This is a genomic window from Streptosporangium amethystogenes (assembly GCF_000721075.1).
Lineage (GTDB): Bacteria > Actinomycetota > Actinomycetes > Streptosporangiales > Streptosporangiaceae > Streptosporangium > Streptosporangium amethystogenes.
Genome location: NZ_JOEQ01000005.1, coordinates 401,632 through 459,302, shown reverse-complemented (window position 1 = coordinate 459,302; position 57,671 = coordinate 401,632). Strand labels below are relative to the sequence as shown.

The following is a 57,671-nucleotide window of genomic DNA, read 5'->3' as shown; positions in this document are numbered from 1 at the left end:
GAGGTTGAGCGTCTCGAACCCGGCCTCGCGGATCCGGCCGAGCGCCGTCTCCACCTCCTGCCTCTTCTGCGGCCTGACCGCCGCGCGGGCCTCGGCGTCGACGAAGCTCTGCACGCCGATCGAGATCCGAGTCGTCCCCCGTTCGGCCAGGACGGCGAGCCGGTCGGCCGTCGCGGTGGCCGGGGAGGTCTCCACCGCCATCGGGACCGCCCGCAGGTCGGCACCCGTGGCCCGCTCGGTGAGGTCGAACATCCGGGTGAGCTCGGCGGCGTCGAGGTAGGTCGGCGTACCGCCGCCGACCGCCGCCGCCACGAAGCGGGGCGCGTCCAGGGCGTCGCGTACGGCACCCGCCTGGCGTTCCAGCGCGCCGAGATAGGCGTCGACCAGCTCGGCGGGGGCGCCGGTGCGGGTGAACAGGTTGCAGAATCCGCAGCGCATCTCGCAGAACGGGATGTGCAGGTAGAGGAAGAGGCGGTCGACGGGCTCCTGGGCCCACACCTCCGCCAGTGGCGGACGCGGATCGAGCGGCCGATAGGCGGTCTTGTGCGGATAGGCGTAGACGTACCCCTGGTACGGCCCCGCGTCCAGGGATGCCTCGGCGCCCGGTCGCACCGGAGACGCGGGCTCTGCCTGGAACGTGGGCTCTGGTTGAAACGTGGGCCCTGCCTGAGACACGGACTCTGACTGAGACACGGGCTCCATGGAGAACACCGGCCGCACCGGAAACGGGCCGCGCCCGGCGTCCGACGTGTCCGGCCCCCGGCCTGAACCTGAGGTCATCGCCATTTTCCCCGCTCCATCGTGAACTCACCGTAGGGCACCGTCCAGACGACCTCGTGACCGATCCGGTGCCCGACATATCCATCCTCACCGTAGGCGGTGCCGTGATCGGAACAGACGATCGCGAACCCAGGGCGCCGCTCGCTCATCAGCGCGAACAGCCTGCCGATGTGCCGGTCCACGTATTCCAGCGCGGCGGCGTGACTTTGGCGGCTGTCGCCGTGCTCGCGGGTGGCTCCCCGCAGGTGAAACCAGTTCGGCTGGTGCAGCGCGGACACGTTGACGAACAGGAAGACCGGACCGTCCACCCGCGCGACCACCCGCTCGGCGCACGCGATCTGCGCCTCGAACGAGGCCGGCGAGGTCACCCCGAACCCCGGCTCCCAGTGGCTCTCGGCGAACATCGCCGGCAGTGCGGCCCCCAGCGGGGTCAGCTTGCTGAAGAACCCCACTCCCCCGACGCAGACCGTGTGGTACCCCGCCGCGGCCAGCCCGGAGGGCAGGTCGGGCGCGTCGAACACCCAGGTGCCCCGCGCCGTGGTCTCGCTGCCAGGAAAGGCCGCGGCGAACGGCCGGGGGTGCGGTCCCGGCGCGGCCGGGGTGGGCAGGAACCCGGCGAGGATCGCGGCGTGCGCGGCGTAGGTGAAGTTCCCCGGACTGTGCCGCCGCTCCCACCGGCCGCCCGGCAACGCCCTGCTGAGATTCGGCAGCCGACCCGCCGCCAGCAGTTCCTCCGCCACGTCGTACCGGAGCGTGTCGAGGGTCACCAGCAGCAGGTCGTGGCTGCCCACGACCTCGTTCATGTCACGCACCGCCCCCTCCTTCGCCCCCGGTGTCACAAGGCCCGGTGTCACGGGGCCCCGGCGCGACGGGCCGTCGCGGCTTCCGGGTCTCGGGCCCCTCCGGTGAGTGCCGGGCGAGGATCGCACGGACCTGGGCACCGTAGGTGTCGAGGCCCTCCGCGCCGCTACCGGGCAGGCCCTCCAGCCGGGGAAGCAGGTCGCCGAACGCGTTCACCTCGGCCACCGCGAGATCGTGCCAGTCGGCCCCGACCATCAGGTCGACCCCGACGGCCGGACTCCCGGGGAAGCAGGCCGCCGCCCGCGCGCAGACCTCCACGGCCCGCTCCCATCCCTCGGGGCCAAGTCCTGCCCTGACCTCGCCGAGGTCACCGCGCAGACCGCCGAGGTGCAGGTTCGTTATGGGCCCCCGGCTGGTGCGGACGACCGCGTGGGTGGGCCTGCCCTCCACGACGACCACCCTCAGGTCGATCGCGCGCCCGCCGAGGCTCGCCTTGGGAAACCATCGCTCGACGTGCAGCCCGTCTCCGGCCAGCGCCTCGACGATCGCCGCCAGGTCGGACTCGTCCTCGTAGCATCTGACCCGCAGGGAGTTGCGCAGCCCCCCGGAGGTCAGCTCCGCCGAGGTCACCGCCCTGACCCGGTCACCCGACGCGTGCAGGGCGACGACCCCCGAGGCCGACGAGCCATGGGCCGGTTTGACGAACACCCGACCCCAGCGGGCCTCGCCCATCCGCTCGCGCAGCTCGGCGTAGCCTCGGGTCGGTCCGGGAAGCGCGGGCGGCACCGGCACCCCGGCCGCCGACAACCTGGCGTGACAGCGCCGCTTGTCGAACATCACCGATATGTCCTCGACGTCGGCGAGCAGCACGGCCCCCGGAGTCCGGCCGACGGCCTCGCGGACCCGTGCCGCCCCGGCGACGAACGCGGCGTGCCAGCGGGCCCCGCCGCCGACCCGGGACGGCTCGCCGCCTCCGCGCAGCAGCTCGTCCGTCTCCGCGTCCTCCCCTGGCGAGTCGATCCGCACGAGCGTCTCCGGCTCGATCCGGATCTCCGCACCGCGCAGCACGGACGTCCACGGCAGGACCGCGGGCTCGCGCAACCCCTGCCGGACGCAGGCGTCGGCGAACATGGTCACCCGCCGCTCCCCCGGCGTGCCGACGACGGCGAGCGCGGTCATTCGGAGACCGCGACGTAATACCAGTCGTCGTCGGGCTTCTCCTGTTCGGACAGGTCGAGCTCGGCACCGGAGAACGCCGCCCTGAGGCGCTCGGCCATGGCGTCGCTCAGGAAGTGGTGGTGCAGGTCCAGCCGCCTGAGGTGGGTCAGCGACCCACTCTCCATCAGCGCCTCGGCACCCGCGTCGGTGAGCGTGCCCATCGACAGGGCGAGCGACTCCAGCCGGGCCACCACCGGGGCTGCGGCGACGGCCGCGGCGACCTCGTCCTGGATCTCACTGTCCTGCAGACCGAGATGCCTGAGCGCGGGCAGCCGCTCACCGCTCAGGATGCCCGCCAGGTCGGCCACGGTGGTGTCTCCGCCGTAGTCCTCCGTCCCGAGCCAGAGCTCCAGGTATTCGAGTGCGGGGAACTCGCTCTCGCCGACCGCCCTGGCCACGTCCGGGGGCAGGCCGCCCGTCTCGAACCGGAGGATCCTGAGATTGTCATGCCGGACGGGCCGCAGCGCCAGCTCGGTGCCGCCCCGGACCTCCAGCCGCTCCAGCGACGGGAACGCCTCCAGCAGCGGGGTGACATCGCTCTGCACGATCCAGGAGATCTCGCACTCCTCCGACGACATCGCGCCGAAGAAGAGCGAACGCAGTGCGGGGAGTCGCGCCGCGTTCTCGGCCAGCAGCCGGATGGGGCCCGAGGCGTCGTTCTCGTAGGCCTCACCCCAGCCGCCGACGATGATCGCCTTGACCTCGGTGGTGTCGACGGTCTCGACGAAGCGCGCGAAGTGCTCCTCGAAGGTCTCCTTTGCGTCGTGGACGCGGACCGAGATGCGCCACGCCGCCTCGCCCGCCGCGGGCATGGGCGCCCCCGGCGGGCGCAGGCTCACGATGGGCAGGCCCGCGTACTCCCCACGGTGGAGACCGTCGACGTCGTCGTTGAACTCGCTGTAGTCCATCGGAAACTCCCGTCAGGCTTAACGTGGCAGGACCCGTCCTACCAGAGTCACCCGACATTCTCTGAATCATGCGCGCAGGTCAGGTGGGCACGGGGCGTCAGCGATGATGGACGGCATGGACAACGGTCACATCCGTCTCAATTCTGCGGCGGGACGCTGGGTTCTGCTCACCACGGTGCTCGGTTCCGGCATCGTCCTGCTGGACAGCACGGTGGTCAATGTGGCCCTGCCCGCGCTCGGCGCCGATCTCAGCGCCGACATGGCCGGTCTGCAGTGGACCGTCAACGCCTACACCCTTACCCTGGCTGGTCTGATCCTGCTGGGCGGCTCGCTCGGCGACCGGTACGGCAGGCGCAGGATCTTCCTGATCGGCGTCGTCTGGTTCGCCCTCGCCTCCGCCCTGTGCGGCCTGGCGCCCAATGTGCAGACGCTGGTCGCGGCCCGCGCGCTGCAGGGCATCGGCGGGGCGCTGCTCACCCCCGGTGCCCTGGCCATCATCCAGTCCTCCTTCGACCGCGCGGACCGCCCCAGGGCGATCGGGGCGTGGTCGGGGCTGGGCGGGGTGGCCTCGGCCATCGGCCCGCTGCTCGGCGGGTGGCTGGTGGAGGCGGCCGGCTGGCGCTGGGTGTTCCTGATCAACCTGCCGCTGGCGGCGCTCGTCATTCTGGTCGCCCTGCGGCATGTCCCGGAGAGCAGAAACGCCGAGGCCGCCGGCCGGTTCGACGTGCTCGGCGCGGCGTTGGCGGCGCTGGCGCTGGCCGGGATCACCTACGGCCTGATCGGCCTGGAGGTCGTCCCGATCCTGGCAGGCGTGTCGCTGGGCGCCGCGTTCGTCTGGCTGGAGATCAGGCGCTCGCCCAGGGCACTGGTCCCGATCGAGGTCTTCGCCTCCAGGGTGTTCACCTCGATCAACGTCGTCACGTTCGTCATGTACGCCGCGATGGGCGTGGTGTTCTTCCTGCTGGTGGTCCAGTTGCAGGTGTCGGCGGGCTTCTCCCCGCTGCTGGCCGGGTCCGCGATGATCCCGGTGACGATCCTGATGCTGCTGCTGTCGTCGCGCGCGGGCGAGCTGGCCAGGCGCGTCGGGCCGCGGCTGCCGATGACGGCCGGCATCCTGGTCTGCGCGGGAGCCCTGCTGCTGATGTCGCGGATCGGCCCCGGCTCGTCGTACGTGGTGGACGTACTGCCCGTGACGACCCTGTTCGGCCTGGGTCTGTCGGCGGCGGTCGCGCCGCTCACCGCGACCGTGCTGGCCAGCGCCGACGAGCGGCACGCGGGGGTGGCCAGCGGCGTCAACAACGCCGTCGCCAGGACCGGCGGGCTGCTCGCGGTGGCCGCGATCCCCCCGCTGGCCGGGCTGACCGGCGACGCCTTCGACTCCCCCACGATATTCACCGCCGGATTTCACACGACCATGCTGGTCAGCGCGTCGATGATGGGCCTGGCGGCGCTGCTCACCTTCCTCACCATCCGGGAGAACGTGCTGATCCGCTCGGAGCCGAAGACCGGCTGCCCGGTGACGGCTCCCCAGCCCGGCAGGTGATCGCCCTCAGAAGGTGAACGCCTGGCTGCGGACGCTGTTGTCGAAGTTGGACACCAGCAGTTCCGGCTCGCCGACCGAGCGGATCTCGGGCAGCCGGGTGAGCAGCTCGCGGAACATCGCCCTGATCTCCTGCCTGGCCAGGTTGGCCCCCAGGCAGAAGTGCGGCCCCGGACCGCCGAAGCCCACGTGGGGCTTGGTGTCCCGGGTGATGTCGAACCGGTCGGCGTCCGGGAAGACCGTCTCGTCGCGGTTGGCCGAGCCGTAGAAGAGCACCACCTTGTCGCCCGCCTTCAGCTGCAGACCGCGCAGGTCGTAGTCCTCGGTGACGGTGCGGCGGAACTGCATGATGGGTGAGACGTAGCGGACCATCTCCTCGATGGCGCCGCCGATGTGGGCGTCGAAGTCGTCTACCAGCAGGCGCCGCTGCTCGGGGTTGTCGGTCAGCAGCTTGATACCGTGCGCCATGGTGTTGCGGGCCGTCTCGTTGCCCGCCACGAGCAGCAGCGTGAAGAAGGACCCCAGCTCCCTGTCGGTCAGCCTCTCACCGTCGACATTGGCGGTGACCAGCGCGGAGACGAGGTCGTTGCCCGGTGCTCCCGAGCGCTCCCTGCCCATATTGATCACCAGGCGCTGCAGGGCGAGCAGAGCGAGCGTGTTCTGGGCGGCCATCCTGACCGTGTGCGCCAGGCTGGGCCGCACGCCGGAGTAGGCGGTGGAGATGTCGACGTGCTGGTGGACCTTGGCCCGGACGTCGTCGGGGATGCCCATCATGTCGCAGATGACGTGGATGGGCAGTTTGGCGGCCACCTGCGTGACGAAGTCACCGGGCCCGGAGGCCGTCACGTCGTCGACGATCCGCGCGCACGCGGCGTCGATGTCGCCCTGCAGGTTGCTCAGCATCTTCGGGCTGAACGCGCGGGAGACGATGCGGCGGAGCCGGGCGTGCCGGGGGTCGTCCATGTTGACCATGGACTCGCCGAACACGTGCTTGACCCAGCCGGGCGGTTCGGGGCTGGTCACGCCTGGCTCGCTGGAGAACACCTTGGCGTTGCGGCTGGCCTCCACCACGTCGGCATGCCTGACCAGCGCGTAGAAACCCCGGCCCGAGCGGAGCAGCGGCACCCGCTTCTCCTCGAAGAACACCGGCCGGTCGAGATCCCGAAGCCGCGCGAACGCCTCATGCCGCTCCTTGAGCGGCCGCCGCCAGAATCCCAGGTCGGCCAGGTCGATTTCCATACTGCCAATCCTGGCACGTTCTTTACCCGTACCGGCCACGTGAATTTCATATCCTTGTGGGCCGCGTGTCCGAATTATCGGAAATCATCATGGCTATGAGAGCCGCGTTTCTCGTCTCCATTGCCTTCACCTCCCTCCTGGTCTCCATCTCCCCCGTCATCGCGAGTGCCTGCTCCGGCGTACCCTCCGACTTCGACGGCGACGGACGGGCCGATCTCGCGGTCGCCGCGCCCTACACCCGCTCCGGCGGCCACGCCCGCGCGGGGGCGGTCACCGTCCTGTACGACATGCGCACCGCCCGGAGGCTGACCCAGGACGAGCCCGGCGTGCCCGGTGAGAGCCGGACCGGGGACGCGTTCGGCTCGGCGCTGGCGACCGGTGACTTCGACGGCGACCACTGCGCCGACCTGGCCGTGGGCGTCTCCGAGAAGGACCGATCCCGGCCGGGAGCCGACGGCGACGGAGTGGTGCGGCTGTTCCACGGCTCGCCGGACGGCCTGCGGCCCGGCAGGGTGATCGACGCCGGGGACCTGGGCCGCGAGCGTGACTCCGGCCGGTTCGGGGCCGCGCTCGCGGCGGGGGACCTGGACGGAGACGGGGACGACGAGCTGGTGATCGGCGCCCCGGGGCTGAGGGGCGGCGCGGTCGGAGTGTACGGGTTCGGCGGACGCGAGCCGTACATGATCACGCAGAGGACCGGCTGGGTGGGACAGCCCGAGAAGGAGACCGACCAGTTCGGCGCGGTGCTCGCCACCGGCGACTTCGACGGCGACGGACGGGCCGAGGTCGCCGTGGGCGCGCCCGCGGACACGGTCCTGAAGAACGGCCAGGGCTCGGTCACCGTGCTCGACGTCCGGCGGCGGAAGGCGACCCTGCTCACCCAGGACAGCCCGGGGATCAGCGGCCGCGCCGAGGCCTGGGACTTCTTCGGCGAGGCCCTGGCGGTCGGTGACTTCGACGCCGACCCCCACGCCGACCTGGCGATCGGTGTACCGGGTGAGGGCCTGACCGAGAACCAGCGGGCGATGGACTACGGCGACGGCACGGTGCACGTCGTCTACGGCTCCCGCGCCGGGCTGCGCACGACGGTCTCGGAAACCTGGTCGCAGCGCTCCCTGAAGGGGGAACCGCGCTACTTCGACCGCTTCGGCGCCGCCCTCGCCGCCGGAGACCTCAACGGCGACGGCGACGAAGAGCTGGCGATCGGGGTGCCGGGTGAGAACGCCGTCCAGGTGCTCGCGGGCACCCGCTCCGGCGGGCTCACCAAGAGCGGCAACCTGCTGATCACCGGTGAGGGCGGCGACTTCGGCGGGGCCCTGGCCACGGTCGCGGGTCGCGGCCTGGTCGTCGCCGCCCCGCGCGACGGCAGGCTGACCCTGCTGCGCGGGACCGTGCGGAAAGGCCCCTACCCCGGCGTCCGCCCGTCGACGGCGAGGACGCTGGCCACCGCTGCCAAGGACACCCTGTTCGGTTACGCCCTCACAAACTCGTCCTCACCCCGTTGAACTCCTCCCCGGCCTGAAGGCCGGAGACTCTCCCGTCGCGTCGCGGTCAAGCGGCGCGCGGGGGTTGACGCTTCACAGACCGGGTAACCCCGAGGTCTCCACGTCCCTGCGGGTGAAGGCACGCTCGCGCCCTAGCCGGCACTCCCACACCAGCCTTCACCTCCGGCCTGAAGGCCGGAGCACTGGCCCGCACTTCGGTAGACGACCGTTTTCTTCGACGCGCTACCTAAGATGATGGTCATGTTCGACGCACAGCACAGGACCGTCCGCGACCTACGCCGAGGCAACCGGGCGATAGTGCTGCGCGCCCTCTACTTCGAGGGACCCGCCAGCCGCCAGGAGCTCAGTGAGATCATCGGGCTCAGCCCCGCCACCGTGAGCAACGTGACGGGAGATCTACTGGCGAGCGGGACCATCGTCGAGGCGGGCCTGGCCGACTCCGACGGAGGCAGGCCGCGCGTGTTGCTACGGGTCAACACCACCCACGGTTACGCCATCGGCGTCGACGTCGGCGAGACGCACGTGCACGTCGAACTCTTCGACCTGGACATGAACCGCAAGGCCAGGGCCGAGTACGCGCTCCGCCCGACCCGGCACGACGTCGATCTGGTCGTCCGCCACATCATCGAGGGCATCGACGTGGTCCTGAACGAGAGCGGCGTGCCCGCCGAGCGGGTGCTCGGCGTGGGGGTGGGCGTTCCCGGCGTCGTCGAGACGGGGCCCGACGCCCTGATCTACGCCCCGACCTTCGGGTGGGACACGGTCCCCCTCGGCAGGCTCCTGCGGGCGGGCACCGACCTGCCGCTCTTCGTGGACAACGGCGCCAAGTCGATGGGGCAGGCCGAGCTGTGGTTCGGTGTCGGACGCAGGGCCAAGCACGCCGTGGTGGTGTTGATCGGCTCGGGGGTCGGGGCGAGCATCATCACCGACGGAGCCACGTACCTGGGGGCCAACAGCAGCGCCGGCGAGTGGGGCCATACGAAGATCATGGTCGGCGGGCACCGGTGCCGCTGCGGCGGAGCGGGCTGCCTGGAGGCGTACGTGGGTGCCAGGGGCATTCTGGAACGTGCCGGTGTCTGGACGGAGAGCGTCGACGAGCAGGCCGCGCTGGCCGAACTGGTGGCCGGTGGTTCCCCCGTCATCGACGAGACCGTCACCTACCTGGGCGTCGGTCTGGCCAACCTGATCAACCTGTTCAACCCCGAGCGGATCATCATCGGCGGCTGGGCCGGGGTGCTGCTCGGCGAGCACCTGCTGCCGAGGATCAGGAAGGTCGCCGCGGACAACTGCCTGGCGCAGCCGTACAAGACGGTCTCCATCGGTCTGGGCCGCCTCGGCGTCGACTCCGTCGCGCTGGGCGCGGCCACCCTCGTGATCGAGAACTTCCTGCAGACCGGCACGACGTCGAAGCCGAACGGCGCTCCCACCCGTCCCCGGAAGCGCGCCGGGATCTGACCGTTCGCTCCGGCGGAAAGCGGGGAGCGGCGCCGGCATCGGTTCCATATGACGGGTCATGGGACCGGGAGGCCGGAGAGCCCGGCCGCACGGCCCCGGTCCATCGGAAGGCTAACGGATACGCGTTCTGGCCTTGATGGTGCGGCGGATCTCCTTGCGGAGCTTACGGACGTCGGCCTTTCCGTCGGTGGTGACGATCGCACCGAATTTGACCGTGGCGATGCCCCGGCGCGAGCCCGCCCAGGCGCGGACCCGTACCGTCGTCGAGTCGCCCTTGTCCAGGGAGGTGATCCAGCACGACAGGTCACGACGCTTGACCGAGCACTTGACGCTGCGCGGCTTGGAGATCACCTTGATCTTGCGGAACCGGGTGGGGAAGTCTCCGACGAGCGCCACGTAGTGCTGGTCCTTGGCCTTGACATTGCGGACCTTGACCGTGTAGATGAGGGATCCGCCCCGGCGGACGTGCTTGGGGAAGGAGATCAGGTACCTGAAGTCGTTGGGCGCCGCGGCGGGTGCCACGGCGGGTAGGGCGGATCCGGCGGCTGAGGCGGGACTCTGGACGAGGAAGGTGCCGCACAGCGCCACGGCGAGAGCCGCGGCGCTGAGCCTCGTGGTGAGGGGACTCATAAGCGGCATCATCCAACAACTCTCCAAAAATTCCTCTGGCGCTTTAGGTCAGTACCGCCTGTCCTGCCGGAATGGTGAACCGGGCACCGGTCTTCGCCGGAGCGCCGCGCCTGCTGATGTGGTCGAGCGTGCGGAAGTCGGCGTGCAACTCCTGTGGCGTGACCCGGCAGACGATGTAGCCGCGCCGCTGGTCGAGGTAGGAGATGTGCGGGTTCTCGGCGATCGTCGCGGCGATCCGGCTCTCGTCGCGGTAACCGTCGCCGTCGCTGGCGATCGAGGAGGTGACGAGCTCCACCGCGACCCGGGGCGAGTCCGGATCGTCGAAGTCGAGCCTCAGGTCCGCCGCGTGGTGCATGTGCGCGTCTCCGGTCAGCACCACCGGGTTGGCCGCGCCCGAATCCCGGAATCCGGTCAGCAGGCGGGTGCGCTCGGCGGCGTAGCCGTCCCAGGAGTCCATGTTGACCTCGGTGCCCGGCCCGGCCTTGGAGTCGCGCTGGGCCATCAGGATCTGCTGGCCGACCAGGTTCCAGCGGGCGCCGGAACTCGCGAGGCCGTCGAGCAGCCAGTTCCGCTGGTCCTCGCCGAGCAGGGTGCGACCGGTGGCCAACCTGTCGTCACAGCCGGACCTGAGCCCGTCCTCGCAGGCCTGGCCGTCGCGGAACTGCCGGGTGTCGAGCAGGTGGAAACGGGCCAGCGGTCCCCAGTCCACCCGGCGGTGGATCCGCATCGACGCCCCGCCGGGCACGCTCGCCCGGCGCAACGGCATGTTCTCGTAGTACGCCTGGAAGGCGTTGGCCCTGCGCCGGGCGAACCCCGGGTCCCCGGAGCTGGAGACCTCCCCCGCCCAGTTGTTCTCGATCTCGTGATCGTCGAAGGCCACCAGCCACGGCGCGACCGCGTGCGCCGCCTGCAGGTCGGCGTCGCTCTTGTACTGCGCGTGCCGCATCCGGTAGTCGGCCAGTGTGGCGCAGGTGCCCGAGGTGTGCTGCCGCACGCTCCCGGCGAGGGCCGTGTACCCCCGTGGCGCGTACTCGTACATGTAGTCGCCCAGGTGAACGACCAGCTCGGGGTCCTGCTCGGCCAGCCTCCGGTACGCCGTGTAGAAACCGTGCTCGTAGTGGGCGCAGGCGGCGACGGCGAAGGTCAGCGGGGACGACGAGGACACCGCGGACGGGGCGGTGCGGGTGCGGCCGGTCGGCGACAGGTGGCCCCCGGCCCGGAAGCGGTAGAAGTACTCCCGGCCGGGCTCCAGGTGATCCACCTCGACATGGACGCTGTGCGCCCGCTGCGGGCGCGCGGTCCCGGTGCCCGCGCGGACCACCCTGGCGAACCGCTCGTCGGTGGCGAGCTGCCATTCGACGTCCACGTCCCTGGTCGGCATCCCGCCCCGGCCGTCCGGGCCGAGCGGGTCGAGGGCGAGCCTGGTCCACAGCACGACGCCGTCCGCCGACGGGTCTCCGGAGGCGATGCCGAGCGTGAACGGGTCGCGAGCGAGGGTCCGGGCCGTACCGTGCCCGGCCCCGGTGAGCAACAGGCCACCCGCACCGGCGGCGGCGGAAAGAAACACTCTGCGTGACAGCTTCTGCTCCACACCACCAGTGCAACCGTTCCAGCTTTCCCCGCAGTGACCTGCGTGTCAAGGCAGGATGAACAGCGGCCGCACAGGCAAATTCCTTACCCACGGTGACTGAACATCGGCCGACCGGCAGGCGACATCGAGACGAAGAGTCGACTCCCCCGCGGTGGCCGCCCCCGAACCCGGAGGGACGGTTCAGGAGGCGACGGCCTCCGCGGCGGTGAGCGAGCAGGTCATCCCAGGTAGGGCTTGAGGTGGGAGTTGAGGGCGCCGCAGCCCAGGTACTTCTCCGCGGTGTGGAAGTCGAGCCAGTCGAGGTTGACCAGCGCCTCCTGGTCGACGCCGGTGAAGCAGGTCCGCAGCCCCGGCGGGATCGCCGCGATGTCGTCCTTGTCGGCGATGTTCACCCACCGCCCGACCTTGCGGGGCCGCTCGCCCCAGCCGTTGACCGGTGCGGGCATCAGGCGCTCGAAGATCACATTGCGCATGCCCAGCGGGCTGCCCAGAGTGATCAGCAGGTCGACCTCCAGGTCGGGGTTGGCCCAGAGCGTCTCGTAGGTCACCACGCTGCCCAGCGAGTGCGCGATCACCACCTTGGGCCGGTTCCGTCTGATCACCTCGGCCACGGCCGCCCTCGACTTCTCCCGCGCCTCGCTCCCGGCCGCCATGTAGGCGGCGACCTCGGGACAGAAGAACCTGGCGAAGTCGACGGCGTTGCCCTGCAGCCGGTCCAGCAGCCAGCCGGTCATCCGGTGCAGGGCGCCGGTCAGCCCCTCCCCCACCGAGTCGAGCTGCTTGGCCCAGGCGACGAAGACCTCCTGGGCGCCGGCGTTCATGCTCCGCACCGCGCGCGGGGAGTCGTCCTTGCTCTCGCCCAGCAGGTGGGCGTAGTAGGCGATCTCGGTGATGTAGCGCTCCTTGGCGTGCGGCTTGCCACCGGTCAGGCCCTTGTGCAGGTAGCGGTCCCACTTGTCGCGCATCGCGACCGCCGCGCCGCTGACCGAGTTACCCGCGTCGCGGTAGTAGCGGTACTTACCGATGCCGTGCACCCCGACGATCGTGTCCATCCGCCCCCGCCTTCTGTGTTGGATGCCCGGTTTTCACGGGTGTCGATGACATACGCCCCGAGCAACTGTGGCGGAAGCGAGACCCGCGCCACAAGACCACGGCGGCACCGGCGAGAACCGTCAACGGGCTCATGGTCCGTGGGTCGCACATGACGCGTCGCTGTGCACGGATCGATCCCGCGGACAGCGGAGGCGGGCGTGGCCGACACCGGCTTCCCGGCCGATGTTCTACCACCCGCCGCTTCGCGGCTTCTGTTTCGCCGGCACCGAGGACCCCGGACTGTGGGCGGATGAACGGGTCGGCGCGGCCGTCGCCCCCAGGCCATCTCCGCCGAGGAGAGCGGAGCGCCTGTCGCCGCACTCACCGTATCGACCACTGCGGGGGCGGCGGCCTTCGCGACGAGCGCGAGCCTTATGGGGTGCTATTCGGAGACCGAGTGGCGGGCTTTCAGGAGGGAGAGGAAGGCGCGGAACAGCCCGGGCATGTCGATCTCGTCGGGGGCGAGCAGCCACTGGAGCTGGAGTCCGTCCATCACCGCGAACATCAGCGGCGCGGCCTGTTCGGGTGTGAGGCCGGCGGGCAACTCGTCGCCGAGTTCGGCGCGGATCACCTCGGCCATCCAGGCGCGGGAGGTTCCGTAGCGCTCCGTGAAGAACTCCCTGGCCGGGTGGTCCTCGATCACGCTCTCCGCGGAGAGCACGGTGAAGGACTGCACGATGCCGCGGCGCTGTGCGTTGTACTCGACCAGCGCGGCCACGGTGTCCAGCGTGATCGCTCCCCTCTCACCGGGCAGTACGAGCACGTCGAGGTTGCGCTCGTCGCGCAACTGCAGAACCTCGGCGAGCAGCCGATCCTTGCTCGGGAAGTAATGCAGCACCCCCTGCTGGCTGAGGCCCACCCGCTCGGCGATCGATGCGATCGACGCCCCCGTGTAGCCGCGTTCGGCGAACACGTCGAGCGCGGCCAGCAGGATCTCCTCCCGCCGGCTCTCGCGTGATCCTCGGCGTCGCACCATGCGTCGGCTCCTCTCGTCGCGCCGAGCCTAACGCGATCAGCAAGAATAACAATTACATGTCATGACCTACCGACTGTTCGGTAACTGCGGGCATACTCCCGAGGGAAGGCGCGTACGGCGAGGTTCGAGGAGATCACATGGCCGGCCCCCTCTTCGTCGGCCCAGGGAGGCCCAGCGTTCTCCCGGCCACCGCACGCGCTGGTTTCGCGCGCCACCTCGCCCTCGCCGACCCCGGTTCCCCGGCGACGCTCCGCGCGACCGCCTGCCCCGGCTCCCGGACGGCGCTTCACACCGTCGCCGGAGGAACCGGCCCGCACTCTTCCTCTTCGCCCCGATCGGCGTGATCGTGGGCACAGTTCTGGTCACTCACATCAAGGAGGTTCGCTGACCGTGTCGGAAATCGAGCACGACGACATCGTGGAACAGGCGCTGAGCAAACTCGACCTGGACACCAAGGCGCGCATCCTGGCCGGTCAGGACATGTGGAGCCTGCCCGCGGCGCCCGGTGTCGGCCTCGATGCGATCGTCATGTCGGACGGGCCGATCGGCGTCCGAGGCGCCAGGTGGACGGCCGACGACCCGTCCATCGCCCTGCCGAGCCCGACCGCCCTGGCCGCGACCTGGGATGTGGCGCTGGCCCGCCGCGTCGGCAACCTGCTGGCCCAGGAGGCCCGCCGCAAGGGCGTTCACGTGCTGCTGGCACCGACCGTCAACCTGCACCGCTCCCCCCTCGGCGGCCGGCACTTCGAGTGCTACTCCGAGGACCCGATGCTGAGCGGTGAGATCGCCGCCGCTTACGTCACCGGAGTCCAGGAGGGCGGGGTCGCCGCCATGGTCAAGCACTTCGTGGCCAACGACTTCGAGACCGGACGGATGACCGCCAACGTCCTGGTCGGCGAACGCGCCCTGCGCGAGCTCTACCTGGCCCCCTTCGAGCTCGTGGTGAAGAAGGCGGGGCTGTTCGGCGTCATGGCGGCCTACAACAGCGTCAACGGGCCCACCATGACAGAACATGACGAGCTGCAGAACAAGGTCCTGCGCGACGAGTGGGGTTTCGACGGCGTCGTCGTCTCCGACTGGACGGCCGCCCGCGACACGATCCGTGCCGCGCTCGGAGGGCTCGACATCGCCATGCCCGGCCCCGGCACCGTGTACGGCCCGGCGCTCGCGGCGGCCGTACGCGCCGGGGAACTGGACGAGGAGGTCGTGGACGAGCACGCACGCCGGGTGCTGACCCTGGCCCGCCGGGTGGGCGCCCTGGAGGGCGCGTCCCGCGCCGAACCCCTTCCGGCCGTCGACGGGGAGGCGCTGGCCCGTGAGGTCGCGGCGGCGTCGTTCACGCTGGTGCGCAACGACGGCGTCCTGCCCTTCGGCCCGGACACGAGTGTGGCCCTCATCGGAGGAGCGGCGAAGGAGGCTCGCGTGATGGGCGGGGGCAGCGCGCAGGTCTTCCCCTCACATGTCGTGTCACCGTACGACGGGCTCGCGTCCGCGGGGGTCCGGATGGCGTACGCCCGCGGGGCCGACCCCAGCGGCAGGTTCAACCCGGCGCGCTTCCCGCTGCGCGCGGTCTGCCAGGCGGAGGACGGGCGGGTGCTCGGCGATTTCCCGCTGTCCGAGGGAGCGATCCAGTGGCTCGGCGAGATGCCGGAGGGTGTGGCCTTCCAAGAGCTGCGCAGTGTCGAGATCACCGGCACGTTCACTCCCGCGGTCGGCGGCGTGCACCGGCTCTCGATCGAGGGAGTCGGCCGCTTCCGGCTCGTCGTCGGCGGGCAGGCCCGCTTCGACGGGACGATGGCCCCGGAAGGCGATGACCCGATCGCGTTGTTCATGGCGCCGCCGCACACCGTCGTCGACGTGGAGCTGCGCGCCGGGGAGCCGGTCGACGTCCGCCTTGAGCACAAGGTGCCCCGGTCCGACCTGCTGTCGTTCCCCTTCGTCGGCGCCACGCTCGGTCACCGGGAGCCGTCGCCCGGTTCGGACGAGCTGATCGAGGAGGCCGTACGGGTCGCCTCGGCGGCGGACGTCGCCGTGGTCGTCGTGGCCACGACCAAGGAGGTGGAGAGCGAAGGCTTCGACCGCACGTCGCTGAAGCTGCCCGGCCGCCAGGACGAGCTGGTGTCCCGGGTGGCCGCCGCCAACCCGCGGACGGTCGTCGTGGTCAACGCCGGCTCCCCCGTGGAGATGCCGTGGCGGGAAGAGGTCGCGGCCATCCTGCTCACCTGGTTCCCCGGCCAGGAGGGTGGCCACGCGCTGGCCGACGTGGTGCTCGGCCGTACGGAGCCGGGCGGCCGCCTGCCGACCACCTGGCCCGGGGTGCTCGAGGAGTGTCCGGTCATCGACGTCACCCCCGTCGACGGTGTGCTGTGGTACGAGGAGGGCGTCTTCGTCGGCTACCGCGCCTGGGAGCGGTCGGGTACGGCTCCCGCCTACGGGTTCGGAGCCGGTCTCGGATACACGACCTGGCACTACGAGTCCGCCGGGTACACCGCCGGGACGCTCACCGTCCGGGTGCGCAACACCGGCGACCGTCCCGGCCGCGAGGTGGTGCAGGTCTACCTGGCCCCCGCGGTGCCCGACGAGTCCCGGCCCGCCCGCTGGCTGGTCGGGTTCGCCGTCGCCGAGGCCGGCCCCGGCGAGACCGCCGAGGTGTCCGTCGAGATCCCACGCCGCGCGGCCGAGGTCTGGAGCGAGCACGGATGGCGCCTGGTGTCCGGGGACTACGTGCTCCAGACCGGACATTCACTCGACGACATCCGCCTCACCACCGCCCTGGCCCTGTAGGAGAGCAGCGCGAGGTTTCCCGCCCCCGCCCATCTGCCCGCGTCCGCTGGGGCATTCAGTGCCCCAGCCGTTTCAGCAAGCTCTTCGAGGCCGGGTCCGGCGTCCCACCCCGCGAGTTCCGAGACCGATTCCGCCTGAGCGTCACCCAGGAGCGAGTGGGGACACCGCCGGCCGCCGCGCGGGGCTCCGGCCGGGAAGGACCGAAGACTCGCGGATCCGGAAGACCCCTGGACTCGTCGTGCTCCCCGCGCGGCCGGGTTTTCGCGTCCGGTGCGGAGCGGTACGGATCAGCGGACGGACTTGATCGGGAGCACGGCCGGCTCCGCCACGATGGCGATGACGACGAACGGCGCGATCAGCCGTGTCGGAAAGATCTAGATCCAGCCGTCGAGACCGGCCATGAAGTCTTCGAACAGGTGGCGATGGATCGTGTGCTCGGCGCCCTTCACCACGCGCACCTCGAAGCCCTTGGAGATGAGGGCCTCGGCCGCCTCCGGGGAGACCAGCTCGTCAAGGAGGGCACGACCAGGCGGCCCCGCCTCGCCCTGTGGACCCATGCCCTGGTCGAGCGCGACTCCACCTGAGACCTGGTGATCAGGGACGACTCGGCACCGGGTGACTGTCGTATTGGCCCCCCTCCTCGAACAGGCGGGCGCCCGAGACGCCGAGTTCGACGGCGACCCCGTGCGCCACGCGGGCCGGCGCGATCGAGGTCTGTGCGCCGAGGGCCAACGACAAGCGCACCGATGAGATGACCGGTGAATGTCAGCGGTTCACCTTGTCACCCCGCCCGCCTGGGTGCGTGGTGAGCGAGGTGTCGGCACGGCTATGAGCTGAAGGTCGTCCTCACCGTTCTCGGAAGGACCCGATGGAACCACCCAACCCGCCAAACCGAGGACCGTTGCCGCCTCCGATCCCGAGCCGGACCGGTACAGGCGACGGCGTCCCGGCTCACCCCGGCACCGTACTCGGGTCACCGGTGACCGTGGAATGTAAGCGACGGCTCTATTACCGGCAAGTTTCACAAATCTTTCTGAAATCTCTTGAAATTCTTGCAGAGATCAAAGATTGTTCTGCTAGATGGACGGCCGTCCCCTGCCCCAAAGCGCACCTTCGTCCTCGGAAGTAGGTCCATCCCCCCATGGAACGAGCTAGGTCACGCCTGCGCAGCAGGATTCGTCATGTCCTCCTCGCCGCCGCGGTCGCCGCATTCGGCATCACCCCGGTGACCGTCGCGGTCGCCACATCTCCCGCGAGCGCCGCCGTCACGCTGAACGACAGCGAGGTGACGGCCAACCTGTGGGAATGGAACTGGAAGTCCGTCTCCGCGGCGTGTACGAACCATCTCGGACCGGCCGGGTACGGCGCGGTCCAGGTCGCGCCGCCACAGGAGTCGGTCAGCCTCCCCAACAGCATTGACGGGGTGCATCCGTGGTACGAGGTGTACCAGCCGGTCTCCTACAGGATCGACTCCCGGCTCGGTAACCGGGCCCAGTTCACCTCGATGGTGACGGCCTGCCACAACGCGGGCGTACGCGTCTACGTGGACGCGGTCGTCAACCACATGGCGGGGACGAACAACCCCGGCGGTGTGACCGGCTACGCCGGAACGTCCTTCACCGGTTACGGCTATCCAGCCGTCCCGTACGGGTACGAAGACTTCCACCACCCGGGCGACAACTGCCCGACCGGCGGCGGGATCAACGACTGGAACAACGAGGCCCAGGTGGCCAGCTGTGAGCTGCTGCAGCTGTCGGACCTGTACACCGAGAAGGAAACCGTCCGCAACAAGATCGCGGCCTACTTGAACGACCTCGTCGGACTCGGCGTGGACGGGTTCCGCGTCGACGCCGTCAAGCACATCAAGAAGAGCGACTTCGCCGCGATCCTCGGCAAGCTGAACAACACCGTCGCCGAGGGCGGGCGCCCGTACGTCGCCCAGGAGATCTTCGACGGCGCCGGCAACGACGCGCTGAAGGCGCGGGCGTTCATCGGCAACGGCGATGTGCTGGACTTCGCCTACGCCAAGGGCGTCAAGGCCCAGTTCCAGGGCTCGATCTCCAACCTCGCCAGCCTTCCGAGCTGGAACCTCGACGCCCCCGGTGCCAACGTCTTCGCGATGGTCACCAACCACGACCTCGAACGCGACGGCGTCACCCTCTCCTGGCGCAACGGCACCGACTACACCCTCGCCAACTACTTCGTGCTGGCCTACCCGCACGGCAAGCCGTCGGTCTACGACAGCTTCACCTACAACAACCGCAACCAGTCCCCGCCCTCCGACGGCAACGGGTTCGTCACCGACACCTCCTGCGGCGGCAGCTGGAACTGTCTGACCCAGTCCACCGGTATCAAGGGCATGGTCGGCTGGGCCAACGCCGCCAAGTCCGTCAAGAGCGTCTCGGACTTCAAGGTCGTCAACAGCAACGTCATCGGCTTCCGCCGCGGCGACCGCGCCTGGATCGGCATCAACGACTCCGGCAGCGCCACCACCGCGCAGTTCACCACCGGCCTGGCCAACGGCGAGTACTGCGACGTCATCTCCGGCGCCGCCACCACCACCGGCTGCACCGGTACGAAGATCACGGTCTCCGGCGGCCAGGCCACCGTGACCATCCCCGCCAACAACGCGGTCGCGATCCACGTCAACGCCAAGGCGGACATCACCAAGATCGCGACGACCTTCAATGTCACCGCCGACCTCGAATCCGGGCAGACCCTGCACGTCGTCGGGAACGTCCCGGCGCTGGGCGGCGGCAGCACCGCGAACTCGGTCGCGCTGACCGCCAACGGCGACGGCACCTACAAGACCACCGCCGAGCTGCCCGCCTCCACCGCGGTCTCCTACAAGTACCTGATCAAGAACGGTGCGACCGTGGTGGAGCAGGAGGCCGCCAACCGGTCCTTCACCACCCCGGCCACCGGCACCGCCACCCGCACCGACACCTACGTGTCCCCGCCCGTCGAGGTGAAGGTCGCCACGACCTTCAACGTCACCGCCGACCTCGAATCCGGGCAGACCCTGCACGTCGTCGGGAACGTCCCGGCGCTGGGCGGCGGCGACAACGCCGCCTCCGTCGCGCTCGCCGCCGCCCCCGGCGGCGGCTACACCGGCGTCGTCCAGCTGCCCGCCTCCACGGCCATCTCCTACAAGTACCTGATCAGGGAAGGCTCGGCGGTCGCCCAGGCCGAAGTGGCCGACCGAACCTTCACCACCCCGGCGAGCGGCACCGCCACCCGGACCGACACCTACGTGCCGGCCCCCGTCAGCGACAAGATCGCCACCACGTTCACCGTCACCGCCACCGCGGCCACCGACCAGAACCTCTACGTCGTCGGCAGCATCCCGGCCCTCGGCTCATGGGCCCCGGCCGGCGCGATCAAGCTGACCGCGCAGGGCAACAACCTCTACTCCGGGGTCATCGACCTGCCCAAGTCCACCGCGGTGGAGTACAAGTTTCTCAAGAAGACCACCGCCGGCGCCGTGACCTGGGAGTCCGGCGCCAACCGGACCCTCACCACCCCCGCGAGCGGAACCCACGCGGTCACCGAGGCCTTCCGCGGCGACACCGCCTCGCAGATCGCCGCCTCCTTCAACGCCGGCGTCACCACCTGGTACGGCCAGAACGTCTTCGTCGTCGGCAACATCCCCGCCCTTGGCGGCTGGAACCCCGGCCAGGCGATCGCCCTCTCCTCGGCCGACTACCCGATCTGGCGGGTAGCGGTCAACCTGCCCCCCAACACCGCCGTCGAGTACAAGTACGTCAAGAAGAACCCCGACGGCACCGTCATCTGGGAGTCCGGCGCCAACCGGACCTTCACCACCCCCACGAGCGGAACCCACACCAGCAACGACACCTGGAAGTAGCCCTCGGTCAGACCGACGGCGGCCGGACCTTCACGGTCCGGCCGCCGTCGGCGTTGACACCACGGATCACCCGTGACCTGCCGGCCTGTTTTCGGACTTCGGTCTGTTCCTTCCCCTGCGAAGTGTGACTCCGGGGCTACGCGACCTCGCCATCGAGCCATCCGGCGCGGCGAACCCCGCCTGCGCCGTTGCCATCGACTCGCCGGGTGGTGATGGCCGCCGGTCTACCTCGGCACAGGGCGACCATTTGCAAAACCTACCTATTAATAGGTAGGTTTTGCAAATGGACAGAACCACCCCACCGGCCATTCATGTAGCCGGGCTCGGCCGGGACTTCGGAGACCGCTCCGCGGTGCACCAGCTCGATCTTCAGGTGAACGCTGGAGAGGTCTACGGACTGCTTGGCCCCAACGGCTCCGGCAAGAGCACCACCGTCCGCATGCTCACCACGATGCTCCGCCCTTCCCGGGGCACCGCCCACGTCGCGGGCGCCGACATCACCCACGATCCCGAGACCGTGCGCCGCCGCATCGGAATCGTCCTGCAAGAAACAGCCCTCGACCCCCTCATGTCCGCCCGCGAACTGCTACACCTGCAGGGCCGGCTGCAGTCGTTCACCGCCCGGCAGGCCCGTGACCGCAGTGCCGAACTCCTCGTGTCCTTCTCCATGGAGGAGTTCGCCGACACTCCCGTCAGCCGGCTCAGCGGAGGCCGGCGCCGCCGCGTCGACCTCGCCGTCGCGCTGGCCCAGCGCCCCCTGGTCCTCTTCCTGGACGAACCCACCACCGGCCTCGACCCGGTCAGCCGACTCTCCGGCCTCCCCGCCCTGCTCGCCCTGGTCGGCGCGACCGTACTCCTCGGCACCGGATTCCAACTGCTGACGGCTGCAGTCGCCCTCCACACCGGTAGCGGCTCGGCGATCGGATCCGTCACCCTGATCTTCTTCCCTCTCTCGTTCTTCACCGCCACCTTCGTACCGCGTGACCAACTCGACGGCTGGATGGCCTACGCGGCCGACATCAACCCCCTCACCTCACCCTGGAGCGAGCAGAACCTTCTCCCCGGCGCTCTCGTCACCGCCGGCATTCTTGCCGCGGGCGCTGTCGCGGCCCGCCTCGCCCTTGTCCGCCGTACCCGTACAGGAGTCTGAACCGCCATGCCACGCCAAGCCGATACCCGCGTCCGCGCCCGCGATGAATTCGCCCGCCTCCTCGCCGAACACGGCTACCTCGGGGTCTCCCTCGACGAAATCGCCAAAACCGTGGACGTGAGGAAGGCCAGCCTCTACCACCACTTCCCCGGCGGGAAGCCCGCCCTGTTCGTGGAAGTCGCCCACCACTACATCGAGGAGACCTCCGCCGCGCTCCAGCAGGCACTGGAAGGCGACGGCGATCTCCGCAACCGCCTCCTCGCCCTCGCCGACACCTATGCGCGGGGAACGTACGACTCCGTTCTCGGTGACCAGATCTACTACGCCACCCGCCACCTGGAGGACGCACAGCGCGCCGACATCTCGCGCGCCTACGTGCGTAGTCTGATCACGCCCGTCACCGACCTGATGGCCCAAGCAGTGGAGGCGGGCGAGCTACGGAAGGCTGATCCGAGCTTCCTGGCCATGGCTTTCATGGAACTGGCCGGCATGCTCCAGCCCATGCCCGCCGATGTGGCGATGCCCCCGCAGGAGCGTCCCGTTCCGCCTCCCGCCGGTCAGCTGGTCCACGAAGTCGTCGACCTCTTCCTGCGAGGGGCAGCCGTCTCGGATCGGCCCATGACCTGACCGCGGCGGTCTCGAAAACTCACCACTGCGCCGACCACATAGGTTCACCGGGTTACGACACGCCGTGGGCGTGTCCGGGGCTGTCCACGCGGGACGGCCCCGGACGGTGTCACCGCGTCGTGCAGACGGTTCCGTTGAGGGTGAAGACGGCAGGCAGGACGTTCGGGCCGCTGTAGTTGCCGACGAAGCCGATCGTGGTCGACGCGCCGGTGGGCAGCGAGCCGTTGCCGGGCTCGTTGACGACCTTGACGTTCGAGCCGTTCTGCGTCCAGACGGCGCTCCAGCCACTGCCCAGGCTCTGCCACGTCCTGGGCCAGCTGAAGTTCAGGGTCCAGCCGTTGATCGGCGCGCCGTTGTTGACGATGTCGATGGCGCCGACGTAGCCGCTGCCCCAGTCGGACTGGTCACTCAGCCGGACCGCGCAAGAACTGGAGGCGGGCGTGCCGGTGGTGAACGTGAGAGGCGGGGAGGCCGGCGAGACACCGCCGCCGCTGTCCCGCGCGATCACGTTGACCGTGTAGCGCGTGCCCGGCTTGAGGTTGCCGACGGTGAAGGAGGTGCCGGCGGTCTCACCGAGCTGCTCGCCGACAGCCCCGTTGTGGCGGTGGACCTCGTACTTCACGATCGGACGCGTCCCGGCGGAGGCGGCGGGCCAGGAGATCACGGCGGTCTTGTCCGTCACGTTCGAGACCGTCGGCTGCCCAGGCGCGCCCGGCAGCCCGGTCTGGGCCGAGGCGGGACGCACCACGACCGTGGTCAGCGACAGCGGCGGCAGCGTCCGGCTGGTCGCGCTCCCCGAGGTCGAGCCGGCGAGGTCGGTGGCGCCGTTGGTGTGGGTCAGCACGGCCGGCGCCCCGGAGGCCGGGCTGAAGCCGGAGTAGTCGATCGTGACGGGGAGCGACTCATCGGACGAGGTGTTGATCAACAGGACCGCCAGATCGCCGTTAGGGCGGCGGACGGCGTGCGCGCTGACCTTCGCCTGGTCGCTGGCGGCCCCGACGAACCGATCGCCCGGCCGGGCGAACACGCTCATCATCCGCAGCGCGTAGTACGGCGCGAAGGGCGTGTTCATCGCCGGCTCGCACACGCTGCCGTCGGAGGTGCACGTCCCGCTCGACAGCAGGCCGAAATCGCCGTAGTCGGTATGTCCCTCGACCTGCGTGACCTTGCCGATGCCGTTGTGGGTGTTCCACCAGTCGACCGTGAACACACCGTTCGCGAGAAGCGTCGCGTAGGCGTCGGCGGCGGCGAGCGCACCGGGCTGGGTGTTCGTGCCGTTGCTGTTGCTCCCGGTGTTGAACTCGGTCATCGAGATGCCGATCCGCTCCGACCCGGGCCCCGCGTACTCGGTGATCTGCCGGCGGGTGAGATGGATCATGTCGGGGACGTGGCCGGCCTTGTCGAAGGCGCCGGGGTACCAGTGCAGGATCACAAAGTCGATCTTCGGCCCGGCGATCGACAGGACCACCTTGTTCCAGGTTCCGTCGTCACCGCCGACGACCAGGCCGTCGGGCCAGTTGGCGGGCGTGGTCAGAACCGCGCCGATCTTGATGTCCGGGTCGACCGCCTTCATCGCGTCGGCGTACGCGACGACATGGCGGGCGTACTCGGCCGGGCTCTTGTCGGCGTGGTCGTCGGCCTCCCAGGGGTCGCCGTAGTGGCCGTTGCCGTAGTTCTCGTTGCCGATCTCCCAGTACTTGACGCCGTAGGACTTGGTGACGTTGGCGTAGCGGACCCAGGCGGCGGCCTCGGCGGCGGTGCCGGTGCCGTAGTTGGCGGTCACCATCGCCTGCGCCCCGGTGCGCCGCACGCCGCGCATGAAGGTGTCGAAGTCGGTGTTGGGAGCCACGTAGCCGCCGGGAGCGGTGTGGTCGGCCCAGTGGTAGATGTCGGAGTAGGAGCCGCCGGGATAGCGCAACAGCTTCACGCCCGCACCCTTGAGCCGGTCGGCGGTCTCGTCGGTGCCCAGCTGGCTGTCCCAGATCGCATGGTTGGCACCGATACCGGTTTCGGGGACGGCGGCGAGCGCGGCACGTGCGTTGACGGTCACCGTGACCGGGGTGACGTCGTCTGCGGCGTACGCGGTGGGAACGTTCAGGGCGGCCAGCGTCAGCAGGACGGCGGACGCGATCCGTAACGGGACTTTGGGCATCGGCACACCTCAGTCATAGGTAGCGGAATTCATTCGACGCCCCCTCCTGACCAGGGAGGCACCATGATCTTGTGGGCTGGCGCCACGCGCGTCAACCGCCGATGAAAGTTTCAGTCGGTACGGCCGGACTGGTGCTCGCCGGCCCGGTGCGGCCTGTGGTTTCTCCGGTCCGGGAGCGGCCCCAAGGGACGGAAGATCACCCGGGTGTCGCTTCACAGCTCATCGCACATTGAGAAACGGGGCATAAAACCATTTGATCCAGGCTTGTGCTCACTCGGTACCCTGAAGAACACACCCCCTGTGAGAAGGAAGTCAGCGCCATGCCCGGTCCGCTCCAGATCAGCGGTTCGGTCTCGGTCCCCGAGGCCGAGCTCGGCTGGCGGTTCTCCCGTTCCTCAGGACCCGGTGGTCAGGGGGTCAACACCACCGACAGCCGGGTCGAGCTCAGCTTCGACCTGGCCGCCACCGGTGCGCTCGGCGACGTCCTCAAGGCCCGGGCCCTCGAACGCCTCGCCTCCCGCCTGGTGAACGGCGTGATCACCATCGCCGCCTCGGAGTTCCGCTCCCAGCTGCGCAACCGCGAGGCCGCCGAGATGCGCCTGGCCCAGCTGCTCCGCGAGGCGATCGCCCCGCCTCCCAAGAAGCGCCGCCCGACCAAACCGAGCAGGGGCGCGATCGAACGGCGGATCACCGCCAAGAAACAACGCTCCGACCTCAAACGCCTGCGCAGGGACCACCACTAGACAGGCAGGTCCCAAGTCGTTCGAACTGGGGGCCTCTTTCTGTCAGGCTTCAGCGATACATGGGATGAATAAGTCTTTTTGTCATGAAGTAGTACGAGGCAGGACGATCGAGACAACGACGGTGGCCATCGCCGACCAGGCCGTCATGACAGGGCAGGATGGCCGGGTGGCCGAACAGCAGCGGGGCCGCTCCAAGGGGCGGACGTTCACCAAGGCCTACAAGGCGCGCATCCTGGCGGCCTTCGAGGCCCTGCCCGAGAACAACCCCGAACGGCTGCATCACTCCCCTGGCCACTGCCTCGCCGTCGCGCAGGCGCTGCTGGGCTTCACCTCGGAGTCACGATGGCTGCGGTTCGTGGACTCCTGGCTGGGTGCGATGTTCCCGTACGTGCCCAAGCAGCCGGGCTGGAACAAGCGGCTGCGGGCCGCGTTGCCGGACCGACGGCGCACCACGGCACACTGCCATGCACCGGCAAGGTCCGGGGCCGGCCCTCTCTGCCGGGCTTCGGCCAGTCACGGGACGGATCAAGGGTCCGCGACGCTGAAACCTCTCCCCCGGAGGCGACCGGCCGCCCGTGCCGTACGGAAATCCCGCCCCCGGGGCCCCGGATGCGGATCACGTCACCGGGGCGGTGACACAATGGGCCCCATGTCTGACGTGCCGAGTGTTCGCGCCGTCCTCCTCGACGACGACCGGCTGGTGGTCTTCCGGCGTACGGTCCCCGGTAAGGAGCTCTACTGGTCCGTCCCCGGCGGCCATGTCGAGCCCGAGGACGCCTCGCTGGAGCACACCCTGCACCGCGAGGTCATGGAGGAGCTGGGCGCCGTGGTCTCCGGCGTCACCCCGCTGACCACCCTGGAATGCGTGCGCGACGAGGGGATCAAGACCCAGCACGTCTACGGCTGCCGCCTGGTCTCGATGGATCTCGCCCTGCGCTGCGGCCCGGAGTTCGACGATCCGGCCCGTGGCCACTACGAGGTGGTGCGGCTCCCGCTCGATCCGGCCGAGATCTCCGCCATCAACCTCGTCCCCCCGGAGCTCGGCACCTACCTCGCGGACACCGTCACCCGCCTGCCCGGCCTGATCGCCTGATCCCCTCGGAAGCCCAGGATCTCGTCGGTCCCGGATCGGGCCGTGGCGGAGGACTTCCCACGAACGTTCGCGCGTACTCCAATACAGGCGACGGCGCCCGCCGAAGGTCAGGTCCGGCGGTCCTCCATCTCCCACAGGTGGTCGAGGACGTGCCAGGCGATGCGGCGGGTGGCGTAGCGGACGGGCCAGCCGCCGGGGACCGGTGGCCGTCCGTCGGAGGGCTGGGACAGCACCTCGGCGAGGTCGGCGCGCATCGCCGCCAGGTCCTCGGGTTCGCGCAGGGGCTTGTGGCGGACGCCGATCTTACGGGCGTACGCGCGCTCGGCCTCGACGACGTGGGCGACCATCTTGTCGCGGTCCCTGCCACCGCCGCGCGGGCCCTTGCGCAGTTCCTCCGGCGAGGTGGCCGCGGCCTCGCCGAGGAGTTCCCACGCCGCCCGGACCAGGGCGACGGCCCGCGCCGCCTCGGCCTCGCCCACCGCCTCCGCGTCGAGCGAGGGGATCGCCTCGATGGCTCCGAAGTCCGTGGTGGTGCCGCCCTTGGCTCGCTCCACCACTACCGGGTCCGCCGGCTCGAAGAGCAGCCCCGCCCGCTCCGCGACGAGCAGGTAGCGCGGCGCGTACGTCATCAGCGCCTCCAGCGCCTCCTCCTCGGACCTGCCGATCCGGCACCATCCTGGCCAGTCCACCGAACAGGCGAAGACCTTCTTGGGTCCGATCTCCAGGTAAACATGCGTCATGCGCGACAGCATGGCACCCATACCTGACAGATCACGACAGGAATGTCTCCCGCCGGAAAGGACCGGGAGCCCGGTCGCCCTCGACACCTCCGGCACTCCCTGCCGGGCGGACAGGCCACGGGGGTGTCGCTGGTGCGGCACGCGTTCTCGCGCGAGAAGCCAGGGCCACCGGTCGGCTCCGTGCCGGAACCGAGAAACCAGGATTCCGGCCAGGAGCAGGACCTAGTCGATCAGCTCGATCAGGTCGGCGACCGAGTCGACCACCCGGGAGGGGCGGAACGGGTAACGGTCGATCTGGTCCCTGCTGACGACCCCGGTCAGCACCAGGATCGTGTGCAGCCCCGCCTCCATGCCGGAGACGATGTCGGTGTCCATCCGGTCACCGATCATCGCGGTGCTCTCGCTGTGGCCGTCGATGGCCCGCAGCGCGCTGCGCATCATCATCGGGTTGGGCTTGCCCACGAAGTAGGGCTCCACCCCGGTCGCCTTGGTGATCATCGCGGCGACCGCGCCGCAGGCGGGCAGCGACCCCTCGTTGGAAGGCCCGACCGCGTCGGGGTTGGTGGCGATGAACCGGGCGCCGCCCTCGATCAGCCGGATCGCCCGGGTGATCTGCGTGAAGCTGTAGGTGCGGGTCTCGCCCAGGACCACGTAGTCGGGGGCGATGTCGGTGAGAACGTAGCCGATCTCGTGCAGGGCCGTGGTCAGGCCCGCCTCCCCGACCACGTAGGCCGAGCCCCCCGGACGCTGGCCGTCCAGGAATTTGGCGGTGGCCAGCGCGGAGGTCCAGATCGACTCCGGCGGGATCTCCAGACCGGCCGCGCGCAGCCGCACGGCGAGATCGCGCGGGGTGTATATCGAGTTGTTGGTCAGCACCAGGAACCGCTTGCCGGACTCGCGCAGCCGGCGGATGAACTCGTCTGCACCGGGCACCGGGTGTCCTTCATGGACGAGGACCCCGTCCATGTCCGACAGCCAGCACTCGATCGGCTTGCGCTCGTCCACCGTTCTCCCCTGTTCCGGCCGTATATGTACGAGAACAAGGATGACAGGGCGAGACCGGCGACGCGCCATCAGACCCGTACATCGGCGCATCGCGCGGATGAACAGCCGCCCAAGCGGTCCGGCGACCGCCCCTGCCCGCAGATCCTGCCGTGGTGGGGAACGGTGGGCGAGAGACCCGGGGGGCGTGGCCTAGGACACGGTCCGCCAGGTCTGTTCCTCGATCAGTTCCCTGCTCCGCCAGCCGTACATGGTGCGGACCAGACGGTGGTGGTACCAGCCGCCGCCGCGGATGAGCCCTGCGGTGTCGGCGGCGATCATGTCCCTGGACGGCGCGAGCGTGTCGGTGAACGAGGCGGTGACCGCCGCCTCGTCCCCGTCGAACCTGATGGTCATCGTCCCGATCAGGTGCTGGCGTCCCGGCCAGGTCGGCAGCACCTCGGCGAGCCATCGCCGCGCCTCGTCCCTGCTGCCCCTGATACCGCCCGCCGAGGTGTAGTCGATCACCGCGTCCGGGGTGAAGACCAGGTCGAGCCGTTCCCAGTCTCCGGTGTCCACCGCGTAGGCGTATCTGGCGAGCAACTCGCCGATCTCCAGCCGATCCGCCATCTCCTGTGCCCTCATGCCCCTATCGAACCAAACGCTTGCTCAGGGCGCGAGTGCCTCCAGTGCCGCCTCCGCCCTGCGCATCGACTCCTCGGGGTCGGCGTCGGGCGATCCGATCTCCGGATCGAAGTTGAGGTCATGGAAGACGTCGGTGACCCCCTTGGCCGCGAGCCTGTCGACGTCCTGCCTGATCTCCTCGAACGAGCCGGTCAGCGGCTCTCGTCCATCCGCCCCCGAGGGGCGGATGCGGGTGACGCCCCGGGTGACGAAGCGCAGCGCCTCGGGACCGCGCCCGGCGTCCTGGGCCGCCTCCCTGACGATGGAGATCTTCTTGTCGATCTCGTCGAGGTCCTCGCGGCTCGAACTGATCCAGCCGTCCGCCAGCCGTCCGACGCGCCTCAGCGCCACCTCCGCCGACCCGCCCAGCAGGATCGGCGGCACGGTGGGCGGCTTGGGATCCTGGGACGCGGCCGGCAGCTCGTAGAACTCGCCGCTGTGCTCCACGACCTCCTCGGTCCACAGGCGCCGCAGCAGCGGGACGAACTCCTCCCCGCGCCGCCCACGCCGCTCGAACGACGCCCCCGAGGCGGCGAACTCCTCGGGCAGCCAGCCCAGCCCGAGTCCCACGTCCAGCCGCCCGCCGGAGACCGCCTGCAGACTGGCCAGCTGCTTGGCCAGCAGCACGGGCGAGGCGAACGGGATGTTGAGCACCGCGACCCCGAGCCTGATCCGGCTCGTCAACCCCGCCAGGTAGGCGAGCGTGACCACCGGGTCGTGCACGCTGCGGTAGATCGGACCCATCTGGTGCCCCTGCGGATAGAGCAGACGCTGGAAGGTCCACACCTCGTGGTAGCCGAGTTCCTCGGCCCGGCGGGCGACCCGCGTCATATTGCCCGGCGTCGCCCATGATCCCGACACCGGCACCGCAAAACCGATCCTCATATCCCGTACTTTATGCGGCTGCCCGGCAAGATCCTGGATCGAGTGGTTCACTTGGCCGGTGGACAGCGACGACCTGATCGACACATTACGCCGGATCGGCATCGAGTACGGCGGTGTGGCCGGCACCGTACTACCGACCAGACCGGACGTGATCATCATGCGGGCCGGCTCCGTCGTGGTCAAGGCGCACGCACCGGGAGCGGAGCGGGAACCGCTGGTGGAGCGGATGCGGGCCACCGCCCACCCGGCGCTGCGCCAGATCATGCTCCAGCCGGTGACCGAGGAGGTCATCACCGCCGGGGACCGGCTGGTCACCGTCTGGCCGGCCGGGACTCCGGTGAACCCCGCGGATCCGGACGCGGCGCCCTGGGAGGCCGCCGCCCGGCTGCTGGCACGGCTGCACGCCGTACCCGCGCGGACCCTGCCCCCGCTGAGAGAGGCGGGAGGGCCGGGCCGGGTGGCCACGACCGTCGCCCGCCTGGGCGACCGCTCCGCCGCCGAGCTGGCGGTACGCCGGGCCTTCAGCTGCCTGCCCTCCCCCTCCGCGGGCCCCGGCGGCCTGACCCACGGCGACTGGCACATGGGCCAGATGGTCCGCGCGCCGGACGAGTGGATCCTCATCGACAACGATGACCTGGGCGTCGGCGACCAGGCGTGGGACCTGTCCAGGCCCGCCGCCTGGTTCGCGGCCGGACTGCTGGAACCGCAGGTGTGGCACCGCTTCCTGGATGCCTACCGCGCCGCGGGCGGGACCGCCGTCCCACCGGACGGTGACCCGTGGGAACGGCTGGAGATCCCGGCGCAGGCGATGACCATACAGCTCGCGGCGGCGGCGGTGTCCACCGCCGGGAGGGCGGGGCGTCCGCTGGACGAGGTCGAGGAGATCCTCGTCGAGGCGTGCCTGAGAATTATCCGGCACAGAAGCGCCTGCCATGCTGTACCCACGCAGTAGGTTGTGGTTACTCGGTAATCGCGCCCGAACAAGGAGACCAGCCAGATGCAGTGCCCCAAGTGCCGGGGTGCCATGCGCACCTACGAGCGCAACGGCGTCCACATCGACCAGTGTGAGAGCTGTCGCGGAATCTTCCTGGACTACGGCGAGCTTGAGACGCTGACCCGCATGGAGAGCCAGTGGTCGCAGCAGTCCCACGCCGCTCCGCCGCCTCCTCCGCCGCCCGTGCACGGCGCTCCCGGCTACGGCGCTCCCGCCTGGGGTGCACCGCACCACGGTCACTACGGTCACCACCGCCAGCGCAGCTGGGTGGGAATGCTCTTCTCGACCTGATCGGAGCCGGGGGGACACAGGGACCGCGATCTCACGACGAGATCGCGGTCTTCGCGTCCCTGGCGGGCCGGCGGAACGAATGTCAGCTGGGGAAGTCGCCCGGCTTGATCCGCTTCGGCTTCACATTGCCTCCGGTGACGGAGTGCAGGGTGATCCTCCAGTTGGTCCAACGGATCTGGTTCCCGGCATAGGTGGTGCGGAACCGCACCGACTTGCCGAACCGCTCGAAGTCGCATGATCGGGTGAAACTGCGGGCCTTGGAGTCCCAGTCTTCGCCGAAGGTGTAGTAGATCTTGTAGTTGCCGTCCCGCACCCCCTGAATCTTAAAATTCGACTTCTTGCGGACGTACACGGTGACGGCCTTCCGCTTGCCGCGCACCAGGACGATGACGGCGTCCCGCCGGGTGCCGTTGCTCAGCTGGAGATAGGCGCGACTCGGGCGCCCCTCGGAGGCGATGAACCTGCCGTTGGACAGTCGGCGGGTGCGCTGCTTGGGCGCCTTGACCGAGATGACGCTCGCCGGATAGCCGCTCAGCCCGTCGGCCGCCTTCTCCACATCGGACAGACTCCCCGCTCTGTCCATGCCGGTCAGCACCGCGGGGCCGGTGCAGAACCGCTGTGCCTCGGCGTCCTGGCGGGCGCCTCCGAAGGCGGTCGACAGGGCGCGCAGGGCCTCGACGTAGTCGTCGTGCTGGACCTTCACCTCTGCCGGAGGGGCCAGCTCGGCCAGTCGGTTCACCGCGCCGTCCACCGCGTCGGAGGTCTGCTCCAGCCGCTTGTCGAGGGTCTTCAGCCCGCCGGTCGCGGCCAGCTTCTTCACCGCGGCACGCACCGGGCCGCGCGCCTTCTCCAACTCGGCCCGGTACTCCTCAGGCGTCAGTGCCACAGGGGCGGGTGAGCCGGTGGGCGGAGAAGAGGCCTGGCCGCCGGTCCCCTGGCCCACTCCGGCCACACCACCGGCGGTGGCCGGGCCGGTCACCTTCTCATCCGAGGATGCGGTGCAGGCGGTCAGGGCCACCAGGGTTGCCACGGCACAGGCGAGGATACGGGGGGTAGTCACTCACCAAACTATTGCCGCATCACTCATTGTCCGTCAAACGGTGCCGGGGAACGGCAGGTCATGGAGCCCCGAACCGATTTCGGGTGCTTCGCGGCGGCCGATATGGCGGCGCGAGGTCATGTCCGCCACTACGGACGGAACATCATGATCTACCCCCGCACCACCTAAAGGACCAAAGGCCGACCTATCCCCTCATACCGACCAGTACGGGTGAACATCCTCGACCCGGCTCCCACCGGAATACACCGAAGAAACGGCGAAAAGCCTGGACGCTTACCTAAAGCGGGTCTTTCACCTCCGAAGGCCACCCACGCCATGAGGAGTTCCCGGAAAAGCATGCCGTCGGATCGGGAGACCTTTGAAAACAACTACCCTCGCCACTTGAGGGGTAGCCCAGAGTGATTAAACACCTTCGATTAATTCTTGTCGGAAACCCTAGGGCAATCAGACTGAACCGCTACCTTTGCCTCTCTGAGATGACCCCTCTCACGCTTCGCACCTAGCGTGAGTCAGATCCGGACGCCAGGCGGGTGTCGTCCTCGATACCGGTCAGGCGTCTCGGCAGCCCGGGTATCTCCCAGGGTTCCACCAATTCGGCAGGGAGTGATCTCTCATGATCATCCTTAGGAACATGCTCGCAGCCGGCGCGATGGTCGTCTCAACCCTCGCCGCCCCCGTAGCGCTGTCGGCTCAGCCCGCCAGCGCGGGCACCGTGGCCCAGGAGGTCGTCACGACCGCCCTCACCTCCGCTCAGAAGCCCTGCAGGGAACACAAGAATCCCGCGAGATGCTTCGCCAGGCGTGGCGGAGGCGGCGGCGGAGGCGGCGGAGGCGGAGGCGGAGGCGGAGGCGGTGGCGGCGGAGGCGGTGGTGGTGGTGGTGGCGGCGGAGGCGGCGGAGGCGCCAATGTCACCAACACCAATACCAACACCAACATCGTCGGTGGCGGCGGAGGCGGCGGCGGAGGCGGCGGTCCCCGTGGCGGCGGTGGCGGAGGCGGCGGCGGAGGCGGCGGAGGCGGCGGAGGCGGCGGCGGAGGCGGCTGATCCACCGACAGTCTCGGAGACCATCGCCAGATGCACCCGAGACCGCACATGCCGAGCAATGAGGCGCCGGAAAAACCGGCGCCCGCCCAACGATCGGGACGGCTCCGGCAGTGAGCCCGCGTCAACAGATCGGGATGTACCGCACCGGTAGCCCTCCGCGGCCGGTGCGGAGCCCGATCACGGCCGAGACGTCACCCGGATCTCAGCCGGACGGCCGGATCACGAGGAGCGAGCGCGGGCGCTTGGTGAACTCCGCCTCGCCCGTGACCGTGAACCTCTCACCGTCACGCGCCAGCGGCAGCCGGCCCGAGGGGGCCGAAAGGCACAGCGTGTCGGCCTGCCACTGCTGGTAGTGGCGTGAGAGCCTCACCCGTGCGGCCAGCAGACTGAGGAACACCCGTACCCGGGGCAGCCGGTCGGCGGCGCCGAGCACCCGGATGTCCAGCAGACCGTCTTCCAGACGTTGCCGCCTGGCGGGAGCACCACCGCGTGCCTCGTAACGACAGTTGCCCACGAACACCGTCCAGACACGCCTGGGCACACCGTCCACGATGAGATCCACCGGCCGTGCGCCCCCGGGGCCGAGTACCTCGACCATGGCCCAGAACAGCGCGGGCCACGTACCGATCCGGCTCTGCCATCGTTCCCTGCTCTCCACCAGTGCCTGGTAGTGGCCCACACTGACGGAGTTGACGAATGTCCGGCCCGCGACCTCACCGACGTCGACGGCCACGAGGTCACCGTTGCGGTACGCCTCAGCCGCCTCCTGCGCGGTCTCGACTCCGAGCGCGCGGGCGAACCGGTCGCGGACGCCCGTGGGAACGACCAGCAGCGGGGTCGCCGCACCCACCGTCTCCTGTGCCGCGAGGTTGACCACGGCGTCCCCTCCGGCCACCGCGAGTACCTTGGCCCGCGAAGCGGCGTCCCGCACGGCGGCCCCGAGGTCGGCCCCCGGCGCCACTTCGACGACCTCGGCCCGGGGAAGGGCCGCGCGTAGCGTCTCCGCCGTTCCCGCGGCGGCGTCGGCCGCGCCGTCGACCACGGCGACCGTCCCCTCGCCCTCCAGGTCGAGCAGCGCGGAGGGCGCCGTGAGGGCGGCGCGGGCGTGCCCCGCCTCCCCGGCGTCGGGCCAGATGCGGCGGGTGACCAGGCCCGCCGCCACGCCGATCCCGGCTCCCGCGAGCACGTCGCCCGGATAGTGCACGCCGGTGTAGACGCGGGAGAAGCAGACTGCGGCCGCGAGAAGCGCGACGGGGACCGCGACCGCGCGAGGCGCCTCCATCGCCACGGCCGCGGCGAAGGCGGCGGCCGAGGCGGAGTGACCCGAGGGGAACGACGCCGAGGTGGGCATCTTGATCAGCCGGGCGAGCGGGAGCCCCTCCGCCGACGGCCGGCTCCGGCGGAAGGCCTGCTTGCCGACCAGGTTGACCAGCGGGCTGGCCAGGCTGACCGCGAGCAGCCCTCTGGTCGCGGCGCGGCGCAACGGCCGGCGCCCGCTGACCGCGAACGCTCCGGCCACCCCGGCCCACAGCAGGGAGTTGTCCGCCGCGCGTGACAGCGCGGGTACGACACGTTCAAGACCGGGCAACCTCGCGCTCGCCACCATGGCGAACACCCTCCGGTCCAGCCTGCTCAGCCGCGAGCTCAACCGCATGCGTCACACCCTTCCGCGACGACGAAGACCGATGACCGACGAACGGACAGTCATTTGATTCTGCCGTCTACCCCGATAGGCGGTGCTTGGCACGCCCCCACCGCTTCCATACTTCTCGTCAGAACGGCTTTAACGACACGGTCCCGCTAGTCGTCCACACCCTCCGGCGCGGCTTCCGGCGCGGCAGGGATCGTCGCCTCGTAGCCCCGGGCGGCGAGTTCGGCCTCGATCGCGGCGCAGACGGTCTCCACCACCGTGACACGGGCCAGGCGTTTGTCGTCGCCGGGGACCACGTGCCACGGCGCCTTCGGGTGGTCGGTACGTGCGAGCATGTCCTCCACCGCGGCCTCGTACAGCGGACGCTTCTCACGGTTGCGCCAGTCCTCGTCCGTGAGCTTCCACGCCCGCAGCGGGTCACCGGCCCGGTCCTGGAAGCGCCGTAGCTGCTCGTCCTCGGAGACGTGCATCCAGAACTTGACCAGGATCATGCCCTCGGCCGTGAGGGTCCGCTCGAACTCCACGATCTCCCCGTACGCGCGGGACCACTGCTCCTCGGTGGCGAAGCCCTCGACCCGCTCCACCAGCACCCGGCCGTACCAGGAGCGGTCGAGCACGGTCATCCCGCCCCAGCCGGGCAGAACCGGCCAGAACCGCCACAGGAAGTGGTGGCGCTTCTCGTCGTAGGTCGGCGCGGCGAACTGCGCGACGCGAACGTGGCGCGGGTCCAGCGGGCGCACCAGCCGCTTGATGGCCCCTCCCTTGCCCGAGGCGTCCCACCCCTCGAAGACCACGCACAGCGGCGGACCGATGCGCTGCTCGCCGACCTGACCTCCGAGCGTGAGCCGCAGGTGGAGCAGGCGTTCGAGGGCGGCGTCGAGACGCCCGGAGGCCTCGTTCTTGGTGAGCTTCCGTGACAGGTCAACCTCAGCCAGGCGATTCATGCTGACAAGCCTCGCATGTCCCGTCCCGCGGGCACTGCCGAGGAGCGGCTCAGGTCAGGCGTTCCCGGTAGACCTCCCTGGCCCGGCCGATCAGGTCAAGGTGGTCGGTGAGCTGCCCGGCCGTCTCGAAGACGCCCTCCTCGCGAAGGAGCGTCTCCAGGGTGTCCAGCCACTCCAGGCACCAGCCGACGTCCTCTGCCCTGGCCACGTGACGGCCGCCCACGTCGAGGTAGACCGGGCTGGTGTGGGCGTACACCTCGCCGGTGAAGGACCGCTCGTGCGGGCCACCGGTGGCGAGGGCGACCACGTAGGTGGGGTCGCCGACGACCAGTTCCGCGGTCAGCTCGCCGGGCGGTCCCTCGGCCAGCACGCCGTCGGCTGTGCGGATCTCCAGCCGCTCCACCTCGGGCCCCACCGACCGGACGGTGACGGTGATCCGCTCGCCCGGTGACAGGTCCAGGGTGGCACCGGGGCCGTGGCCTCCGGCCGACAGTTCCAGCCAGGGCCCGGTGGTGCCGAAGGTACGGCCCCGCCTGACCGCCTCGGCGAACGACGCGGCGCTCAGTGCTCCGTCCACCCGGGCGTAGACCCGCGCCCAGCCGGGCGGGTTGGACTGGTTTCCCCGCCGGGCGAAGGAGACCATCGCGTCGGTCCCCGCGGTGACCGCGATGCGGTTGCCCGCCCCGATCAGGTGCCGGTAGACGGCGGCGGTCGCGGTGATCGAGGTCTGGCTGAGCACGTCGAGGGTGTCGACGAGGCCGAGGGCCGCGTCGGCGACGATCTCCCTGGAGGAGCAGTTGCGTCCCCACAGCAGCGCCTTGTCCGGTGTGTCGGCGTCGGCGAACGGCGTGTGGAAGGGATGGCTGTAGCCGGTTACGGCACCGAGGCCGCGGAGTTCCTCGCAGGCGACGCTGTTGGGCGGCCAGTCGGCGGTGCCGAGGAAACCTGTGTGGAACCGTGCGGGTGGTGCCGAGACGCCGAAGGCGTAGAGGTGGCCGAGCAGGTCGTTGCGGTACTCCACGCCGATCCTGGCCACGTGCGAGGCGTCGGACCAGGGCAGGTCACGACCCGCCCAGTGCTCCAGCGCCTCGGAGTCGTAGACCCGCTCGGAGGAGACGTTCCCCGCGACCAGGTTGAGGACGTGCAGGTCCTCGCCGTGCTGCATGGCCCCCGCGAGCTCGGGCGTGCCCACCATGTCGCCCGCCCAGTTGAGGTGGACGTGCATGTCCCCGCCGTACCAGCCGAGGGCCGCCGCGTCGTAGAGCCGCTCGGGGGTCAGCTCGACGAGGGTCTCCTCCCCCGCCGCCGGGATGAGTGTGACCTCGGCGGAGCCGTACTCCATGCCTCTGGAGACCCGGACCGTCAGGGTCTCGGCCGGGACGTCCAGGACCAGGTCGTCACCGTGGAAGTAGGGCATCACGTGGTAGTCGTACCTGTCCGGGGCACCCTCGGGATACCAGCCCTGCCCGTGCTCGCCGTACACGCTCCACTTGCACGAAAGGCCCGCGCGCACCCGCAGGCGGGCCGCGGGGGCCCGGCGCGCCAGTGACGACAGGTCGACCGGCAGGCCGTCGGCGACCACCTCGCTCCGGTTCGTGATCTTGATGAGCCGGGCGCCGCCGGGGCCGACCACGTGTGCCCGCCCGTCCACCAGCACGGTGACCGGCTCCGGTCTGGTGGAGTCGACCAGCAGCGTCGTGCGCAGGGGGCTGCCGTCCAGCACGGCCCGCGCCCGCGCCTCGACCGCGGCGCCCTCCCTGGTGAGGCGGAGCGCGGCGAGGTTGTCGAGCACCCTGCCCGCCAGGACGCCGCGGACCACCTCGTCCATGTCCAGCTCGTCGAGGCGGTCCCTGAGCTCCTTGAACGGCATTCCCGGGTAGCGGGCGCCGAGCATGCCGTAGCAGACCTCCCAGAAGGTCGTCGTGCCCATCAGGTAGGCGTCGGTGGCCATCGACCTGACGTAGAAGATGGGGTCCTCACCCCAGGTGACCCCGTGCTCGGCCAGCAGCACCCGGTACTCTCCGAGTGCCCGCGCCACGGTGAGAGGCATGTTCGGATCGTCACACATAGGGCTCTCCGCGCGGTAGGACTCCCGGTGATCGCCGTTATCGTGACACGCCAGGCACGGGGCATCGCGCACACCCGTCCGAGGGGGAGGGATTCATCCCTGCCGGAGGGACAAAAACGCTCCCGGGACGGTGACGATCCGCCCCGGAGGCGGGCGTGCCCACCACCCGCTCCACGGAGCGGACGGTCCCGGCGGAGCCCGTCCGCCCCGGAAGGGGGCGTAGGCGTCAGCGGGTCCCGGTCCGCTCCGCGGCGGGTTCGGCGCTCCCCGCGGAGGACCGCGTGCCCAGCCGCATCCGCATCGCGTGCTCCACGAGGGCGATGAGCACCTCCTTGCCCGACTCCCGCTGCCTGGCGTCGCACAGCACGATCGGGATGTCCTCGTGGAGGGTCAGCCCGAGCCTGACCTCGTCGAGTTCGTAGCGGCGAGCCCCGTCGAAGCAGTTGACCGCGACGATGAAGGGCGTCTCGCGCCGCTCGAAGTAGTCGAGCGAGGGGAAGCAGTCGGCCAGCCTGCGGGTGTCGGCGAGGACCACCGCGCCCAGCGCGCCCAGCGCCAGCTCGTCCCAGAGGAACCAGAAGCGCTCCTGCCCAGGCGTGCCGAACAGGTAGAGGCGGTAGTCGTCGCCGATGGTGATGCGGCCGAAGTCCATCGCGACAGTGGTGGTCTGCTTGGTCTCCACGCCCGACAGGTCGTCGACACCGATACCCCGGTCGCTCAGGGTCTCCTCGGTGCGCAGCGGCTCGATCTCGGAGACCGCGCCGACCAGCGTGGTCTTGCCCGCGCCGAACCCTCCGGCGACCAGGATCTTGATCGCCTTGGGCAGCTTCACGCGCCCGGCGTCGCGGTTAGAGCGCACGGAGTCCATCGAGCACCGCCCTGTACAGCATCTCGTCGTGCATGTCCGTCTCCGAATGCGGTTCTTGCATGGCGATGAATCCCTGGTCGAGCAGGTCACTGAGCAGGACACGGACCGTGCCTGCCGGAAGGTTCGTGTGGGCGGCGATCTCCGCGACCGACTGGGCCTGCCGGCAGAGCCGGACGATGGCCAGGCACTCCGGGTCCAGGCCCGACTCCCTCGACGAGACCTGCCGAATGGTCACCACCAGGGTGATGAGGTCGAACCTGCCGCGAGTCGGTTCGGTCCTGCCCCGCGTCAGGACGTACGGCCTGACGATCGGCCCCGCCTCGTCGCCGACCCACTGGGCCTCGGGCTGCTCGTCGAAGATGCTCATCGCGTCCCGTCGCCTCTGAAGGAGGAGTCGACGATCCGGGTGGGCGAGGTGAGGTACTGTCCGACGCGGGTGACGAGCATGGCCATCTCGTAGGCGACCAGGCCGACGTCGGCCTCGGCGCCGCAGAGTACCGCCAGGCACGCTCCCTGCCCGGCGGCCGTCACGATCAGGTACGCCGTCCGCATCTCGATGATGGTCTGACGCATCGGCCCGCCGCCGACCCGGTCGCTGACCCCCCGGCCCAGACTCTGGATCGCCGATCCGACGGCGGCCAGATGTTCGGCGTCCGCGGGGGAGAATCCCGCCGACGCGGCGAGCAGCAGGCCGTCCGTGGAGAACACGATTCCGTGCTGAGCTTCCTCCACCCGCGAGACCAGGTCGTCCAGCAACCAGGCCAGGTCCGTGAAAGATCCTGTTCCCTGCACCACTCGTTGTCCTCTCCTTCTGCCTGCCGATGTTCCGTCGCCGGTTCTCGGCGCCTCATCGGCACCGACCCGGCACGCGCTCACATATGGGGGTCACACGGCGGGCCCGTCCTCGTCCACGGGATCGCCCACCTGCCTGGTCAGCTGGGCCGCGTCGTCGCGGCCGCGGCGCGTGCCCACCTGGAAGGACGTCATGGCCGCGCGGATCATCTCCGGGGAGCGCTCGTCGGCGCCGTCGTCCGGAGGCACCGGCGCAGCCACCTCGTCCTCCTGCAGCGGGGCGGCGAGATGCGTCTGGGGAACACGCCTCGGGAGGCCGCCCGGCGTGTGACTGCTGTCGGGCGGGGGCAGCACGGGCGGCAGCGCCGCCCCCGGGCCCCCCGAACGTTCGGAAGCGGGCGCGTCCGGGGAGGCGGGGGGTCCGGGGTTCGTGAAGTCGGGCAGGCTCACAGGTGCTCCGGAGTCGGGCAGCTGCCTGAGTGCCGCGGGATCGGCGAAGCGGCCGGGGGCCGCGGGGTCGGCGAGATCCGTGGGAAGGTCCGGGTCGGCGAAGCGGCCGGGAGGCGCGGGTTCCCACATCTCGGGCCAGGCCCCCGAGACGGACTCACCGACGGGTTCTCCCTCGGCGGCGCCGGCCCGCGCGGGGCCACCGGCGACGCCCAGGGGATCGCCGGCCCGGCCGCGGACCGCGGCGACCGCGGAGGTGGTGCCGTTCATCTCGCCGGTGCTCGCCGGGCGCGCCTGCGGCACGCCGACGCCGACGGAGGCTTCCGGCTCCTCCTCGTTGATCAGGTCCTGCGGGATGAGGACGACGACGGTCGTGCCACCGTACGGGGACGTCTTGAAGGTCACCCGGATGTCGTGCCGTTCGGCCAGGCGGCTGACGACGTACAGGCCCAGCCTGGCGTTGCCGGAGAGCTTGAGCTCCGGGGGATTGGCGATCCGCTCGTTGGCGCTCGCGATGTCCGCGGCGCTCATGCCCAGTCCCCGGTCCTCGATCTCCAGCGCGTAGCCGTGGGCCACAAGTTGGCCGCCGACCTGGACCGTGGTGTAGGGCGGGGAGAAGGACGCCGCGTTCTCGACGAGCTCGGCGATCAGGTGGATCACGTCGCTCACGGCCCGGCCGTCCAGCGCCACCTCTCCCAGAGGCATCACGTCGACCCGGGTGTAGTCCTCGATCTCGGCGAGCGAGCCGCGGACCACGTCGATCATCGGGACCGCGTCGCGCCAGGCTCGGCCGGGCGCGGCGCCGGAGAGCACGAGGAGGTTCTCCGCGTAGCGCCGCATCCGGGTCGCCAGGTGGTCGAGCCGGAACAGGTCTCGCAGCTCCTGCGGGTCGTTCTCGCGCCGCTCCATGACGTCGAGCACGCTCAGCTGGCGGTGCACGAGCGACTGGGTGCGGCGGGCGAGGTTGCGCAGGATGTCGGCGATGTCGCGACGGAGCTGGGCCTGCTCCGCGGCGACCTTGATGGCGGTCTGCTGCACGGCGTTGAACGCCTGGCCGACCTGGCCGATCTGGTCGTCGCCGAACTTGAGGGGCGGCGCCTCGGCCGCGACGTCCACCACCTGCCCGTGGCCGATCCGCTCGACCACGGAGGGCAGCCGTTCGTTGGCGAGCTCCCAGGCGGCGGCCCGCAGCTTCTCCAGCTGCTGGACCAGTGCGCGGGCCGTGGTGATGGCCAGGACGACCGAGGCGATGACGGCCACCAGGCCCAGACCGCCGGCGAGCGCGAGCCGCACGATCACGCCGACTGCCACCGGTGTGGAACGCTCGACGAGCCCGTCGCCCGCCGCCAGGATCGCCTGCTGCATCCTGGCCAGGACGGGCTGGGCGGTGGAGGCCCACCGCGTGGCCTCCACGGGCTCGGGCAGGTTCACCGCCGTCCTCGCCTGGATGATCTGGTCTTCCGCGATCCGCATGCGGGTGTACAGCTCATCAGAGGCCAGCTCCTCGAAGGGGACGCGGTCGGCCTCCGGAAGCTCGTCGACGGCCTGCCGGAACAGGAAGCGCTGCACACCGACGATCTGTGTGAACGCGGCGCGTTCGACATCGGTGAAGCGGCCAGCGGCCAGGGCGCCTGCGGCCAGGGCGTCCTCCTGGGAGAGCGTCTCCAGCGCCCGGCTCAGGTCGATCAGCGTGCGGGTGTTGTTGGCGACCTCCTCGTCGTCCAGCGTCGCCATCGAGTCGTAGATGCGGTACAGGGAGGTGACGACTCCGGTGAACATCGCTGCCGCCCTGGTCCTGTCGACCCGTGCCGCGTCGATCGCCCTGCGATCGGCCGCGAGGCCGTCCAGGTCCTTGAGCGCGTCGGTGATGCGCTCGCCGAGTTCGGCGCTCCCGAGCGTGCGCACACCGTTGCTGCCGACGAGCTCACGGAACTCCGCGCCGGCCGCGTCCGTCTGCTTGCGCTGGGCGGAGAGCGCTTCGCGCAACCTGCGGCCGACGGCCGGATCTCCCAGGATGACCAGGGTGAGGCGCCGCTCGGCCTGCAGTTCGCCGAGGAGCTTCTCGCTTGGCTGGGCGACGTTGGAGTCGAGCGTGGTGACGCCCAGCATGTTCACCCCCTCACGCACCGTGACCCATGCGGTGAACGCCCAGAGCGCGGTCAGCGACACCAGCAGTGCCGTTACCTTGGCCCGCAATCGCCCGTTGCGCACGCGCATAGCATCCATCCCGATGAAAGTGAAATAAATTCGCGGTGCGTTTCACGGCGATCGGCGCGCGTGAATCACCGGACGCCACATCGCAGCCAACAACGCATATCGGCGGCATCCCGCACACACCCGGTGAACCCTAGCAATGTACCCAAATACACTCAAGGCGACGCCGGAACCCTGTGTTCATTTGTCCTTTTCCGGCCAGCTTTCCTCCGTTAAATCCTGATTACTTTCCGTCACAGCGTGGGGGCATCGGACCGTGCGGGGCGCCGGGCCGTGGAGGACAGTGCCTGGTGCACGAGATGGAGTGCGCCCAGCACCGCCGCCCGCACGATGGCGACCGGCAGGTAGAGGTCCTTGTCGTGCCAGAGCGGCGAGGCGTCGACGGATTCGCCCCTGTCGGTGACGGAGGCCAGCAGGTAGCGATGCCCCCGCTCCAGGGCCGCAGCGCGCGCGTCGTCGTGCCGTGTCAGGGGACCTGCGGCCAGCAGCAGGGTCTGCAACGCGTACGCGGTCTCCTCCGCGGTCCCCCCCCAGCGTCCCCAGGATCCGTCCTGGCACTGTGTGTCGAGCACCCAGCGCTCGGCCGCCCGCACCGCGACCGCCGACTCCTCCCCGCCGAAGTCCGCCAGGGCGATCGCACAGCAGGCCGTCGCGTAGTACGGCGAGGCGTGCCAGCGGTCCAGCCAGCTCCCGTCTGCTTCCTGCTGGTCTCGCAGCCAGGTCGACAGCTTGCGCACGGCCTCGGCATAGCGGGGGTCAGGGATGCCCGGACCGCGCCGAAGGTACTCGCCGAAGGCGTCCAGGACATGCGCGTTGACGGTCGGGGAGGCCCCCTCCTCCCCCTCCCAGGTGCAGAAGTGGGTGCCCGTCTCGTACGCCCACAACCCGGCGGGTTCGAGGGGGCTTCCCAGCAGGGCCAGCGCGTAGAAGGCGACGGAGGTCGTGTCAGCGTCCGGCGGCAGTCCCGGGCCGGCCGCGCTGCTGCCGGAGCCGAGCGCCTCGCGCAGGCTCGCCGTCAAGGAGGCGGGCACCACCGGGGTGACCCCGGCGCGTAGCAGCCAGCTCAGTGCCCATCCCCGCTCGAACACAGTGATCGGGGTGGCGCAGGGCACGGGACCACCGCTCCTGCCCACGACCTCCTCCAGGTAGCGCAGCACCGGATCGTCCGGCTCCGTGGCGCCCCGCGTCCCGAGCCATGCCACGGCCGCCGCCGGCGAGGCGCCGACGGCCGCGATCGGCTCCGGTGGGAGCGCGGTCGTCGGACCATCGTCTCCGGTGGCCTCCTCGGGCACGAACCGTGCCACGCCGACCGGGACGGGACTGACGCCCGCCGCTTCCGAGGCGACCTCGCCGATCACCTCCAGGGCGTGGACGAGCTTCTGGGGCACGGCGGCGCCCGAGGCGAGCCACTCACGGATCGCGGCCAGCTTCACCCCGTCCATGCCAGCGGGCGTCTCCAGTCTCTCGCCGCCCGGGAACAGGTGAGTGTTGATCATGGAGGTCAGGGTGGGCACGATGAGCTCGATCGCCGGCATGTCGGGCAGGGACGCTCGCGTCTCCTCACCCGACCAGCGCTCCAGCATCCGCAGTCCCCGCGCGGTGGCCTCGGCCAGGACGTGGGAACTCGGGCCGGGGAGCAGTTCGGCGTCCCGGGTGACGCCGCGTTCGATGCCTGCGGGACGTGCGGAGGCCCTGCGGCGCAGCTCGGCGAGGAGCGCCTCGGTCGCGCTCAGCGTGGGGACCAGGGCGTAGCCGCCTGGAGTGCCCCAGCCGCCGTCGGGGCGCTGGGAGTCGAGCAGGAAACGTACGCGGCCGGCATGGCCGGACAGCCACGGTGCCGCGCTCACCAGCCGCCCGGTCTCGTACACCGAGGCGGAAACCTGCCCCCAGGGGGCGGCCACGAGCCCGGCGACCAGGTCGCGCGCCTCGGCGGCCACGTCGACGCGCGCGGTCACCCGCTTCTGCTCGGGGCCGGGCGCGAGAAGCTCGGGGACGCTCACAGCGCTCCCCAGTAGTCGCCGACCCGGTAGAACCCCGCGCAGAAGTCCATCTGCCGCTCCAGGTAGCCGGCGATCTCCGGGTGCCCGGAGCGTAGGGGGGCGATCAGCTCCCGGCTCGTGGCCGCGAGTGCGGCGACGTGCCGCTCGACCTCGGGTCGGTCGACGCCGAGCAGCAGGGCGTTGAGGTCGCCCCAGTTCAGGTCGCGCTCGTAGGTGCCCAGGTCGTTGAGGAGCCGGATCACCCGCTGCACCGCCCGGCTCGCCTCCCGGATCGGCGCGAGGTCGGCTTTCGTGACCGGGCCGCCGGTATGGATCCAGTGCGAGGTGAAGGCGAAGGAGAAGCCCAGGTTGTCGGCGTTGCCGAGGTATTCCTCGAACGAAGGCCGGCCTCCCCCGCTCTTCCAGTGCCACTCGCGCAACATGGCGTCCAGCATGAGCCGCAGTTCCTCGTGCCAGACGGGCCCAAGCACCGGGAACACGGGGGAGGCGACGAGCTCGTCGCGGATGTCGGCCAGCATCCGCGTCAGGTCGTCGCCGGGAACCGGTGGCGCACCCTCGGCCGTGGCCAGGCTCCGCCGGGCGATGGCCTCGGCCTCGGCGTGCGAGGTGGCGACGTAGTCGACGAGCCAGTCCAGGCCGAAAGCCCACAGGCAGGCCTTATTGGCCATCCGCAGCCGCTCGGCGTCGAACCAGGGTCCGCTGAACGCCATGGCCAGCGAGAGCGTGCTGTAGAGGGCGGCGTCGAAAGGCTTGGCGGAGAACAGCTCGGGGTAGGTGGCGGCCCAACCGCGCATGTCCCGCTGGGACTGCCCCGCCACGGCGCAGACCATCCCGCTGCCGACGGCGTCGGGCGGACCGCCCTGACCACTGAAACCTTCGAGGCTCTGGAGAGCGGTCATCGTGTGCCTCCGGTGACGTGCCCGACCCGGACGACGTCCAGCTCGATGTCCTTCCGGGGCCGCAGCGAGGCGGCCGGGGCCGGGATGAAGGGCCCCTCGGTGCGGACTCTCATCCGGAAGCGACTGAGGATCGCCCCGAGCAGCAGGGGCGCCTCGACGTAGAAGAGGTGCTGGCCCAAGCACTGGTGCGGGCCACCCCCGAAGGGGAAGTAGGCGTACTTGTGCCGGCGCGGCTGCTCCTCGGGGGCGAACCGCTCCGGGTCGAACTCCAGCGGCCGGTCCCAGAACCTCTCCAGCCGGTGCGTGGCGTAGGGACTGATCAGCATCTGGGAACCCGCCTTGATCCGCACCCCGTCGACCTCGCCGTCCCGCATCGCCATCCGGGGGAAGATCCAGCCCGCCGGATAGAGGCGGAGGAGTTCCTGGAGGACCATCCGGGTGTAGCGCAGCTCGGCGACATGCCCGGGCTTCACGGGACCGGGACCGACCACCCGGTCGATCTCCTCATAGAGCCTGGCCGCCACCTCGGGGTGCGCGTCCAGCTGCGGCCAGAGCCAGGTCAGGGTCGTCGCGGTGGACTCCGACGCCGCCCCGTAGACGCTGACCAGGTCGTCGCGGATCTGCCGGTCACCGGCCCCTTCCGTGTCGTCGCCACGGAGCCCGCAGAGCGCGGAGATCACGTCGGAACCGTCGCCGGGCTCGGCCCGCGCCTTCCTGATCACCGGGAAGACCACGTCGTCGATCGTCTTGACCGCCTTCATGAAGGCCCGGTCGCCGGGTACCCGGACGGAGTAGGGCATGAACGGCATGAGCAGGCGGAAGGTGATCGAGCCGGCCGCGGTGTGGTAGGCGGGCGCGAGACGCTCGCCGTCCGCGCGGCTGATCTTGTCTCCGAACAGCACCTTCACCACGGCGTCGTTGACGATGCCGGCCATCTCCTCCGCGGCGTTGACCGGCTGTCCTTTTCCGGCGTACTCGTCGAGCTCATCCATCCGCGCGGTGATGGTCTCCGCCAGCCGGTCGGCGATCGAGGCGACGTAGCGCGTGGTGAAGAGGGGTTGCAGAGCCTTCCTGCTGGACTCCCATGGCCGGCCCTCTCCGAGGATGCTGGCGCCAAGCAGGCGTCGTAGGGGGCGCCAGAACATGCCCTCACGCTGGTAGTTCGTCCAGTCACCCTTCAGCACCTGCTGGACGTGCTCCGGATGCGTCACCAGGTAGGGACGGAACGGGCCGAGGCTCAACCGGACGAGTTCGCCACCCACCTGCCCGCCGATATCGGCCAGGGCGTTCACAGGGTCACGGGCGAAGTCCGGCAGGACGCGGTGGACGGGGATGGTCTTGACACGGCGGAGCGTCTGAGCGCTCGCGTCGATCGACATCGGTATGTTCTCCCACCTCGCGCCGCGTGAGCCAACGCAGCGTGAACGACCACCCGCGCCGGAACGCGCGGGCGGGGCGACGCGATCCGCGAACGGGCCATCGCGTCATGGCTGTGCTTGCGTACGAGAAAAGCCTGGAACCGGTCACCCCGGTAGCCCTCGCATGCCTTATCGCGCTCTCTCATACGGTGCATATCTAAAGCATTATTTATTGCAACGTTCATCACTGTTAGGGCGAATTATCACATGATCACCCCGGAACGATCAACCCATGCCGCGAAACACTTCGCCTTAGTACCGAAAAAATGTGCTATTAACACAAAAATCATCGACCACCCGCTTGACATAGTTAATATCGCGTGTGATGGTGACGGCCCGTGTTCGGCCCCCGGCCTCCGTCTGCCGCCCCCTGTCGCCTCCGCACTCGACCTCGCCAGGCGAACGGGGAGATGGGACGGTCCAACCGTCCGGCGGTGGGTGCGGAGTCAGGCTGCGGTTACGACGGCGCGAACGCGGGAGCACTCCGAAGACCGGCCCGCTCTCCCGGCCGTACACGCCGAGCGGATGCGGGCATGCGGGACGTCGGCGGGAGAACGGGCGGCGCCGGTCAGCGGGTGAAGGCGGCCAGCAGACGGTCGGCCGCGAGAGACGGGGTGAGGTCACCCGCCTGGACCTCGCGTTCCACCTCGGTGATGATCGCCGCGACCTCGGGGTGCTCGCGGAACCGGGTGAGCAGCCGGTCGGTGACCATGGCCCAGGTCCAGCGGACCTGCTGGCGGCGGCGGCGCTCGGCCAGCTCCCCCGAGGCCTCCAGCGCGTCGCGGTGCCTGACGACCTGCTGCCAGACCTCCTCCAGGCCGTTACCGGTCATCCCGCTACAGGTGAGCACCGGAGGCGTCCGCTCCGCGCCCAGCAGGCGGAGCGCTCCGGCGAGTTCCCTGGCGGCCTTGCGCGCGTCCAGTTCGTGGGAGCTGCCCTCGGCGCCGTCGGCCTTGTTGATCGCGATCACGTCGGCCAGCTCCAGCACGCCCTTCTTGATGCCCTGGAGCTGGTCGCCCGTCCTGGCCAGGGTGAGCAGCAGGAAGGTGTCGACCATGTCGGCGACGGTGGTCTCCGACTGGCCGACTCCGACGGTCTCCACCAGGACGACGTCGTACCCGGCCGCCTCCACCACGACCATCGCCTCACGGGTCGCCCTGGCCACCCCGCCCAGGGTGCCCGAGGTGGGCGAGGGGCGGATGAAGGCGGCCGGGTCGACCGCCAGGCGGGACATCCTGGTCTTGTCGCCCAGGACGCTCCCGCCGGTACGGGTCGAGGACGGGTCGACGGCGAGCACCGCCACCCGGTGACCCTCCCCGGTCAGCCGCGTGCCGAGCGCGTCGACGAACGTGGACTTGCCGACACCGGGCACGCCGGTGATGCCGACCCTGCGCGCCGCGCCGGCCAGCGGGGTCAGCTCGACCAGCAACCGCTGGGCCAGTTCCCTGTGGTCGGCCCTGGAGGACTCCACCAGTGTGATCGCCCGCGCGATCCACACCCTGGAGCCCTCCTTCACCCCCTGGACGTAGTCGTCAAGCGTTCGCGTCATGGCCCAGCCGGATGAGCAGGTCCGCCAGCAGCCCCTTGGCCGCGTCGGCGATGACGGTGCCGGGCGGGAAGATCGCGCTCGCGCCCGCGGCGCGCAGCTCGTCGAAGTCGCCCGGCGGGATGACCCCGCCGACCACGATCATGACGTCCTCCGCGCCCAGCTCGGCCAGCGCCTCACGCAGCGCGGGCACGAGTGTGAGGTGGCCGGCGGCCAGCGAGTTCACGCCGACCACGTGCACGTCCGCCTCGACCGCCTGCCGGGCGACCTCCTCGGGCGTCTGGAACAGCGGGCCGACGTCCACGTCGAAGCCGAGGTCGGCGAAGGCCGTGGCGATCACCTTCTGGCCCCGGTCGTGACCGTCCTGGCCCATCTTCGCCACCAGGATGCGGGGGCGGCGGCCCTCCAGCCGCTCGAACTCGGCGCACGCCTCGCGGACCGCGTCCACGCCGGATCCCACCTCCTCGCGATACACACCGGTGATCGTACGGATCTGTGCCGCATGCCGTCCGAACACCCGCTCCAGGGCATCGGAGATCTCCCCGACCGTGGCCATGGCACGGGCCGCCTCGATCGCCAGCGCGAGCAGGTTCCCGTCGCCCGCGGCCCCCTTGGTGAGTGCGGTCAGTGCCTCCTCCACCCGCCCGGGGTCGCGCTCGGCACGCAGGCGGCGCAGCTTGTCGAGCTGCTGGGCGCGTACGGAGGTGTTGTCGACCTTGAGCACCTCGATGGGCTCGTCGGCATCGGGCCGGTACCTGTTGACGCCGATGACCGGCTGACGCCCGGAGTCGATGCGCGCCTGGGTGCGGGCGGCGGCCTCCTCGATGCGGAGCTTGGGCAGCCCGGCGTCGATGGCCTTCGCCATGCCCCCGGCGGCCTCCACCTCCTCGATGTGGGCCCATGCCCTGGTCGCCAGCTCGTGGGTGAGCCGCTCGACGTAGTAGGAACCGCCCCAGGGGTCGATCACCCGGCAGGTGCCCGACTCCTGCTGGAGCAGCAGCTGGGTGTTGCGGGCGATCCGCGCGGAGAAGTCGCTGGGCAGGGCCAGTGCCTCGTCCAGCGCGTTGGTGTGCAACGACTGGGTATGGCCCTGGGTCGCGGCCATCGCCTCGACGCAGGTTCGGACGACGTTGTTGTAGACGTCCTGAGCGGTGAGCGACCAGCCGGAGGTCTGCGAGTGGGTCCGCAGCGAGAGCGACTTGGGGTTCTTGGCCCCGAACCCGGACACCAGCCGCGCCCAGAGCAGCCGGGCGGCCCGCAGCTTGGCGACCTCCATGAAGAAGTTCATGCCGATGCACCAGAAGAACGACAACCGCGGTGCGAACCTGTCGATGTCCATGCCCGCCTCGACACCCGCCCGCAGGTACTCCACCCCGTCGGCGAGGGTGTAGGCGAGCTCCAGGTCACAGGTGGCCCCGGCCTCCTGGATGTGGTACCCGGAGATCGAGATCGAGTTGAACTTCGGCATCCTCTCGCTGGTGTACGCGAAGATGTCGGAGATGATCCGCATCGAGGGGCCCGGCGGGTAGATGTAGGTGTTGCGGACCATGAACTCCTTGAGGATGTCGTTCTGGATGGTCCCGGCGAGCTGCTCGGGCGCCACCCCCTGCTCCTCGGCGGCCACGACGTAGAGCGCGAGCACCGGAAGCACCGCACCGTTCATGGTCATCGACACGCTCATCCTGTCCAGGGGGATCCCGTCGAACAGCTGCCGCATGTCGTAGATGGAGTCGATGGCCACGCCCGCCATACCGACGTCCCCGGCGACGCGCGGGTGGTCGGAGTCGTAGCCCCGGTGGGTCGCCAGGTCGAAGGCGACCGACAGTCCCTTCTGCCCGGCCGCCAGGTTACGCCGGTAGAAGGCGTTGGACTCGGCCGCGGTGGAGAAGCCGGCGTACTGCCGGATGGTCCACGGCTGGTTGACGTACATGGTCGGATACGGGCCGCGCAGATAGGGCGCGACGCCCGGATAGGTCTCCAGGAAGTCGAGACCGCCCAGGTCGGCGGCGGTGTAGAGCGGCTTGACGTCGATCCCCTCGGGCGTCTCCCATACCGGGCCACGAGGTCCGTCCCCCGCGGCGGGGCCGGGCACCGCCGGTCGCGCACCGAGTTCGATCTCGGAGAAGTCGGGAATCATCGAGCCACCCCCAGGTCGTCGAAGGTCGTCCGGAGCGCGCCGAGCGCGTCGCATCCGGTGTAGAGGTTGGCGTCCACGCCCTCGAACCCGCCCTTTCCCGCCAGCCAGATCCTGCGCGCCCCCGCACCCCTCAGCGCGGCGGCCACCGCCTCGGCGTGTTCGGCGTACAGCCGGTCGCTGGAGCACAGGCACGCGACCTCGGTGCCGGCCGCGGAGAACGCCGCGGCGATCTCCGCGGGGTCCGTCGCGGCGCCACCGGCCACGGTGGCGATGCCGCCCGCCTGGAACAGGTTGGCCGCGAACGACGCCCTGGCGGTGTGCGCGGCCACCGGGCCGATGGTCGCCAGGAAGACCTTCGGCCGGCTCGCCTGAGCGTCGGCCAGGTCGCGCAACGCCTCGAACTCCTGCGCGTAGTGCACCCCGGTGCTCCCGGCGGGCCGGGCCTGCCTGACCAGGGGCCGCTCGGCGAGGTCGGGGAACTCGCTGACGCCGGTGATCGGGTCGAGGCGCCTGGCGATGTCGGCCGAGCGCCGCTCCCAGGTGGCGGCGAGCCGTCCGGCGACGAGCGCGGAGCCTTCGGCCGCCCCGGCGCCCCCGGCGCGCTCGATCTCCTGGAACCACTCCCAGGCGCGCGCGGCCAGGTCCTCGGTGAGCCGCTCGACGTACCAGGAGCCGCCGGCCGGGTCGATCACCCGGGCCACACCGGCCTCCTCGACGAGCAGCGACTGGGTGTTGCGCGCGATACGGCGGGCGAAGGCGTCCGGCAGACCGAGTCGGGCGTCGAAGGGCTGGACGGTCACCGCGTCGGCCCCGCCGGTCCCGGCCGCGAAGCAGGCGAGCGTGGTGCGGAGCATGTTCACCCACGGATCGCGGGCGGTCATCATGGCCGAGCTGGTCACCGCGTGCTGCCGCTGTCCCCCGTCGGGGGCGCCGCACACCTCGGCGACACGCGCCCAGAGCCTGCGGGCGGCCCGGAGCTTGGCGATGGTGAGGAACTGGTCGGCGGTGGCCGCGTACCGGAACTCCAGCTGCCCGAACGCCTCGGGCACGGTCAGGCCGGCGCCGGTCAGGGTACGCAGCGCGGCGACTCCGGCGGCGAGGGAGCAACCGAGCTCCTCGGCGTCACCGCCTCCCGCGTCGTGATAGACGGTGGCGTCCACCGTGACGGCCCTGAGACCGGGGTGGTCCCGAACACAGCGGCGGGCCAGCTCGATCGCGGTCTCCGCGTCGGCGAGCGCGTCGGCTCCCAGGTTCCCCTTCAGCGTGCCGGCGTTCTCGCCCGCCAGTCCGAGGAGCGCCTCGGCTGCCTCGCGGGTCCGCTTGCCCGCGTCGAGCGTGACCGAGATCAGCTCCAGGTGGACCCGCTCCAGGGCTCGCGGCAGGTCCTCGGGGGCGAGGGTGAGCCACAGTGAGGTGACGCCGTTCTCCAGATCCGTGAGGATCGCCTCGGAATCGGGCACCTCGTGGCGCTGCCGCACCTCCCAGCCCCCCTCGGGGACGGAGCCCCTGATGTAGGGGGCGGATCCGGGAAGGCCGGGATCGCCGGGCAGATCGGACGCGTCGTAGAGTGGCGCGATCGTCACACCGTCATGGGTGATGGAGGCCAGCGCCTCCTCAGGGGAGCCGGTCTCGACCCCGGACTTGCGCAATACCCCGAGCGCCAGCTCCCGCCATCGCTCACGCGTGGTCGGTGGGAACTCGGCGGCCGGTCGGGGTTCCTCAGGCGACACCGTCATGCACCGGATACTAAAGGTTGCCTTTTTTCGAACTCTCCCCGGGCTCCGGACAAACCTCAGCAGGAGGGGCGTCGGAGGGAGTCGAAGGGGGATTCCCGGACCATGCCGAAGAATCCTTGCGCAGCAGCCTGAGATAGCCGTACGAGAAGGCGACCAGCACGTCGACCGCCTCCTCCAGGTCGGGGTAGCGCCCGTCGATGTGGCCGATCGCCATCGCGTTGGTCAGCGCGCCGATCCCGTCGGCGATCATCTCCAGGCGGCGCCTGTCGCTCTCCCGCTCGGTCGGGAAACCGAACGAGGCCAGGTCCGCGACCAGGTGTGCCCGGTAGGCGGCGGCGGTCTCGACGGCGAACTCCTGGAGCGGCGACGAGGGGTCGTGCCGGGCGCGCAGGCCGAGGCGGAAGAGCGCGGGATGCCTGCAGATGGCCTCCAGCGGTATCCGGAAGGCCTCGCGGTGGCGCTCCTTGTCGCCGGGGACCTCGCGGGCCCTGTGCCGCGCCTCGCGCATCGCCCCCCGCAGCCGCTCCCCCGCCTGTTCGCCGAGCGCCCGCAGCAACTCCTGCCTGTCTTTGAAGTGCACGTAGAAGCTGGACTGGGCGATTCCCGCCGCTTTTGAGACCTTGACGGTGGTCAGCCCCGCCTCACCCTCCTCGTCGAGGATCGCGAACGCGGCGCGGATGAGGCGACGCCTGGTCAGATCCTTGGCCTCGCTCCTGCTCAGGGGTGTGCTCGTCACTGCCGCCTCGCTTCCTGTTCACCGATAAGCCTACCGGCGAACTACCACTCACAACCGGTGCAAACAACCCCCTTCAGGGACTTGTGCGATTTTTCACCGATAGTACTATCGGTGAATCGCTCTCGGGGGGCCTACCTGGAGGAGATGCACGTGAAACGCCTGACGTTTTCCACGGCGTGGCTCGCCTCGCTGACACTGGCGCTGACACCGGTGCTGGCCGCCTGCAGCGGCGAGCGGCCCACCGCGCCCTCGGACAAGGCTCCGGCGGCGACCGGTGCCTCTCCGGTGCGGGGCGGGCGCCTGGTCTACGGCCTCAGTGCCGACGCGGCGGGCTTCAACCCGGTGACCGACCAGTTCGCGACCACGAGCTACAGCATGGCCGGAACGATCATCGAGACCCTGGTCGGCGTGGACGCCGACGGCGGCTGGCAGCCAGTCCTGGCCCGGTCGCTGACCCCCAACACCAACGCCGACGAGTGGACGATCAAGGTGCGTCCGGGGATCACCTTCTCCACCGGGGAGCCGCTGGACGGGCGGACGGTCAAGGCCAACCTGGACGCGCAGAAGGCGTCCCCGCTGACCAGCACCGCCCTCACCCCGGTCGACTCCTTCGAGCTGATCGACCCGATGACCGTGAAGGTGAAGCTGAAGGGCCCGTGGGTGGCCTATCCCTACCATCTCGCCACCCAGATCGGCATGATGGTTCCCCCCTCCGCGCTGGCCGACCCCAAGGCGGCCAGCCGCAAGCCGGTGGGAACCGGGCCCTTCCTCTTCAAGGAGTACACGCCCGGCAGCCGCATGGTCGTGACCAGGAACCCCGGCTACTGGCGCAAGGGTCTTCCCTACCTCGACGAGGTCGAGTTCCGCATCCTGCCCGACAGCCAGACCCGGGCGCAGACGCTGGAGGCCGGCGGGATCGACGCGATGGGCACCAGCCGCGACGACGACATCACCAAGTTCGGCGCGCTCAAGGACGCCTACACGATCAGACGGACCACCGGCATGGCGGTCCCCGAGTACATGTTCATGCTGAACACCGCCGCACCGCCCTTCGACGACCTCCGGCTGCGCCGGGCACTGGCCTACGCCACCGACCGCAAGGCGGTCATCTCCACACTGCGCGGCGGGCTGACCGAGGAGGCCGACGGCCCCTGGTCGAAGGACTCCAAGTGGTACGCCCCCGGCGGCGACTACCCCGCCTACGACCTGGCCAAGGCGAAGGCCCTGATCCGCGAGGTCGAGGCGGAGAAGGGCGAGATCACCTTCGAGGTGATCACACCGCCCGACCCCAACACCATGCAGGGCATCGAGCTGGCCCAGGACATGTGGCGCAAGGCGGGAGTGGAGGTGCGGATCAAGCAGGTCGACCAGGCGGACCTGGTGAACCGGGCCGTGACCGGTGACTTCCAGGCCACCGTGTGGACACAGTTCTCCATGCCCGACCCCGACGGCGAGTACGTCTGGATGCACCAGAACTACGCCATGCCCGTCGGGAGCATCTCGCTGAACTTCAGCCGGCTCAAGGATTCCAGGCTCAGCCAGGCCCTCGACAGTGGCCGGAGCAACCCCCAGGACGACATCCGCAAGGACGCCTACGCCACGGTCCAGCAGCGGCTGCGCGAACTCGTCCCGTACGTCTTCGTCGACCACCTCAACACCGGAGCGGTGATCGCGAAGACCAAGGTCCGCGGCGTCGGCGACTACCTCCTGCCCGACGGCGAGGCGGGGGTGCCGCTGACCGGGGCGCCCATCCCCTCCCATCCGTTCTCGCAGATCTGGGTCGGCAACCCGTGATCCTGCTCCGGCTGGTCCGCCTGCTGGTCGTGCTGCTCGTCGTCACCTTCCTGTCGTACGTGCTGCTCAACCTGCTCCCCGGCGACCCGACCACGCAGATCCTGGGCCTGTCGGCGAGTGAGGAGGCCCGCGCGCAGTTGCGCGCGGAGCTCAGCCTCGACCAGCCGCTGACGGTCAGGTACCTGGGCTGGCTCGGCGGCCTGGTCACCGGGGATCTGGGAACCTCCTACATCACCAGCGTCCCGGTCGCCGAGGCTCTCGCCGAGCGGCTGCCCGTCACGCTGGAACTGCTGGTGGCCGCGCAGCTGATCGCGCTCGGCCTCGCCGTGCCCGTCGGGGTCGCGGCGGCCCGCCGGGCGGGGCGGACGCTGGACCAGGTGCTCACCACGCTGAGCTTCGGCCTGCTGTCGACACCGGTGTTCGTGCTGGGCGTGGTGCTGATCCTGATCTTCGCCGTCAAGCTCCAGGTGCTCCCCGCCACCGGCTGGACCCCGATCTCCCTCGACCTGGGCTGGAACCTGACCTCGGTGCTGCTGCCCGCCGTCACCCTCGGCTGCGGGCAGATGGCCGTCTACGCGCGGTTGCTGCGCACCGATCTCATCGCCACCCTCCAGGAGGACTACATCACCCTGGCCCGCGCCCGGGGCCTGTCGCCCCGGCGCATCCTGTGGCGGCACGCGCTGCGGCCGTCCGCGATATCACTGGTCACCGCCGTCGGCCTCAACCTCGGGGCGCTCATCGGCGGAACGGTGATCATCGAGACGCTCTTCGGGCTGCCCGGGGTCGGACGGCTCATCGTCGACTCCATCTTCTCCCGCGACTACCTGACAGTGCAGGGAGGCGTCGTGCTGATCTCGGTCGGCTACGTGCTGGTCAACTTCGCCGTCGACCTGGTCTACGCGGCCGTCGACCCCAGGATCCGGCATGCCTAGGCGGCTGGGGTGGGGGTTCTGGATCTCGGCCGCCTGGATCGCCCTGGTGCTCGGTGCCGCCCTCGCCGCCGACCTGCTGCCCCTGCCGCGCTACGACGAGACCCTGGTGGGGCCGCCCCAGGCCGGGCCGAGCCTCGCGCACCCGTTCGGCACCGACGGCCTCGGCCGCGACGTGCTCAGCAGGGTCGTGTACGGCGCGCGGGTCTCGCTCGGCGTCGGCGTCGGGGCGGTGCTGCTCGGCCTGCTGGTCGGCGCGCCGCTCGGTGTCCTGGCCGGATACCGCGGGCGGGCGACGGACTCGGTGATCATGGCCTTCAACGACATCGCGCTCGCCTTCCCCTCGCTGGTGTTCGCGCTGGCCGTGGTCGCCTTCGCCGGGGCGAGCCTGACCAACGTGCTGATCGTGCTGGGCGTGCTGGGCGTACCCGCCTGGACCCGGCTGATCCGCGGCGCCACCCTGTCGTTCGCCGGCCGGGAGTTCGTGATCGCGGCCCGTGCCCTGGGCGCGCGGGATCGGCGGATCCTCCTGCGGGAGATCACCCCCAACGTGGCCGTACCGGCCGCCTCCTACGCCTTCATCGGCATGGCGATCGCCGTGGTGGCCGAGGGCAGCCTCGCCTTCCTCGGGCTGTCGGTCCAGGCGCCCACCCCGACCTGGGGAGGGCTGATCAACGAGGGCCGCGCGGTGATGGACAACGCCCCGTTCGTCGTGCTCGCCCCCTCGCTCGTCATGTTCCTGACCGTGCTGTCGTTCAACGTCGTCGGCGACCGGCTCCGGGCACTGACCGACGTACGGCAGAGCGGTCTGGAACCCGGGCGGCGCGCCCCCGCGCTCGCGCCCGCCGCCGGGAGCCGCACCACCGTAGTGGAGCGGGCAGGGGACGCGCTGCTCCAGGTCCGCGACCTGCGCACCCACTTCGTGACCGGGCGCGGTGTGGTCAGGGCGGTCGACGGCGTCTCCTTCACCCTGGAACGTGGCCGCACACTCGCCGTGGTGGGCGAGTCGGGCTCCGGCAAGACCGTGCTGATCCGCTCGGTGCTCGGCCTGCTGCCCGGCGCGGGCGTGCTGCGCGACGGAGAGGTCCTGCTGGAGGGCCGCGACCTCACCACCCTGCCTCCGAAGGAGTTGCGCGGGGTGCTCGGCACCCGGCTGGCTACGGTCTTCCAGGACCCGATGACGGCGCTCAACCCGGTCAGGACCGTGGGCACCCAGGTGATGGAACCGCTCAGGGTACATCTGGGCATGAAACGGAGGCAGGCGCGCGCCGCAGCCGCCGAACTGCTCTCCTCGGTCGGCATCCCCGAGCCCGCGCGGGTGCTGCGCCGCTACCCGCACCAGCTCTCCGGCGGCATGCGGCAACGAGTGACGATCGCGATGGCGCTGTCCTGCGGCCCCGACGTGCTGTTCGCCGACGAACCGACCACAGCGCTCGACGTCACCATCCAGGACCAGGTGCTGCGGCTGATCCACCGCCAACGCCAGGAACACGACATGGCCATGGTGCTGGTCAGCCACGACCTGGCCGTGGTGGCGCAGTGGGCCGACGAGGTCCTCGTCATGTACGCGGGCAGGGTGGTCGAGCGCGGGCCCGCGGAGGCGCTGTTCGAGCGCACCCGCATGCCGTACACCGAGGCGCTGCTGCGGGCCGTCCCGCGGCTCGCCGACCCCGCCCACCAGCCGCTCCGGCTCCTCGGCGGCCGCCCGCCGGACCTGGCGAACCCTCCCTCCGGGTGCGCGTTCAGCCCTCGCTGCCCGTACGCGCGGGAACGGTGCGGGACCGAGGCGCCTCCACTGGCCGAGGCGGAGACCCCGGGCCACCTGTACGCCTGCTGGTATCCGGAGCTGGTGGGCCGGGAGCGTGAAATCGACCGCGAGATCGACACCGAAGGGGTGGACACCCGTGGCAGGTAGCGGAAGCGCTCATCTCCGTGCCCCCGAGGAGGTGCTGCTCCGGGTCGAGGACCTGGTCGTGGAGTTCCCCGCCGGCCGCGGCCGCCGCGTTCACGCGGTCTCCGGGGTGAGCTTCGACGTGGCCAGAGGGGAGACGCTGGGCATCGTGGGCGAATCGGGCTGCGGGAAGTCCACCGCCGCGCGGGCGTTGATGCAGCTTCCCGCACCGCTGGGCGGCTCGATCCGACTGGACGGCGTGGAACTCACCGGCCTGCGCGGCGAGACGCTGCGCAGGACCCGCAGGCGACTTCAAATGATCTTCCAGGACCCGATCTCGTCACTCAACCCCCGGCGGCGGGTCCGCGACATCGTCGCGGAGGGACCACGCGTCTGGGGGACGGGGGAGGATCGGGTCGACGAGATGCTGGAGGCGGTGGGCCTGGACCCGGCCACCGCCTCGGACCGGCGCCCGCACGAGTTCTCCGGCGGGCAGTGCCAGCGGATCTCCATCGCGCGGGCGCTGGTGCTCGACCCGGAGGTGGTGATCTGCGACGAGCCGGTCTCCGCGCTGGACGTGTCGGTGCAGGCCCAGATCCTGAGCCTGCTGGAGGAGCTCAAGAAGCGCTACGGGCTGACGCTGGTGTTCATCGCCCACGACCTGGCGGTGGTCAAGAACATCAGCGACCGCGTCCTGGTGATGTACCTGGGCAAGACCTGCGAGCTGGCCTCGGGCGACACCCTGGTCAGGCGGCCCGCCCACCCCTAC

Annotated in this window: 47 protein-coding genes (2 of these 47 only partly in view); 16 read left to right on the top strand and 31 right to left on the bottom strand. The window is 70.3% G+C overall.

Annotation, left to right across the window (positions count from 1 at the left end; all coding sequences use genetic code 11):
* The 4 genes from IG98_RS0109935 to IG98_RS0109920 form a co-directional block, all read right to left on the bottom strand.
* Nucleotides 1-612, bottom strand: partial view of an STM4012 family radical SAM protein gene (locus tag IG98_RS0109935; RefSeq protein WP_245651473.1) — the 5' end (the start) only. Its footprint begins 738 nt before the window's first position; only the first 612 of its 1,350 coding nucleotides appear in the window; its start codon is at nt 610-612; its stop codon lies beyond the left edge, outside the window.
* Between the two features lie 164 nt (nt 613-776).
* A complete protein-coding gene (locus IG98_RS0109930; protein ID WP_051751995.1) occupies nt 777-1,583 on the bottom strand; it encodes an STM4013/SEN3800 family hydrolase in 807 nt (268 codons plus the stop codon).
* A 1-nt stretch (nt 1,584) separates the two neighbouring features.
* Nucleotides 1,585-2,760: an STM4014 family protein gene (locus tag IG98_RS0109925; protein ID WP_084195236.1), complete on the bottom strand. Its 1,176-nt coding sequence runs from the start codon at nt 2,758-2,760 to the stop codon at nt 1,585-1,587.
* A complete protein-coding gene (locus IG98_RS0109920; RefSeq protein ID WP_030908820.1) occupies nt 2,757-3,707 on the bottom strand; it encodes an STM4015 family protein in 951 nt (316 codons plus the stop codon). Before IG98_RS0109920 ends, IG98_RS0109925 begins: the two co-directional genes overlap by 4 nt.
* A gap of 115 nt (nt 3,708-3,822) precedes the next feature.
* Between IG98_RS0109920 and IG98_RS0109915 the strand changes: the two genes are divergently transcribed.
* Nucleotides 3,823-5,250, top strand: coding sequence for an MFS transporter (locus IG98_RS0109915; RefSeq protein WP_245651472.1), 1,428 nt, complete (start codon nt 3,823-3,825; stop codon nt 5,248-5,250).
* Nucleotides 5,251-5,256: 6 nt separating this feature from the next.
* Here IG98_RS0109915 and IG98_RS0109910 read toward each other — a convergent pair whose 3' ends face one another.
* Entirely contained in the window at nt 5,257-6,486 is a 1,230-nt protein-coding gene (locus tag IG98_RS0109910; RefSeq protein ID WP_030908815.1) for a cytochrome P450, read from the bottom strand.
* A gap of 95 nt (nt 6,487-6,581) precedes the next feature.
* Here IG98_RS0109910 and IG98_RS0109905 point away from each other — a divergent pair, with 95 nt between their 5' ends.
* Both IG98_RS0109905 and IG98_RS0109900 read left to right on the top strand, forming a co-directional pair.
* Nucleotides 6,582-7,991: an FG-GAP repeat protein gene (locus IG98_RS0109905; protein WP_245651471.1), complete on the top strand. Its 1,410-nt coding sequence runs from the start codon at nt 6,582-6,584 to the stop codon at nt 7,989-7,991.
* Between the two features lie 240 nt (nt 7,992-8,231).
* Nucleotides 8,232-9,446, top strand: a complete 1,215-nt coding sequence (locus IG98_RS0109900) for an ROK family transcriptional regulator (RefSeq protein WP_030908811.1) — start codon at nt 8,232-8,234, stop codon at nt 9,444-9,446.
* A 111-nt stretch (nt 9,447-9,557) separates the two neighbouring features.
* Here IG98_RS0109900 and IG98_RS0109895 read toward each other — a convergent pair whose 3' ends face one another.
* The 4 genes from IG98_RS0109895 to IG98_RS0109880 all read right to left on the bottom strand — a co-directional run bounded on the left by IG98_RS0109895 (nt 9,558) and on the right by IG98_RS0109880 (nt 13,735).
* Nucleotides 9,558-10,076 (bottom strand): hypothetical protein, encoded by a 519-nt coding sequence (locus IG98_RS0109895; RefSeq protein ID WP_030908809.1) that lies wholly within the window; start codon nt 10,074-10,076, stop codon nt 9,558-9,560.
* A 43-nt stretch (nt 10,077-10,119) separates the two neighbouring features.
* Complete coding sequence (locus IG98_RS0109890; protein ID WP_030908807.1) at nt 10,120-11,667, bottom strand: alkaline phosphatase D family protein; 1,548 nt, start codon at nt 11,665-11,667, stop codon at nt 10,120-10,122.
* A 218-nt stretch (nt 11,668-11,885) separates the two neighbouring features.
* Nucleotides 11,886-12,719, bottom strand: a complete 834-nt coding sequence (locus IG98_RS0109885) for a hypothetical protein (RefSeq protein WP_030908805.1) — start codon at nt 12,717-12,719, stop codon at nt 11,886-11,888.
* 422 nt (nt 12,720-13,141) lie between these two features.
* Nucleotides 13,142-13,735, bottom strand: coding sequence for a TetR/AcrR family transcriptional regulator (locus IG98_RS0109880; protein WP_030908802.1), 594 nt, complete (start codon nt 13,733-13,735; stop codon nt 13,142-13,144).
* Nucleotides 13,736-14,125: 390 nt separating this feature from the next.
* On the opposite strand from IG98_RS0109880, the gene IG98_RS0109875 reads away from it, so the two are divergent.
* Entirely contained in the window at nt 14,126-16,519 is a 2,394-nt protein-coding gene (locus tag IG98_RS0109875) for a beta-glucosidase family protein (RefSeq protein ID WP_245651470.1), read from the top strand.
* Between the two features lie 374 nt (nt 16,520-16,893).
* On the opposite strand, the gene IG98_RS0109870 is transcribed toward IG98_RS0109875, so the two are convergent.
* Both IG98_RS0109870 and IG98_RS50335 read right to left on the bottom strand, forming a co-directional pair.
* On the bottom strand, nt 16,894-17,076 hold the full coding sequence (locus IG98_RS0109870) for a hypothetical protein (RefSeq protein WP_030908797.1): 183 nt from the start codon (nt 17,074-17,076) through the stop codon (nt 16,894-16,896).
* A 37-nt stretch (nt 17,077-17,113) separates the two neighbouring features.
* Entirely contained in the window at nt 17,114-17,263 is a 150-nt protein-coding gene (locus IG98_RS50335) for a hypothetical protein (RefSeq protein ID WP_157594258.1), read from the bottom strand.
* Between the two features lie 397 nt (nt 17,264-17,660).
* On the opposite strand from IG98_RS50335, the gene IG98_RS52420 reads away from it, so the two are divergent.
* From IG98_RS52420 to IG98_RS0109850, 3 genes are all read left to right on the top strand, one after another.
* Entirely contained in the window at nt 17,661-20,387 is a 2,727-nt protein-coding gene (locus IG98_RS52420; RefSeq protein ID WP_084195235.1) for a carbohydrate-binding module family 20 domain-containing protein, read from the top strand.
* Between the two features lie 283 nt (nt 20,388-20,670).
* Entirely contained in the window at nt 20,671-21,537 is an 867-nt protein-coding gene (locus IG98_RS0109855; RefSeq protein WP_084195234.1) for an ATP-binding cassette domain-containing protein, read from the top strand.
* A 6-nt stretch (nt 21,538-21,543) separates the two neighbouring features.
* Complete coding sequence (locus IG98_RS0109850) at nt 21,544-22,164, top strand: TetR/AcrR family transcriptional regulator (protein WP_030908789.1); 621 nt, start codon at nt 21,544-21,546, stop codon at nt 22,162-22,164.
* 109 nt (nt 22,165-22,273) lie between these two features.
* Here the strand turns inward: IG98_RS0109850 and IG98_RS0109845 are convergent, their stop codons facing one another.
* On the bottom strand, nt 22,274-24,316 hold the full coding sequence (locus IG98_RS0109845) for a cellulose binding domain-containing protein (RefSeq protein ID WP_030908786.1): 2,043 nt from the start codon (nt 24,314-24,316) through the stop codon (nt 22,274-22,276).
* 320 nt (nt 24,317-24,636) lie between these two features.
* Between IG98_RS0109845 and arfB the strand changes: the two genes are divergently transcribed.
* Both arfB and IG98_RS52415 read left to right on the top strand, forming a co-directional pair.
* Entirely contained in the window at nt 24,637-25,059 is a 423-nt protein-coding gene (gene arfB / locus IG98_RS0109840; RefSeq protein ID WP_030908783.1) for an alternative ribosome rescue aminoacyl-tRNA hydrolase ArfB, read from the top strand.
* 145 nt (nt 25,060-25,204) lie between these two features.
* On the top strand, nt 25,205-26,152 hold the full coding sequence (locus IG98_RS52415; protein WP_211263925.1) for an NUDIX hydrolase: 948 nt from the start codon (nt 25,205-25,207) through the stop codon (nt 26,150-26,152).
* A 107-nt stretch (nt 26,153-26,259) separates the two neighbouring features.
* On the opposite strand, the gene IG98_RS0109830 is transcribed toward IG98_RS52415, so the two are convergent.
* The 4 genes from IG98_RS0109830 to IG98_RS0109815 form a co-directional block, all read right to left on the bottom strand.
* Entirely contained in the window at nt 26,260-26,892 is a 633-nt protein-coding gene (locus IG98_RS0109830; protein WP_030908777.1) for a hypothetical protein, read from the bottom strand.
* A 222-nt stretch (nt 26,893-27,114) separates the two neighbouring features.
* Nucleotides 27,115-27,897: an HAD-IIA family hydrolase gene (locus tag IG98_RS0109825; RefSeq protein WP_030908774.1), complete on the bottom strand. Its 783-nt coding sequence runs from the start codon at nt 27,895-27,897 to the stop codon at nt 27,115-27,117.
* Between the two features lie 189 nt (nt 27,898-28,086).
* Nucleotides 28,087-28,518 (bottom strand): nuclear transport factor 2 family protein, encoded by a 432-nt coding sequence (locus tag IG98_RS0109820; RefSeq protein ID WP_030908771.1) that lies wholly within the window; start codon nt 28,516-28,518, stop codon nt 28,087-28,089.
* A gap of 24 nt (nt 28,519-28,542) precedes the next feature.
* Nucleotides 28,543-29,442, bottom strand: coding sequence for a TIGR03619 family F420-dependent LLM class oxidoreductase (locus IG98_RS0109815; protein ID WP_030908767.1), 900 nt, complete (start codon nt 29,440-29,442; stop codon nt 28,543-28,545).
* 58 nt (nt 29,443-29,500) lie between these two features.
* Between IG98_RS0109815 and IG98_RS0109810 the strand changes: the two genes are divergently transcribed.
* The gene (locus tag IG98_RS0109810; protein WP_030908764.1) at nt 29,501-30,394 is read left to right on the top strand and encodes a phosphotransferase family protein; all 894 of its coding nucleotides are present in this window, start codon (nt 29,501-29,503) and stop codon (nt 30,392-30,394) included.
* A 45-nt stretch (nt 30,395-30,439) separates the two neighbouring features.
* Nucleotides 30,440-30,727, top strand: a complete 288-nt coding sequence (locus IG98_RS0109805; protein WP_030908761.1) for a TFIIB-type zinc ribbon-containing protein — start codon at nt 30,440-30,442, stop codon at nt 30,725-30,727.
* Nucleotides 30,728-30,809: 82 nt separating this feature from the next.
* Here the strand turns inward: IG98_RS0109805 and IG98_RS0109800 are convergent, their stop codons facing one another.
* Nucleotides 30,810-31,787 carry a hypothetical protein gene (locus tag IG98_RS0109800; protein WP_157594257.1) on the bottom strand — a complete coding sequence of 326 codons (978 nt, stop codon included), beginning with the start codon at nt 31,785-31,787 and terminating at the stop codon, nt 30,810-30,812.
* Between the two features lie 613 nt (nt 31,788-32,400).
* Here IG98_RS0109800 and IG98_RS52410 point away from each other — a divergent pair.
* Nucleotides 32,401-32,832: a hypothetical protein gene (locus IG98_RS52410; protein WP_211263924.1), complete on the top strand. Its 432-nt coding sequence runs from the start codon at nt 32,401-32,403 to the stop codon at nt 32,830-32,832.
* Nucleotides 32,833-33,034: 202 nt separating this feature from the next.
* Here IG98_RS52410 and IG98_RS0109790 read toward each other — a convergent pair whose 3' ends face one another.
* From IG98_RS0109790 to IG98_RS46740, 14 genes are all read right to left on the bottom strand, one after another.
* Entirely contained in the window at nt 33,035-34,486 is a 1,452-nt protein-coding gene (locus IG98_RS0109790; RefSeq protein ID WP_051751933.1) for a bifunctional phosphatase PAP2/diacylglycerol kinase family protein, read from the bottom strand.
* A 146-nt stretch (nt 34,487-34,632) separates the two neighbouring features.
* Nucleotides 34,633-35,427, bottom strand: a complete 795-nt coding sequence (locus IG98_RS0109785) for a polyphosphate kinase 2 family protein (protein WP_037969773.1) — start codon at nt 35,425-35,427, stop codon at nt 34,633-34,635.
* 49 nt (nt 35,428-35,476) lie between these two features.
* Nucleotides 35,477-37,477 (bottom strand): CehA/McbA family metallohydrolase, encoded by a 2,001-nt coding sequence (locus tag IG98_RS0109780; protein ID WP_245651469.1) that lies wholly within the window; start codon nt 37,475-37,477, stop codon nt 35,477-35,479.
* A gap of 244 nt (nt 37,478-37,721) precedes the next feature.
* Complete coding sequence (locus IG98_RS0109775) at nt 37,722-38,363, bottom strand: GTP-binding protein (RefSeq protein WP_030908743.1); 642 nt, start codon at nt 38,361-38,363, stop codon at nt 37,722-37,724.
* Nucleotides 38,344-38,730 (bottom strand): DUF742 domain-containing protein, encoded by a 387-nt coding sequence (locus IG98_RS0109770; RefSeq protein ID WP_030908741.1) that lies wholly within the window; start codon nt 38,728-38,730, stop codon nt 38,344-38,346. The genes IG98_RS0109775 and IG98_RS0109770 overlap by 20 nt, the downstream gene beginning before the upstream one ends.
* On the bottom strand, nt 38,727-39,158 hold the full coding sequence (locus IG98_RS0109765; protein WP_030908739.1) for a roadblock/LC7 domain-containing protein: 432 nt from the start codon (nt 39,156-39,158) through the stop codon (nt 38,727-38,729). Before IG98_RS0109765 ends, IG98_RS0109770 begins: the two co-directional genes overlap by 4 nt.
* A gap of 90 nt (nt 39,159-39,248) precedes the next feature.
* Nucleotides 39,249-41,828, bottom strand: coding sequence for a sensor histidine kinase (locus IG98_RS0109760; protein WP_245651468.1), 2,580 nt, complete (start codon nt 41,826-41,828; stop codon nt 39,249-39,251).
* 221 nt (nt 41,829-42,049) lie between these two features.
* A complete protein-coding gene (locus tag IG98_RS44675) occupies nt 42,050-43,816 on the bottom strand; it encodes a prenyltransferase/squalene oxidase repeat-containing protein (RefSeq protein WP_157594256.1) in 1,767 nt (588 codons plus the stop codon).
* Nucleotides 43,813-44,715 (bottom strand): terpene synthase family protein, encoded by a 903-nt coding sequence (locus IG98_RS44670; protein WP_157594255.1) that lies wholly within the window; start codon nt 44,713-44,715, stop codon nt 43,813-43,815. Before IG98_RS44670 ends, IG98_RS44675 begins: the two co-directional genes overlap by 4 nt.
* Nucleotides 44,712-46,094, bottom strand: a complete 1,383-nt coding sequence (locus IG98_RS0109750) for a cytochrome P450 (protein ID WP_051751932.1) — start codon at nt 46,092-46,094, stop codon at nt 44,712-44,714. Before IG98_RS0109750 ends, IG98_RS44670 begins: the two co-directional genes overlap by 4 nt.
* 607 nt (nt 46,095-46,701) lie before the next feature.
* Nucleotides 46,702-47,682 (bottom strand): methylmalonyl Co-A mutase-associated GTPase MeaB, encoded by a 981-nt coding sequence (gene meaB / locus IG98_RS0109745; protein ID WP_030908730.1) that lies wholly within the window; start codon nt 47,680-47,682, stop codon nt 46,702-46,704.
* Nucleotides 47,666-49,816, bottom strand: coding sequence for a methylmalonyl-CoA mutase (scpA, locus tag IG98_RS0109740; RefSeq protein WP_030908728.1), 2,151 nt, complete (start codon nt 49,814-49,816; stop codon nt 47,666-47,668). The genes meaB and scpA overlap by 17 nt, the downstream gene beginning before the upstream one ends.
* Nucleotides 49,813-51,552: a methylmalonyl-CoA mutase family protein gene (locus IG98_RS0109735; RefSeq protein WP_030908726.1), complete on the bottom strand. Its 1,740-nt coding sequence runs from the start codon at nt 51,550-51,552 to the stop codon at nt 49,813-49,815. Before IG98_RS0109735 ends, scpA begins: the two co-directional genes overlap by 4 nt.
* A 10-nt stretch (nt 51,553-51,562) precedes the next feature.
* On the bottom strand, nt 51,563-52,288 hold the full coding sequence (locus tag IG98_RS46740; RefSeq protein WP_051751931.1) for a TetR family transcriptional regulator: 726 nt from the start codon (nt 52,286-52,288) through the stop codon (nt 51,563-51,565).
* Nucleotides 52,289-52,399: 111 nt separating this feature from the next.
* Between IG98_RS46740 and IG98_RS0109725 the strand changes: the two genes are divergently transcribed.
* The 4 genes in view from IG98_RS0109725 to IG98_RS0109710 are tightly spaced (each overlapping or abutting the next) and all read left to right on the top strand, a layout consistent with a single transcriptional unit that may run on beyond the window.
* Entirely contained in the window at nt 52,400-54,082 is a 1,683-nt protein-coding gene (locus tag IG98_RS0109725) for an ABC transporter substrate-binding protein (protein WP_157594254.1), read from the top strand.
* Nucleotides 54,079-55,014, top strand: a complete 936-nt coding sequence (locus IG98_RS0109720) for an ABC transporter permease (RefSeq protein WP_084195233.1) — start codon at nt 54,079-54,081, stop codon at nt 55,012-55,014. Before IG98_RS0109725 ends, IG98_RS0109720 begins: the two co-directional genes overlap by 4 nt.
* The gene (locus tag IG98_RS53225; protein ID WP_051751930.1) at nt 55,007-56,926 is read left to right on the top strand and encodes a dipeptide/oligopeptide/nickel ABC transporter permease/ATP-binding protein; all 1,920 of its coding nucleotides are present in this window, start codon (nt 55,007-55,009) and stop codon (nt 56,924-56,926) included. The genes IG98_RS0109720 and IG98_RS53225 overlap by 8 nt, the downstream gene beginning before the upstream one ends.
* A protein-coding gene (locus IG98_RS0109710; RefSeq protein ID WP_037969771.1) for an ABC transporter ATP-binding protein crosses the window boundary here: on the top strand, nt 56,916-57,671 show its 5' portion. It continues 246 nt past the right edge of the window; 756 of the gene's 1,002 nt are visible here — the first part of the coding sequence; its start codon is at nt 56,916-56,918; the stop codon falls past the right edge of the window. The genes IG98_RS53225 and IG98_RS0109710 overlap by 11 nt, the downstream gene beginning before the upstream one ends.

What these genes read in the sequence shown, in the direction of transcription:
- IG98_RS0109930 (WP_051751995.1), bottom strand. Translation starts at nt 1,583, where the DNA reads ATGAACGAGGTCGTGGGCAGCCACGACCTGCTGCTGGTGACCCTCGAC.
- IG98_RS0109925 (WP_084195236.1), bottom strand. Translation starts at nt 2,760, where the DNA reads ATGACCGCGCTCGCCGTCGTCGGCACGCCGGGGGAGCGGCGGGTGACC.
- IG98_RS0109920 (WP_030908820.1), bottom strand. Translation starts at nt 3,707, where the DNA reads ATGGACTACAGCGAGTTCAACGACGACGTCGACGGTCTCCACCGTGGG.
- IG98_RS0109915 (WP_245651472.1), top strand. Translation starts at nt 3,823, where the DNA reads ATGGACAACGGTCACATCCGTCTCAATTCTGCGGCGGGACGCTGGGTT.
- IG98_RS0109910 (WP_030908815.1), bottom strand. Translation starts at nt 6,486, where the DNA reads ATGGAAATCGACCTGGCCGACCTGGGATTCTGGCGGCGGCCGCTCAAG.
- IG98_RS0109905 (WP_245651471.1), top strand. Translation starts at nt 6,582, where the DNA reads ATGAGAGCCGCGTTTCTCGTCTCCATTGCCTTCACCTCCCTCCTGGTC.
- IG98_RS0109900 (WP_030908811.1), top strand. Translation starts at nt 8,232, where the DNA reads ATGTTCGACGCACAGCACAGGACCGTCCGCGACCTACGCCGAGGCAAC.
- IG98_RS0109895 (WP_030908809.1), bottom strand. Translation starts at nt 10,076, where the DNA reads ATGAGTCCCCTCACCACGAGGCTCAGCGCCGCGGCTCTCGCCGTGGCG.
- IG98_RS0109885 (WP_030908805.1), bottom strand. Translation starts at nt 12,719, where the DNA reads ATGGACACGATCGTCGGGGTGCACGGCATCGGTAAGTACCGCTACTAC.
- IG98_RS0109880 (WP_030908802.1), bottom strand. Translation starts at nt 13,735, where the DNA reads ATGGTGCGACGCCGAGGATCACGCGAGAGCCGGCGGGAGGAGATCCTG.
- IG98_RS0109870 (WP_030908797.1), bottom strand. Translation starts at nt 17,076, where the DNA reads ATGGGTCCACAGGGCGAGGCGGGGCCGCCTGGTCGTGCCCTCCTTGAC.
- IG98_RS52420 (WP_084195235.1), top strand. Translation starts at nt 17,661, where the DNA reads ATGGAACGAGCTAGGTCACGCCTGCGCAGCAGGATTCGTCATGTCCTC.
- IG98_RS0109855 (WP_084195234.1), top strand. Translation starts at nt 20,671, where the DNA reads ATGGACAGAACCACCCCACCGGCCATTCATGTAGCCGGGCTCGGCCGG.
- IG98_RS0109850 (WP_030908789.1), top strand. Translation starts at nt 21,544, where the DNA reads ATGCCACGCCAAGCCGATACCCGCGTCCGCGCCCGCGATGAATTCGCC.
- IG98_RS0109845 (WP_030908786.1), bottom strand. Translation starts at nt 24,316, where the DNA reads ATGCCCAAAGTCCCGTTACGGATCGCGTCCGCCGTCCTGCTGACGCTG.
- arfB (WP_030908783.1), top strand. Translation starts at nt 24,637, where the DNA reads ATGCCCGGTCCGCTCCAGATCAGCGGTTCGGTCTCGGTCCCCGAGGCC.
- IG98_RS52415 (WP_211263925.1), top strand. Translation starts at nt 25,205, where the DNA reads ATGACAGGGCAGGATGGCCGGGTGGCCGAACAGCAGCGGGGCCGCTCC.
- IG98_RS0109830 (WP_030908777.1), bottom strand. Translation starts at nt 26,892, where the DNA reads ATGACGCATGTTTACCTGGAGATCGGACCCAAGAAGGTCTTCGCCTGT.
- IG98_RS0109820 (WP_030908771.1), bottom strand. Translation starts at nt 28,518, where the DNA reads ATGAGGGCACAGGAGATGGCGGATCGGCTGGAGATCGGCGAGTTGCTC.
- IG98_RS0109815 (WP_030908767.1), bottom strand. Translation starts at nt 29,442, where the DNA reads ATGAGGATCGGTTTTGCGGTGCCGGTGTCGGGATCATGGGCGACGCCG.
- IG98_RS0109805 (WP_030908761.1), top strand. Translation starts at nt 30,440, where the DNA reads ATGCAGTGCCCCAAGTGCCGGGGTGCCATGCGCACCTACGAGCGCAAC.
- IG98_RS52410 (WP_211263924.1), top strand. Translation starts at nt 32,401, where the DNA reads ATGATCATCCTTAGGAACATGCTCGCAGCCGGCGCGATGGTCGTCTCA.
- IG98_RS0109790 (WP_051751933.1), bottom strand. Translation starts at nt 34,486, where the DNA reads ATGCGGTTGAGCTCGCGGCTGAGCAGGCTGGACCGGAGGGTGTTCGCC.
- IG98_RS0109785 (WP_037969773.1), bottom strand. Translation starts at nt 35,427, where the DNA reads ATGAATCGCCTGGCTGAGGTTGACCTGTCACGGAAGCTCACCAAGAAC.
- IG98_RS0109780 (WP_245651469.1), bottom strand. Translation starts at nt 37,477, where the DNA reads ATGCCTCTCACCGTGGCGCGGGCACTCGGAGAGTACCGGGTGCTGCTG.
- IG98_RS0109775 (WP_030908743.1), bottom strand. Translation starts at nt 38,363, where the DNA reads ATGGACTCCGTGCGCTCTAACCGCGACGCCGGGCGCGTGAAGCTGCCC.
- IG98_RS0109770 (WP_030908741.1), bottom strand. Translation starts at nt 38,730, where the DNA reads ATGAGCATCTTCGACGAGCAGCCCGAGGCCCAGTGGGTCGGCGACGAG.
- IG98_RS0109760 (WP_245651468.1), bottom strand. Translation starts at nt 41,828, where the DNA reads ATGGATGCTATGCGCGTGCGCAACGGGCGATTGCGGGCCAAGGTAACG.
- IG98_RS44670 (WP_157594255.1), bottom strand. Translation starts at nt 44,715, where the DNA reads ATGACCGCTCTCCAGAGCCTCGAAGGTTTCAGTGGTCAGGGCGGTCCG.
- IG98_RS0109750 (WP_051751932.1), bottom strand. Translation starts at nt 46,094, where the DNA reads ATGTCGATCGACGCGAGCGCTCAGACGCTCCGCCGTGTCAAGACCATC.
- meaB (WP_030908730.1), bottom strand. Translation starts at nt 47,682, where the DNA reads ATGACGCGAACGCTTGACGACTACGTCCAGGGGGTGAAGGAGGGCTCC.
- scpA (WP_030908728.1), bottom strand. Translation starts at nt 49,816, where the DNA reads ATGATTCCCGACTTCTCCGAGATCGAACTCGGTGCGCGACCGGCGGTG.
- IG98_RS0109735 (WP_030908726.1), bottom strand. Translation starts at nt 51,552, where the DNA reads ATGACGGTGTCGCCTGAGGAACCCCGACCGGCCGCCGAGTTCCCACCG.
- IG98_RS53225 (WP_051751930.1), top strand. Translation starts at nt 55,007, where the DNA reads ATGCCTAGGCGGCTGGGGTGGGGGTTCTGGATCTCGGCCGCCTGGATC.